This window comes from Cupriavidus sp. WKF15, from assembly GCF_029278605.1.
Classification (GTDB): domain Bacteria; phylum Pseudomonadota; class Gammaproteobacteria; order Burkholderiales; family Burkholderiaceae; genus Cupriavidus.
Genome location: NZ_CP119573.1, coordinates 622603 through 678176 on the forward strand (window position 1 = coordinate 622603; position 55574 = coordinate 678176).

Sequence of the window (55574 nt, forward strand, 5' to 3'; positions counted from 1 at the left end):
TAGTAAGCGGTGTTGATGTCCTGGACCGCATAGGCGCCTTCGACGCCCATGCCGGCCAGTGCCTCGCGCACCGGCGCGATCAGCTGGCGCTGCCGTGCCGCGTCGCGCAGCGATGTGGCCAGTGTCTGCAGGATGGCGGTATCCATGGTCATGTGCGCCTCACAGTGCAGGGGTCAGGTGGTCGGTGCTCGCGAACACGAGCTTCCAGGGCTTCATGACGATGCCCTGGAACAGCGACGCTTTCGCGAACGGGTCGCTGGCCGCGAGCCTTGCGGCCTCGCGTTCATTGGCGGCCTCGTACACGAACAGGGCGCCGCTGCCGTCGGCGAACGGGCCGGCAATGACCAGCCGGCCGCGTTGCAGCAGGTCCTGCAGATAGGCGCGATGGGCGGGCCGGTGTTGCGCGATGCGCTCGGGCTCGTTGGCGTACTCGACGAAGGCTGCGAATTTCATGGGCGATCAGTGATGGAGGAAACCGGTGGAAATCCAGGGCACGGCCGCGACCACGACGGTGCCGATGAACAGGAAAGTCATGTAGCGCCAGATATGGCGTACGCCCTCGCTCGGCCTGGTGCGGCTGATGGCGCAGGCGGCGTAATAGCCGACCCCGAAGGGCGGTGCGAACAGGCCGATGCCCATGGCCAGCACGACCACCATCGAGTAGTGCACGTCGTGGATGCCTAGCTGGCGCGCGATCGGGAACAGCAGCGGCCCGAACAGGACGATGGCGGGAATGCCCTCGAGCACGCTGCCCAGCAGCACGAAGGCGATGATGGAAACCGCCATGAACGCCGGTGCCCCGCCCGGCAGTTGCGCCATGGCCGCGGCCAGGTCGCCGGAGAAGCCGGACTGCGTCAGCGACCATGCCATGCCCGTGGCGGTGCCGATGATCAGCAGGATCGCACCGGACAGCGCAGCCGTGTCCACCAGCGCCGGCCAGAGCTGCCGCAGGTCCAGCTTGCGGTACACCAGCAGGCCGACGATGAGCGCGTAGACGATGCCGATGGTTGAGACCTCGGTGGCTGTCGCCACGCCTTCCACCACGGCGGCACGCACCACGAACGGCAGCGCCAGCGCGGGCAGCGCCACCACCAGGCTCTTGCCAATCATGGCCCGCGTGGCCCGTGCGCTGCACGCCGCGCCGGTCTTGCGCGCCTGCCACCAGACCACCAGGCCCAGCACCAGGGCCAGGACGATCCCCGGCATCAGGCCGGCCGTGAACAGGTCGGCAATCGAAATGCCGGTCACGGAGCCGATGGTGATCAGCACCAGGCTTGGCGGCACCGTCTCGGTCTGTGCGCCGGTGGCCGCGAGCAGCGCCACCATGTCGCCGTCGTCGGCGCCGCGCTGCTTCATCTCGGGGAACAGGGCCGGCGCCACGGCCGCCATGTCCGCCGCCTTGGAGCCCGAGATGCCCGATACGAGATACATCGCCCCGATCAGCACGTACGACAGGCCGCCGCGGATATGGCCGAGCAGGTTCGCCAGGAACTGCACCATGGCGCGCGCCATCGACGTCATCTCGATCAGCACGCCGAGGAACACGAACATCGGCACCGCCAGCAGGATCAGGTGCGACATGCCTTCGTCCATGCGCCCGATCACGACGATGGTCGGCGTGGACGTGGTCAGCGACAGGTAGCCGAAGGTGGCCAGGCCAAACGAGAACGCGATGGGCACGCCCGTAAACACCAGCAAGCCCACGATGCCGACAAAGAACACGAGCAGGTTGGCATTGCCGATTCCTTGCAGCACCGGCTGCAGCATGACCAGGCCCCCGACCACCGCGCCGCACGCGGCCAGCGCCAGCAAGGCGGTGCGCACAGTTGAAGTGGACAGCAGCCGCACCACGCTCATCAGCAGGATCAGGGCGATGCCGACGGGCAGCGCGGCGGCGCGCCAGGCATTGGAGATATCCAGCGCAGGCATGGTCACGGCGGCTTCCTCGCTCGCGAACTCCCAGGCCGGATGCGCAACCAGTGCGAGCCACGTCAGCGCGGCCACGGTTGCCACCAGTTCGAACGCGCCGCGCCACTTCGGCGCCGCCGCGTCGACGAGCGCCGTCATGCGCATGTGGCCGCCGCGCCGGAAGGCGACGGCGGCACCGAGCATGATGAGCCAGATGAACAGCAGCGAAGCCAGCTCGTCGACCCACACCAGCGGCGTGTGCAGGACATAGCGGCTCAGCACGCCGCTGAACAGCACGCCGATCTCGGCCACCACGAGCAGTGCCGCCGGCACTTCGGTCATCACCCCCAGCGCCTTGTCAGCAAGCCTCAGTACCCGCGCGGGTGTGCCGCCCGGCAGCGCCCCGGCATGCGGCTCCCTGCGCGGGGCCTTGATATCGACCATATGCGTGGACATGTCCCGCCTCCGTCATTGCTGCGGCAAGCCGAGTACGTTGGCCTGGATTTCGGGATCGACGAAGCGCTCCAGCCGTTGCGGGTAGACCGTGACCGTGATCTCGCACGACCCGGTGCCCACGGTCAGTCCGAGCAGGTGGCCGCCGGCACCCTGGAAAGTGCCGTCCGTCACCGTGCCGTGCGCGTGGATCGAAGGCTTGCCCTCCTTCCAGGCGATGGAGCCGGTCATATTGGCCATCTCGACATTGCGGTAGGTCTTCGGGTCGAACTGCTTGCGGCCGAAGTCATAGAAGCCGAAGGTCGCCTCCGACATGAAGCCGATGCCGACGAAGCTGGCGCTCGGGATCTTCTCTTCCCGCGCCAGTTGTTCGAGGTTCTGCAGCACGTTGTCGCCGTGCCGCAGCACCATCAGGTAGCCGGTCGGCGTCTTCATGTACTTGCCTTTGGCCTCCTGCGCCGCGGCACTGTGCGCGCCCATGCAGGAAAGGGTGAGGCCCAGCGTGATGAGCGATGCCACGCGCGCGATGAATGCCATGATGTCTCCAGATTTTTTAGAGTGTGAGCGCCGCCACGGCGGTGGCGGAAGGCCACCGGCCAGCGGATGCCGATTGAACAAAGGCGTTGCGGCTAGACCAGCTTGCCGGCGTATTTTTCGAGCAGCGCCCAGGTCTCGGCCGGGAATTTCTTCTGCCAGTCGCGGTAGAACCCGGCCTGGCTCAGGTAGTCGCGGAAGGCCTTCACGTCAGGCTGGTTGAATACCATGCCGCGGCCCTTCAGCTCGTCGCGCAGGCGGGTATTGAGCGCATCCACGGCCTGGCGCTGCCTTAGCGCATAGGTATCGAAGGTGGTGGCGGCGAGCTGGCGCAAGTCCTCGGGCAGCGCATTCCACGTGCGCAGGTTCGCGACCAGCCAGAAGCCGTCCCATACGTGCGACGTCAGGGAGCAGTATTTCTGCACCTCATAGAGCCGCTGCGTGCCCAGGATCGTCAGCGGGTTCTCCTGCCCGTCGACGATCTTCGTCTGCAGCGCGGTGTAGGTTTCCGCCATGTTGATGCCGGCCGGCGCCGCGCCGAATGCCTTGAACATCGATGTGAGCGCCGGGCTCAGCGGCACGCGGATCTTGAAGCCGCTCAGGTCCTGCGGCGTGTTGATCTGCCGGTTGCTGCTGGTGACCTGGCGGAAGCCATGGTCCCAGATCTTCGGCAGCGGCATCAGGTTGACCTTCGCGAACGCGCCGCGGATATGCGCGCCGAGTTCGCCGTCCATGGCCTTCCAGACCTGCTCGTAGCCCGGAAATGCAAAGCCGATCCCGCTCACGGAGGCCGCCGGCACCAGCGTGCCCCAGATCAGCCCGGCGGTGCTGACGAGGTCGATGGCGCCCGAGCGCACCTGCGACACCATGTCGGTATCGCTGCCGAGCTGGCTGCTCGGAAACACGCGGATGTTCAGGCGGCCGCTGGAGGCGCGCGCGATCTCGGCCGCGGCGGCGCTCAGGTTGACGGTGGTCGGGTGGGTCGCGTCCAGCGCGATGCCGAGCTTGTAGTTGTAGGTCTGCTCCGCCGCACGCGCGGGGCTGTGGATCATCAGGCCAGAGGCGGCAGAGGCCGCCGCCAGGGCAATACCCTGCTTGAGCGCCAGGCGGCGCCCGCTGTTGATACCGCTCATTGTTTGTCTCCTGCGGTCTGGTCTTGTAGTGTGCTGCGCTGTCGCGCGGCGGCGGCCGCCGGGGCCGCCCGTGGCAGGTGGTGCCTGCCTTGCCTATGCCGCCTTGAGCTGCCGGCCGCTAAGGTATTTCGAGAAGCTGCGCGCGCCGTCCCAGTCCTGGATCAGCGTCAGGCGGCGCTTCAGGAACAGCCCGTCGGCCACGCGCTCGGCAAAGGCCTCGAAGGTCTCGGTCGGGTCGTCGATCTCGAACACGAAGTAGACCTTCGCCTCTTCGTTGGACAGCCACGGACCTGCCAGCAGCTTCAGGTCGCCGGGCAGGTTATGCGGGCGCACGCCGTTGCGCAGGTTTCCGAGGAAGTCCACGACTCCCTGCATGGTCCTGGGCGACATATCGCGCAGCCACACCTCATTGAAAAACTTCGGCATGTTCGTTCTCCTGGTTTCGATGTCGGGGTCAGGCGCTTGCCACGCGGTCGGTATAGGCCTTCATCTGGTCCCAGCCGGACAGCAGCGTCAGCTTGCGCCGCGCGAACAGGCCGCTGACCACGCGCTCGGCGTAGGCATCGAACATGGTCGACGGGTCGTCGATCTCGAAGATGAACATCACCTTCGCCTCCTCGGCCGAGAGCCAGGGGCCGGCGATCATGCGCAGGTCGGGCGGAAGGTTGTCGGGCTTGGTGCCGACGCTCAGGTTGCCGAAGAAGGTCACGGCCTCTTCGATCAGGTCGGGCTTGATGTCGCCAAGCCAGACTTCATTAAGGAACAAAGGCATGGATGTCTCCTGGTCTGCGTTCTCGCTGCGTTTGAGAGGGGTGCAGCGCGATGACCGAAGCATATGAAAACGCGTCGCCGCGTCCTATGCATAAAGCGAGATATCAGCCTTTCCTGAGCGGGGAGGGTAGGTGGAAGCGTTGAGTGGGACTGCGCCCGGCGGTATGCGCCGGGCGCCACCAGGGCTACGCGAAGTCAGCGTAGCGGTCTGGATCATCGGGCATCGTCCACTTGGTGAACTCCGCCGGGGGCTGGGGTACATCGGTCGCATGTTGCGCGGCGGCCTGCTCGACCTGCGCGGCGAGCGCGGCACCGGGCACGTCGATGACTTCTTCGCCATCTTCCGACCAGCACCTGAGTTTGACCGACATGGTTCCTCCTGCAGGGATTCCAGTGCACCTCCGGGGGGCGGAACTGCGTCTGGAGTGCCAGGTTCCAGCGTAGGGCAGTTTTTGAAGACCTGCTGACAGGGATGGTGCTGACGGTACATCGCGGGAAAAAAAATGTTCTTCGATGGAGGTATGGAGGGGGTTGCCCTGCTTGGCGAGCCTGTCAGATTTTTAGTGTGCCGAGGTCATGAGACGATTACGGAAACGTCCAATGACCGACACGACAGTGAACAAGAAGAGCAAGAACCCGAAGGCACCGAAGCTGTTTCCCGATGAGCTGATCGATCAACTGCTGGCCCAGGTGCAGAGCAAGGATGCCGAGTCGATCCTGGGCGAATCGGGCTTGGCCGGCCAGCTCAAGAAGCAGTTGGCCGAGCGTATGCTCGCCGCCGAGTTGAGTCACCATCTGGATAACGAGGCCGAGCAAGGCAAGACCGGCAACCACCGCAACGGCACCAGCCCCAAGACGGTCCTGACGCCCAACGGTGAGCTGAATCTGGATATTCCGCGCGATCGGCAGGCGACGTTCGAGCCCCAATTGGTCGGCAAGTATCAACGCCGGCTGCCTGGCTTCGACGACCACGTCATCAGCATGTATGCGCGCGGCATGAGCGTGCGCGAGATTCAGGGCCATCTGCTGGAGCTGTACGGGCTGCAGGTATCGCCCGATCTGATTTCCACGGTCACCGACGAGGTGCTGGCTGACGTCGAGCAATGGCAGCAACGCCCGCTCGAGGCCATGTATCCGATCGTGTACTTTGACGCGCTACGACTGAAGATTCGCGACGAAGGCACGGTCAAGAACAAGGCGGTCTATCTGGCGCTGGGCATCCGCGCCGACGGCCGCAAGGAAGTGCTAGGTCTGTGGATCGAGCAAACCGAAGGCGCCAAGTTCTGGCTGAAGGTCTTCAACGAACTGAAGAACCGCGGCTTGCACGACGTCCTGATCGCGGTGGTCGACGGCTTGCGCGGCTTCCCCGAGGCGATCGAGGCGGTCTATCCGGCCGCGCAAATCCAGACCTGCATCGTGCATCTGATCCGCAATTCGCTGAATCTGGCGAGCTGGAAGGACCGTAAGCCGTTGGCTGCCGCGCTCAAGCCGATCTATCAGGCCGCCACGGCCGAGGCGGCGGCCGCAGCGCTCGACACCTTTGCGGGAAGTGAGTGGGGACGCAAATTCCCTACCGTCGCGGCCATGTGGCAGCGCCAATGGGAACAGGTGATTCCCTTCTTCGTCTATCCGCCTGAGGTGCGTCGAATCATCTATACGACAAACGCCATCGAGAGCATGCACATGCAGTTGCGCAAGATCGTCAAGAATCGCGGCCACTTCCCCAGCGACGAGGCCGCCAGCAAACTGCTGTATCTGGCCTTGCGCAACATCGAAAAGGATTGGAAGATGCCACCTATCACCTGGCGGCAAGCAGTCAATCAGTTCGCCATTCTGTTTGGCGAGCGATTCACCTCCGCCATGAGCTGAGATTTTTTAACCGACCTCAGCACACAAAATTCCTGACACCTCCTGCTTGGCAGGCGCCAAGCACGACAAACCCAACCCTTCCCCCTTCCCCCTTCCCCCTTCCCCCTTCCCCCTTCCCCCTTCCCGCAATCGCGAAGAACCAAAAAAACCTGACACACCGGGTTTTGTAGAGATCACTGCAGTATTGAAGACACACCGATGGCAGTCCTACCATCGGTCCATGAACGACCAAGACTTACGCCGATGCGCACCGGGCTCGCCAGCATCATCCTGCCGCCGGGTGCCGATCCGGTAGCCATCACGCTGCTGGCGGGCCGCGCCCTGCGCGGCATCTGCGATGGCTTTGTCGCCGTCCTGCTGCCGGCGTACCTGCTGGCGCTCGGCTTCGACCCACTCGCCGTCGGCCTGATCGGCAGCGCCACGCTGGCAGGGTCCGCGCTCGCGACGATCCTGGTCGGCATGCTCGGGCACCGCTATCCGTTGCGGCGCATGCTGACGCTGGCCGCGGCACTGATGGTGGCGACCGGCATCGGCTTTGCCGGGCTCTCGTCGCTGTGGCCCCTGGTCATCGTCGCCTTCGTCGGCACCATCAATCCCGGCTCCGGCGATGTCAGCCTGTTCCTGCCGCTCGAACATGCGCGCCTGGCGGATGCGGCGGGCCCGCAGGCGCGCACCGCACTGTTTGCGCGCTACAGCCTGAGCGGTTCGCTGGCATCGGCCTTCGGCGCGCTGGCGGCAGCGCTGCCGGGGTGGGCCACAGCGCGCGGCATGCTGGCGCCACTCGGCGCCATGCGCGCGATGTTCGTGCTATACGCGTTGGCGGGCGGCGCGTTGTGGTGGCTCTATGCCCGCCTGCCCGCACGCGACCCGCATGCGGATGCCACACGCGTGCCGCTGGGCGCATCGCGCGGCATCGTCATGCGCCTGGCGCTGTTGTTCAGCGTGGATGCCTTTGCCGGCGGGCTGGTGGTCAATGCCTTGCTGTCGCTCTGGCTGATGCAGCGCTTCGGCCTGTCGCCAGGCGACGCGGGCCGGTTCTTCTTCTGGGCCGGGCTGTTGTCGGCGGGCTCGCAACTCGTGGCCGTGCCGGTAGCGCGCCGCTTCGGCCTGCTGAACACCATGGTGTTCACGCATATCCCGTCGAGCCTGTGCCTGATTGCCGCGGCCATGGCCCCAGCACTTTTGCCTGCGCTGATCCTGTTGCTGGTGCGCAGCGCGCTGTCCCAGATGGATGTGCCGACCCGCACCGCCTACGTGATGGCCGTGGTGACGCCGCCCGAACGCCCGGCGGCCGCCAGCATCACGGCGGTGCCGAGAAGCCTGGCCGCGGCGCTCGGCCCCACCCTGGCCGGGGCGATGCTGGCAACGGGCTGGGCCGCAGCCCCGCTGGTGGCCTGCGGCGTGCTCAAGATCGGCTATGACCTGGCCCTGTTACGCGCGTTCCGGCGCGTCGAGCCCGAGCGATAGCGGGCAGGTGCTACAGCCCCGTCGCCCACCCGGCCACCGCGGCCACCGCCACCACCAGCCACGGCGGCAGCCGCCAGAACACCAGTGCCACCAGCGCGACCACGGCCAGCCCGAAATCTAGCGGCGCATGGACCGCGCTGGTCCAGACCGGCTGGTACAGCGCGGCCAGCAGCAGGCCGACCACGCCGGCATTCACGCCACCCAGCGCCGCCTGGGCGCGCAGGCTCCCGCGCAGGCTTTCCCAGAACGGCAGTACACCAACCACGAGCAACATGCCGGGCAGGAAGATCGCCACGAGGCACAGCAGCCCGCCGGCCCACCCGGACGGCTCGATGTGCATGGCAGCCCCAAGAAAGGCGGCGAACGTGAACAGCGGGCCAGGCATGGCCTGCACCACGCCGTAGCCGGCCAGGAAGGCATCGCGTCCGACCCATCCCGTGGGGATTACGGCCGCGTCGAGCAGGGGCAGCACCACGTGGCCGCCGCCGAACACCAGCGCACCGGCACGGAAGAACGCGTCGAACATCGGCAAGCCGCCCGCGCCGGCATGCCGCGCAAGCAGCGGCAGGCCGGCCATCAGCACGGCAAAGAGCACCAGGCCGGCAAGCCCCGCGCGGTGGCTCACGGGCATCGGCAACGGATCATGCGCGCGCTCCGCTTGCGGGCGAATCAGCACGAGGCCGGCGATCGCCGTCACGGCAATGACCGCGACCTGGATCCACGGCCCCGGCACCGCCACGGCCAGGCACGCTGCCACCGCCATGATGGTCACGCGCAGCGTGTCCGGGCACAGGCTGCGCGCCATGCCCCAGAACGCCTGCGCCACCACGGCCACGGCCACCAGCTTGAGACCATGCAGCAGCCCCGCCGGCACGCCGGTCCCCCAGGCCGACAATCCTTGCGCGAACAGGATCATGGCCACCGCGGATGGCAGCGTGAAGCCTGTCCATGCCGCGAGCGCGCCAGCATAGCCGGCGCGCGACAGCCCGAGCGCCAGCCCAACCTGGCTGCTGGCCGGGCCGGGCAGGAACTGGCACAGGCCAACGAGATCGGCGTAGGCGCGCTCGCTCATCCAGCGCCGGCGCGTGACGAACTCCTCGCGGAAGTACGCCAGGTGCGCCACCGGCCCGCCAAACGAGGTCAGCCCCAGTCGAAGGAACACCAGGAAGACCGACAGAGCACCGTGATGGTGCGTACCGCTATCGCCTTCCTTGCTGCCTCCTTCGCTGCTGTCGATCGCATCGGGTTGCGTCATCTGGTTGCGCGGCGTTGCTGCCATGCCTTCTCCTTGCCGGGGCTGTTTGCGCTCCGCACGCGGCGGACCGCCGCAGATTGTAGGCGAAGACCGTGTCCGACTTCGTGACGATGCACGCACTTATCCGACAAGCCGAATAGACCTTCCGGGTCCATGGAGGTTTTACCCCAATTAAGTTAGGCACGGGGTCGCCGATATGGCGGTGACGGGCGCCAAAAGTCCGACTACACCGAACATATGGAGGAAAGAAGGAAATGCTGCAAAACATGAGTCTGAGGAAGAAGCTCTTGCTGCCATTGGTGCTGAGCTGGGTGTGCCTGCTCGGCATCACGCTGTGGAATGCTTGGCAGATGCGCGCGCTGCGCATGGAGGAGCGCCGCCTGGACCTGGTCCACGTCACCGAGACTGCCATCTCGGTGGTCGCCGGCTACGAAGCCCTGGCAAAAGCCGGCAAGATGACTCTGGCCGAAGCCCAGCAGCAGGCGGTGGAACGCGTGCGCGCCATGCGCTTCGGCGCCGACGGCTACTTCACGCTGATGCGCACCGACACCGAAGTGCTGATGCATCCGTTCAAGCCCGAGATGAACGGCAAGAAGATGGAGGACACGAAGGACGCCAACGGCACCTATCTCTTCCGCGAGATGGCCGACATCGGCAAGGGTCCGGGCAAGGGCTTCGTCGAATACCTGTGGGCCAAGCCCGGCGCCGAGGAACCGCAGCCCAAGCTCAGCTACGTGGCCAACTTCCGGCCATGGGAATGGAACTTCGTCGCCGGTCTGTACCTGGACGACATCCGCGCCGAGTTCCGCCTCTCGCTGTACAAGGCGCTCGGCCTGTTGCTTGGCGTGGGAGCGCTGATGACGCTGGTCATGCTGCGGGTGGCCGGCAGCCTGCAGAAGCAGCTCGGCGGCGAGCCGGCGCTCACGTCGCAGATCGCCGCGCGCATCGCCGAGGGCAACCTGGCCACCGCGGTCGAGGTGCGTCCGGGTGACGAGCACAGCGTGCTGTACGCCATGCAGCAGATGCAGTCGCGCCTGACCGGCGCGATCGGCAGCATCCGCGGCTCGGCTGACTCGATCGCCGGCGCGGCCAAGCAGATTGCCGCCGGGAATTCCGACCTGTCGCGCCGCAGCGAGGAACAGGCGGCCTCGCTGCAGGAAACCGCGGCCAGCATGGAGCAGCTCACCAGCACCGTGCGCCAGAGCGCCGACAATGCCCGCCAGGCCAGCCGCCTGGCCGAAGGCGCGTCGGAGATCGCCGTGCGCGGCGGCGGCATCGTCAGCCAGGTAGTGACGACCATGGGCGACATCAAGGCAGCGTCCGGCAAGGTGGTCGACATCATTGCCGTGATCGAGGGCATTGCGTTCCAGACCAATATCCTGGCGCTGAACGCCGCGGTGGAAGCGGCGCGCGCCGGCGAACAGGGCCGCGGCTTCGCCGTGGTGGCCGGCGAGGTGCGCACGCTGGCGCAGCGCAGCGCCACCGCGGCCAAGGAGATCAAGGCGCTGATCGGCAACTCGGCGCAGCGCGTGGAAGACGGTGCGGTGCTGGTGGAAGGCGCCGGCAAGGCCATGGACGAGATCGTCGAGGCGGTCAAGCGCGTCACCGACCTGATGGGCGAAATGCGGGCCGCCACCGAGGAACAGACCGGAGGCATCGAGCAGGTCAACCAGGCGGTGTCGCAGATGGACCAGATGGCGCAGCAGAACGCCGCGCTGGTCGAAGAAGCCGCCGCCGCCGCGGCGTCGCTGGAAGACCAGGCCGCCGCGCTGCACCACGCCGTGGGGCAGTTCAGGCTGGCCGGCGGCTGAGCGCCCGGCCAGCCGGCGCGGCCATGCCACCTGCCGTGGCCGCGTGTATCATGGATCGCAGCGGACAGCGTCGGCGACCGACCACCCGCCTCGATCCCTTACACGCGCAGGAGCACATCATGATGGCATTCCTAGGCACCGTGTTCGTTGGCCTTATCGTGGGACTGATCGCGCGGGCCATCAAGCCCGGCGACGACAAGATGGGCTGGATCATGACGATCCTGCTGGGCATACTGGGCTCGGTGGCGGCGGGGTTCGTGGGCCGCGGGCTGGGCTGGTACCAGCCGGGCCAACCCGCCGGCTGGATCGCGTCGGTGCTCGGCGCGATCGTGCTGCTCGTGCTTTACGGCATGGTGCGCCGCAAAGGCTGATCCACCTTCATGACGTCCGCCGAGGCCGTGGCGCCCTCCGGCGGCGGCGCCTGGGCCTCGGTCCGCGGCAGGCGGATCTCCTGCGGCCAGTCACGGCAGCGCAGCAGCGCCTGGTCGCCGCCCGGCATGGCCATCGACGCCACCTGCGGCGCGAGGTAGCGCAGCACCCGCACCGCCAGCGCGCTGGTGAAGCTGTAGCGCCCGGCATAAGGCTCGGTCACATTGAGGGTCACCGTGCCAAAGAAACGCTCGCCGAGCGTGAATACGAACGTGGCCGAGCGGTTCACCGAACGCGACGAGATCAGCCGCCCGCCGGGGCCATAGGTCTGGAAGCGCTGGTCGCCGGTGCCGGTCTTGCCGGCGATCGGAATCGGCGCGCCGCCCTTGCCCGGCGCCACGAAGGCGCCGGCAATCGACTTGGCCGTGCCGCGCTCCACCACATCCAGCATCGAGCGCCGCACCAGGTCCGTTATCTCGGTCGGCAACAGCCGTTTGCCCGGCTCCGGCTGCAGCACGAAGCGGCTCGCATACGGCGTGTTCGCGGCGAAGTCCAGGCTGCGCACGGTCGCGGTCTGCGTTGCCATGCCGCCGCTCAGGATGATGCCCGCCAGTTCAGCGAGCGCGGCCGGGCGGTCGCCCGACGCACCGATCGCGGTGGCATAGGATGGCGTCAGCGAATCGAACGGGTAGCCAAGCCGCTGCCAGCGCTTGGCGATGCGCTGGAAGGCCTCCTGTTCCAGCAGCGTGCGGATGCGGTTGTCCTGCCCGTACTTGCTGTGCGAGCGGAACAGCCAGCGGTACACGTACTGGCGCTGATCCTTGCTGTCGTGCAGGATCTGCGCCAGCGTGGCGTCCGGGTTCGTGCCCATGTATTCGACCATCCATAGTTCGAGCGGATGGACGCGGGACAGGTAGCCGCGGTCATTGAGGTTGAACTTGTCGTGGCCGTACTTGCTGTACAGCGCCGGCAGGTCCTCGCCGGCGAGTTGTCTGGCCGTCATGTGCGAGCGCATGATGCGCTCGAAGCTTTCCTCGTCCAGGTCCGGGCGCACGCTGAGCAGCGTCACCGACATGCGCACCGCCGTATAGTGCGGCGTGCTCACGCGCACGCGGCTCAGCAGCGTCGCCAGGCGCTGGTCGGCGTCCTTGCCGCGGTAGCGCTGGTAGAAGCCGGTCATGTAGGCACTGCCCTCCTGGTCGGCAAAGCGCTCCAGGTAGACGCGCCGTTCGGGCGAATTGCGGTCTTCGAAGATGTCGCTCATGTCCACGTTGCCGTGGAACAGCTCATAGCGCACGATGTCGCGCATCATGCGGATGAACACCAGGTTGACCGAGTGCTGGAAGCCCACGCGCACGGTCATGATGCGCTCGCCCTCCCAGCGCTCGAAGTTGGTGAAGCTCTGCAGCCCGCCGCCGGTATAGAAGCCCTCGCCAGGGCTGCCCGAATACTTGCGTTCCATAGCGGCGTCGAGCATGGCCGCCAGCGTGCGGTCTTGCGGCGTGCGCGCCTTGGACAGGTAATCGATCGCCCAGCGGCTCAGGGCGTCCGGCTTGGCCACTTTGATGCCGGCCAGTTGTTCCTTGCTCATGCCGGCATAGCGCGCATGCAGTTCAGTGAGTATCTCCAGGTACGTGACCAGGGTGCGCAGCTTGGAGGTCGAGCCCAGATTCAGGCGGGCACCGCTGTTGATGTCGAACGGCTGGTTGATGTTGTCGGCCTGCACGCGCACCACGCTGGCATTGCCGACGCGCTCGAACAGTGTGAAGCTCGCCATCAGCTTGGACGGATCGTCCTGCTCGCGCAGCAGATTGTGGCCGTACAGCCCCATGGCGTGTGCGACGTTCTTGTCGCTCATGTTCAGGAGCGTATCCGTGACCACGCGCTGGGCCTCGCGGTTGATGGTGCTGTCCGCGGTCAGGTCCAGCCGATCCATGTCGTACCGGCTGTCCACGCCGGTCAGGCGGCCAATGTCGGCCCGCACACGGTTGACCGCCTTGCGCGTGACGAAGGGCTGCTGTTCCGGCTTCGCCGGCGGCGCGGCCTTGTCCAGGGGCTGCTGCAGCGCGGCATCACGCAGTTCCGGCGTGATGATGCCGTTGGCGGCCAGCAGGCGCAGGTAGCTGCCGGTGAGCGCGTCGAGGTTGGTGTCGTCGCGGCGCAGGTGATAGGACGGGCGGCGCTGCGAGATCACCAGCGACAGCGCGCGCTTGAAGGCTTGCGCCTCGCGCGCGGTCGGGGCGCGCGGGTCCATCTGCTTCATCAGGCGATTGACTTCGCCGAAGTCCTCGCCGTACCAGACCCACAGCGCGTCGCCGATGCCATTGACCTCGCCGAACCCGACCCGCGCGGACAGCGGCACCGTATTGAGGTAGTCGACCACGATACGTTCGCGCGCCCGCTGGGTATCAGGCCCGTCCAGGTAGGCGCGCAGCGATGCCGATGCCATCTGCCGGAATTTCTCGGGAACCGACTGGGTGCGCCCTTCCGGCGAGTGCCGGTACTTCTCGATCTGCGTGGCGAGCGTGCTGCCGCCCGGCGAATCATGCGAATGGTCGGCCAGCCGGATGGCGCGGTCGATCACCGCGCGCGACAGCCGCTTCCAGTCCAGCGCGGGGTTCATGCTCGGATACTCGGGATTGAGCAGTCCCTGGTTCTCGACGAACAGCAGCGCGCTGACCAGCACCGGCGGCACCGCGGCAAAGTCGTCGTACTGGCGCTGCGGATAACGCTCGAACGCCAGCGTCATGCCATTGCAGTCGCGCAGCACCAGGCCGGCCTGGTTCTTTTCACGATACGGCGGGAAGATGCCCTGATCCATCAGGCGCACCATTTCGGGCGACATGCGTGCCTGTTCCGCGGGCACGTAGCCGTGCTTGCCAAGCCGCTGCGCAAACAGCGGGAGGCGGCCATAGCCCATGCGGTCGTCGTACGGCCCGGAATGCGGGAAGCGGATGCTGTCGCTGGCGCCAGGCTGCACCTCGTAGGTCAGCTGGCTGGCAAAGCGCCCGAGATAACGCGCCTGCCATTGCGAATTGCGCACTTCATTGGAAATGAGGCTGACAACGACATAGCCGCCCCCACAGAGGGCGACCGCCAAGCCAGCGAAGATCCAGCCACGTCGTGCCACGTTTTGGCCATCCCGTTCTTCTAGCGGCACTCTCGGCGCGGTCTTCACGCCGGTCCCGAGTGCAAGGGCGGCGGGCCGCTTGCGCGAACCCGCCTTAACTGAATATTAGTAGGAACAGGCGCGCAGCGCTGTAGGAGCGTGGCGCGTTGCGCGACTGTTGCCACAAAGCATCGCCGGCGGCGGGCCACGCATCGTCCACTTGCGCGCTGGCGTCAGGCGGATGGCGCCTCGGCGACGCGTACCGGCCGGCCGCCGAACGGGTAATTCGGATCGTTGTAGCCATGTGTCGAAGCATGGCCCGGCGTGACGAGGCTGTCGACCAGGGTCTCTTCCTCCGGCGAGATGGTCACGTTCAGCGCGCCGAAATAATCCTCGAACTGCGCCAGCGTACGCGGCCCGGCGATCACCGACGAGATGATGGGATTGGCCAGCACCCAGGCCGTGGCGAACTGCCCCGCCGTAAGGCCGCGCGCCTCGGCATGCGTCTTGAGCTGTCGCGCGATGAGCAGCGACTCCTCGCGGAACTCGGTCTCCATCATGCGGCGGTCGGCGCGGCCCGCGCGCGTGCCGGTGGCGGGCGCCTGGCCCGGCTGGTACTTGCCGGTGAGCACGCCGCGCGCAACCGGGCTGTACGGCACCACACCGAGGCCGTAGTGTTCGCACGCCGGCAGGATTTCCACTTCCGGCATGCGATTGAGCAGGTTGTAGTACGGCTGGCAGGTCACGGGGCGCGGCACGCCGAGCTGGTCGCACAGCCGTGCTATCTCGGCAATACGCCAGCCGCGGAAGTTCGACACGGCCCAGTAGCGGATCTTGCCCGCGCACACGAGATAGCCCATCGCGCGCACCGCTTCTTCGAGGTTCTCGCCGGCGTAGTCCCGATGCAGGTACAGGATGTCGAGATAATCGGTCGCCAGCCGACGCAGGCTTTCCTCGACTTCGCGCAGGATCCACACGCGCGAATAGTGCGAATGGTTGGGGCCACGCTGCATGGGGTTGCCCAGTTTGGTGGCAAGGATCCAGTCGTGCCGGTCGGCCAGCAGCAGGCGTCCGACCATCTGCTCGGATGCGCCTTTGCTATAGACGTCCGCGGTATCGATGAAGTTGACGCCATGCTCGCGCGCACTGCCGACAATGCGCGCCGCTTCGGCTTCGTCGGTCTGGTCGGCAAACATCATCGTGCCCAGGCACAGCGCCGAGACCTTGAGGTTGCTGGCGCCAAGGCGGCGGTATGGCATGTCGGGCGTGGCAATTGCAGGCATGAAAGATTCCTGGTTGGCGGATCGATGTCCGGACTGATGGCATTCGCGGCGGTGTGCCAGCCTTGCATTTTGCCGCGATTGCGCGAAACGCGCAGACCGTCGATATGAAATACCCATCGCATCCGCGCAAGCGATGTTCATCATGAATCGTGCCGGCGATCTGCGCCGCGATAAGTGGTGTGACATGCAGTCCTTACACATTCTTACAGCATCCATGCGGCAACTTGCATAGCCTTGAAACGCTCCGGGCAACAACGTGGCAATGCAGCATGTCCGGGGATCAATGGCGTTCGCGCCTCGCTCTTCCTGCTCGCACGATTCACTCGCACGATTCACTGCGGTGATGACGCGGGCAACTCCAGGGCCGGCTTGCCCGGTCCGATACGCAGGTCAGTCCCGCGCCGATGCGCCGGGACGCGATGCATAAAAAATGTGTTGGGGGATGACTGCGCTTGCGCGCCAGCCTGTGGGCAACGCGCGGGGAGAGCGCTTGCCCATGCTGCCCGGTGCCTGCCGGGGCGGCGCGGACCACCTTTATTTGCCTGAGGAAGCCATGGACAAGAAGCCCGAGAAGCCCGACCCGAAGAAAACCATGCTGCCGTCGAAGATGCCGCAGTCGCGCCTGACGCGGCAGGAAGAAGCGCTGGTGCGCCGACGAAGCCGCGAGATCGGCCTGCGTCCGCTATGGCAGATCGCCCCGCGCCTGGCCAGCTACGGCATGGTCGCCTTCATCATCTGGGTCATCCTGTCGGTGATGTTTCCCCCGGTGTTCAACCGGTCCTCGGAACGCGCCGTCGTCAACAGCCCCGTGAATCTCGTGACCACGCCCGTCGAAGGCGTCATCACCCGCCAGGCGGTCGCCGTGGGCGGCTCCTTCGCGGCCGGAGAGCCGCTGATGACGCTGCAGAACTCCAACCTCGACCGCGCGCTGCTGATGGAACTGACCGGCAAGCAACTCGACAACCGGACACGCCTGGAGGCTGCCAAGGCCAAGCTGGCTTCGGACCAGGCCCGTCTGGCGTCAACTGGCCAGGAAATCCAGCGCTATCAGTCAGCGGCCCAGCGTGAACACGCTGCGCGCGTGAAGGGCATTGAAGCGAAGCTGGCCGTCGCACGCCAGCAGATCGACCAGCAGGAAGACGTGGTCAACCGCAACCAGGCCATGCAGTGGGCCGGCGCGGTCAGCCAGGCCTATACCGATGCGTCGCGCAACCAGCTGACCGTGCTGTCCGGCCAGCGCGATGCCATCCAGGCGGAGCTGGACAGCGCGCGCGGCAGCAGCGAGGCCGCGCGCAGCAAGGTCTACATGAGCAGCGCGGACGGCGCCGTCGGCGCGTTGGTGCAGCGCCAGGACGAACTGCGCGCCAGCATTGCCCAAACGCAGTCCGAGATCACCCAGCTCCAGGAGTACGGCGAGTCCGTCGACAAGATGGTCAGCACCGAACAGGATCGGCTGGAGCGCGTCTCCAACCTGGAAATCAAGGCATATACGGGCGGTGTGGTGGAAGATGTGCTGGCGCCCCCGGGCACGCGCGTCGCGGCCGGCGCCACGCTGATGCGCACGACCAACTGCAGCCAGCCCCGGGTGGTCGCGGTGTTCCCGCGCAGCCTGAGCAAGGACCTGCTGCCGGGCGCGCGCGTCACGGTGAAGGTCGATGGCGTACCCGCGCCGGTCCCGGGCTCGGTGGCCGAAGTCCTGCCGCGCGCGCCGGACGGCGACCAGGCACGCTACTTCGTACCGTTCCCGCCGATCGAGAAGAACGAGGTGTACCTGATCGCCCGCCTCGACAAGCCGCTGCCAGACCTGCCCGCAACCGGCACGCACCAGACCGACCGCTGCGCGCTGGGCCACTGGGCCAAGGTCAGCCTGGACCGCTCCTGGCTGCGCAGCCTGATCTGAGGCGATCAACCAGGGTAGTACGAGCGCCCGCAGGATGGAGTTCACCGTGCAGCGTTATCCGATTCCGTGCCTTCCTGCCCGCAGTCCGGCGCGCCACGGCCGGCTGCTGGCAGCCGCGTTGCTCGCCGGCTCCGCGTTGAGCCTGGCAACCATGGCAGCGCCCCCCCTGCCCCCGCCCCCTTCGGCCCCGGCGGCACGCGAGCAGTTGCTGCGCGACGGCTGCAAGACGCTGGCCGGGCGGGTAGCGGCCATCCCTGGCAAGGGGCCAGTCATGCTCGGCAGCTACGAACCAGCCCCCGGCGGCGAACCTCTGCCGCCCCCCTTGCAGCAATCGGCCTTCGTCTATGACAACGCGCTGGCCGGCGTGGCGCTGATCGCGTGCGGCCAGCCGGATGCGGCGCGCCGCATCGCCGACGGCGTGGTAGCGGGCGTCACGCGTGACCGGCACTACCACGACGGCCGCGTGCGCAACGCGTATCGCGCCGGCGCCGTGCCGGACGGTCCGGTGCCGATGCCCGGATGGTGGGATGCGCCGAGCAAGCGCTGGTTCGAGGATGCCTACCAGGTCGGCACCGCCACCGGCAATGTCGCGTGGGCGGCGCTGCTGCTGCTGGCCACCTATGAATCCACGCACGAGCGCCGCTACCTCGAGACCGCCGCAACGCTCATGACATGGGTCGACAAGCAGACCTTCGGCAGCGAAAGCCCGGCCGGCTATATCGGCGGCTTCTTCGGTCATGAACCGACGCCGCGCCGCCAGGGCTGGAAATCGACCGAACACAATGTCGATGCCTATGCCGCGTTCCGCTGGCTCGCCTTGCGCACCAACGACGCGCGCTGGGACGGGGCCGCGCAGCGCGCACGCCGCTTCGTCGACGCGATGTGGCAGCCTGGCGAAGGCCGCTTCGTCATCGGCACGCGTGACGACGGGCACTCGCTCAACAGCGAGCCGTCGGCACTCGATGCCTCGCTGTGGCCGCTGATCGCGGTACCCGAGTCCGCGGCGTCATGGCGGCGCGCGCTGGACTGGGCGCGCGCGCACCACGCGGTGGGCGGCGGCTACGGCTTCAAGGCGCGCCCCGATGGCGTATGGACCGAAGGCACGGGGCAGGCCGCGCTGGTGCTGCGTGCCAGCGGCCGCGACGACGAGACGCGTTCCCTGTGGCCGCTGCTGCTGGCGCAGCGTGCGCCATCCGGCATGCTGTTCGCCACGCCGCAAGCGCGCATCAGCACGGGCTTGTCGATCGGCCCCGATTCGACCACCGAAGATTTCTACTACTTCCACCTGCCACACCTGGGCGCGACCGCCTGGGCCGTGCTGGCGGCCGCCGGCTGGAACCCGTTCCAGCCCGGCGGCACGTGCCCGGCCTGCCGGACCGGCACCGCACAGGCGCAGGGCCCACCCGACGACATCCGCAGGGAGTGACGATGTTCGCCTACTTTCTTGAAAACCGCATGCTGGTGGAGATCAACGCCGGCGCCTTCCTGATCGCGGTGCTGTGCCTGCGCGGCGATCGCAACCGCACCGCCGACAGGTGGATGTTCGGCGCCGCCGCAGCGGTTCTGCTGATTGTCTACTACGTGTGGCGCTTCTCGCAGACCCTGCCCGAATGGCGCATGGATTTCGCCAGCCTGTGGGCGCATGTGTTCTTTGGGTTCGAGACGATGACGGTCGCCTACACGCTGATCTCGATCATCACGCTGACCCGCACGTCGAACCACAGTGCCGACGCCGATGCCAGCGAAGCCGCGCTGCGGCGCAACCGCCGGGCGCCGGCGGTGGATATCTTCATCGCCACCTACAACGAAGGACTGGAAGTCCTCGAGAAGACGATCGTTTCGGCGCTGGCGATCGACTATCCGAACTTCCGCGTCTGGGTGCTCGACGATACGCGGCGCGACTGGCTGAAGGATTACTGCAAGCGCGTCGGCGCCAACTACGTGACGCGGCCCGACAACACCCATGCCAAGGCCGGCAACCTCAACAACGGCCTGCAGCACAGCACGGCGCAGCCGGACAGGGGCGCGCCGTACATCATGGTGCTGGACGCGGACTTCGCACCCAACCGAAGTATCCTGCTGCGCACCATTGGCCTGTTCGACGATCCCAGGGTAGGCGTGGTGCAGACGCCGCAGTTCTACTACAACGCCGACCCGATCCAGTACAACCTGCGCTCGACCGAATGCTGGGTCGACGAGCAGCGCGCCTTCTTCGACATCATGCAGCCGGCCAAGGATGCATGGGGTACGGCATTCTGCATCGGCACCTCGTTCGTGGTACGGCGCGAAGCACTGGAGACCATCGGCGGCTTCCCGACCGGCACCGTCACCGAGGACATCCACCTGACCTACAAGCTCATGCCGCATGGCTATGTCACGCGCTGGCTGAACGAGCGGCTGAGCGTGGGCCTGTCCGCGGAAGGCCTGCCCGAGTACATCAGCCAGCGCAGCCGCTGGGGCCTGGGGACGATCCAGGTCGCGCTTACCGCCGACGGGCCGCTGCGCGGGCGCGGCTACACGGGCCTGCAGCGCCTGCATTATCTGCACGGGCTGCTGCACTGGGTCAGCCGGCCCTTCACGCTGATGCTGCTCGCCGGGCCGCTGCTGTACTGGTACATGAACGTGCCCACGCTGTACGGCGATCCGCTGCAGTTCCTTGCCTATGGCGTGCCTGCGTTGCTGCTGTACTGGGCCTACAGCATCTGGGTAACCGGATCGCGCGCCATGCCGGTCTTCACGGAGGTGACGCAGATCGTCGCGGCGCTTGCGGTCACGGCGACGCTGGCCAGCGCGGTGTTCAAGCCCTTCGGCCGGCCGTTCAAGGTGACCAACAAGGGACTCGACCGCTCCAGGCTCGTCGTGCACGGCAAGTTCGCCGTGCTGTATGGCGCGCTGTTCGTGCTGACGGGCATGGGGCTGGCACGCGCCATCGCCGCCGATGCCGACGCGCAGGGCGTGGCGTTCAACGTCGCGTGGACGATGGTGTCGATGGTGCTGTACCTGGCGTCGCTGCTGGTCTGTTTCGAGCTGCCGCGTCCACGCAAGGAAGAGCGTTTTCCCTACCGGGCACGCGCGCTGCTTCGGCTTCACGGCAAGGATGGCGCGGCGCGCGAGTTCGCCGGTGTCACGCGGGACCTCTCGTGCAACGGCGCGGCACTGCTGTGCGCGCACGCGCAATCCATACCGGACGACGCCGAAGGCGCGTTCTGGCTGGCGCCCCTGGGCTGGGTGCCGTGCCGCGTCGCCCGCACGCGCAAGGGACTCATCGGCGTGGCGCTGCGGCCCGACATGGCGACCCGTCACCGCCTGATCCGGCTGCTGTTCAGCGAGCCCGCCCACAACATCGCATACGAAGGCCGGCCGCGCGTCGCCATCGCGCAACTTCTGCGCCGCGCCTTTGCCGGTTGACCACGGATGAGCCATATGAAAGCAAAACAGACGCGAACCTTCCTTCCCCTGCGGCACATTGCAGCGGCGGCCATTCCGATTGCGCTGACGGCCTGCACGCTGGAGCCCGCCTATCAGCGCCCCGACCAGCCGGTACCCAATGCCTGGCCCACCGGGCCTGCCTACGCGCAGGGCACGGGCAATGCGGGGCAAGGGCGGGCGCCAGCCCAGGCGCAGACCCAGACGCCGGCGGCCGAACTCGGCTGGGAAGACTTCTTCACCGATCCGCGCCTGCGCCAGCTGATCGAACTGGCGCTGGCCAATAACCGCGACCTGCGCATGGCGACGCTGGCCATCGACCAGGCGCGTGCGCAGTACCGCATCCAGCGCGCGGCTCAGTTCCCGTCGATCAACGCCAACGCGGGCATGGTCGCCTCGCGCGTGCCCGGATCGTTGCGCGCGCCAGGGCAGCCATCGGTCCTTCACGCCTACACGGCGGGGGTTGGCTTCAATGCCTTTGAACTGGATGTATTCGGCCGCGTGCGCAGCCTCAAGCATGAGGCGCTGGAGCAGTACCTGGCGGTGCAGGAAGTACGGCGCAGCGCGCAGATCAGCCTGGTGGCGGAAGTCGCGAGTGCCTACCTGACGCTGCAGGCCGACAAGGAGCTGCTGAAGATTTCGCAGGAGACGTTGGACATACAGCAGGCTGCCGTGCAGATGGTCGAGCGCAGCAAGCGCGCCGGCGGCATGGCGCAGATCGATATGCACCGCGCGCAGACGCAGCTCGAAACGGCGCGCGTGGGCGTGGAGCAATACACACGCCAGGTCGCGCAGGACGAGAATGCACTGACGGTGCTGATTGGCACGCAGTTGCCCGCGGACCTGCCGCCGGCGCAGCCGTTCGAGAACACCTCGTTCGTCGCCGAGCTGCCGGCCGGCCTGCCGTCGGCGCTGCTCGAGCAAAGGCCCGACATCATGGCCGCCGAACACCAGCTGAAGGCCGCCAACGCCGACATCGGCGCGGCCCGTGCAGCCTTCTTCCCGAGCATCTCGCTGACGGCGGCGATCGGCGTGGCCAGCGCGGCCCTGTCGGGGCTGTTTACGAGCGGCATGGCTTGGGCGTTCGCACCGTCGATCACCATGCCGATCTTCAACGGCGGCGCCAACCAGGCCAGGCTTGATGCGTCCAGGGTGCAAAAGGACATCAACGTCGCCGCTTACGAGAAGACCATTCAGCAGGCATTTCGCGAAGTCGCGGACGGCCTCGCCGCGCGCGGGACCTATGATCGCGAAGCCGCGGCGCAGGAATCGCTCGCACGCGAGATCAGCGAGACGCGGCGCCTGTCGGAAATGCGCTTCCGCAATGGCGTGGACGACTACTTCCCGGTCTTCGACGCGCAGCGCCAGCTTTACTCGGCGCAGCAGACGCTGGTCACGATCCGGCTGGCACGGCTGACTAGCCGCGTCGATCTCTACAAGGCACTGGGCGGCGGCTGGTCACAGCGCACGGCAACGGCACAAGCATCGCCCGCGCAAGCGGCAACGCCGGCAGGGCAGACCGCTGGCAGGTCCGCCAGTGCCGGCACGGCTTCCCGCTAGATAGCGTCGGAAAACTCAGATAGCGCGGTCAGGCAATGCCGTGCAAACGGCGGGCACCGGCAAAGATCGCCGGTGTCCGCCATGACAGATCGACCGTCCCGTCGACTGATCCGTTAAGCCTGTGCCGTTATGTCACGCCATCTCAGTAACGCGGCGCCGTGGACGACGTGCCGCCTGAGGTGGCGCCACTGGATGTGCCAGCACCCGAGGACGTGGCTGGTGCCATACCGGAGCTGCGCGGACGGCTGGTATCCGTGACCGAGCCAGAGCCGGTCACCGTGCCGCCCCCCGCTCCCGAGCCGGACGCCGTGCCGGTCGCGCTGCAGCCCGCCAGCGAGCCAAGGGTGGTCGCCACCATCATGCAAATCAGTATCGTCTTGCTCATGCTGTCCTCCATCGAAGCCGTGGCGGCCGGCCGGCAGGCCAGCCTTCAGCCGGCCTGCCCTCCACGCCGGTCCTGCGTGGGCACAGGCAACTGCCATACCACCGCAAGTTCCTGCTCCAGAACCCGCATATGTGCTTTGCCTTGCCTCTTGCAGTACTTGTGACGCTTCCGCACGCAACGTAAGAACTGCCTTCGATGTAGAAAATTCATCATCTTCGCGGCAGCGGCTTTTCGAGAAGGCGCCGGGAGGAGCAGGCTTGCGGATGCAGGGGGCGAGGTACGTCCCTTGCGTCGCAAACGAAGACGGTTCCTCGGCACCACGGCAGTGATGGGACCCGGGCGCCCAATGCACTAGTATCCTCACCTGGACCGGGCAGCAAGAAACCAGCGAGGCAGCCATGAATTCCGCAGACGACGAACGCGCCATCCGTGAACTGGTGCAAAACTGGTTCTCCGCCAGCCAGCGCGGCGATACCGACACCGTATTGAGCCTGATGACCGACGATGTCGTCTTCATGGTTCCCGGCCAGGAGCCATTCGGCAAGCGCGCGTTCGCGCAGGCTTCGGCAGGCATGAAGTCCGTGCCGATGCAGGGCAGCTACGACATCCGGGAATTGCAGGTGATGGGCGACTGGGCCTACCTGCGCAACTTCATCGAACTGACCGTCACGCCGCCGGGCGGTGAGGCGGTACACCGCTCGGGCTATACGCTCACGCTGTTGCGCCGGGAGGCCGACGGTAAATGGCGGCTCTGCCGCGATGCCAACCTGCTCGCGGCCGATGCACCGGCCGCACGGAAGGGCGAAGCGTAAGTTCCCATCCTCATCCTGTACGCGCGACGCGCGCAATCCCTGCCACGAACTCCCCATCCAGCCAATCCGTCGCGCTGCGCACGCGCACCAGCGGCGGGTTGCTGCCCGCAATCGGATCCTGCGTATTCCCGCGCGTCGGCGCGCCGCGCGTGCGGTACGCCGGGTGATTGCCCAGCACCTCGCGATTGAGCGCATCGCTGAAGTAGAGCTGGCTGGTCAGCACCTCGGCATTCGCCAGCAGCACCTTGAAGTGGATGTGCACGGCACGCGGCCGGTACCAGCCCGGATAGATGGTAAGAAAGGTCGCCGCACCGTCGGCGCCGGTCTGCTGCACGCCGCGCAGGAAGCGGGTGGTGTCGTGCGGGCCGTCTTCACCGCTGTAGCTGCCCTCGGCATCGCAATGCCAGATGCTGACCAGCGCGCCTGGCACCGGTATGCAGCCGCGATCGGCGTCGACGACCGTCAGCCGCAGGCGCAATGGCTGGCCTGGACGGCCGTCGCGGATATCGCTGCGCAACCGGGCGTCGCCCAGATAGAAAGGGCCTTCCGTGGCAGCGGGGGTCAGCAGGCAGGCGGCCGCGGCGGTCGCACTGCCAGCCTGGGCCACGCTGGCGGGTGACAGGCTGGCCAGAGCGGCCACGCTGCCAAGCCGGCCGAGGAATTCGCGGCGCTTGGTCAGTTTGCCATCGTCGGCAGGCAAGGCGGTCATGTGAACTCCCGTGAGGGCGTGCTCACACCAGTCTATGCATCCGAACAATCAGAAAGAAGCCCTGTTGGAAGCGGGCGCAAATCCTTACGCTCGTGCCGAAGCGGGGAATTCCGGATCCCGGTTCCTCCCAGTTCCCGCACACGTGCGGACATCATTGCGCCCCTCATTTAATGTAGCTACAATAAATGACACTATATCTGACCTACGATCCCGGCAAGGACGTGGCCAACAAGGTGAAGCATGGTGTATCGCTGGCGCTGGCCCTTGCCATCGATTGGACCGAGGTCTGGTGTACGCCGGATGCTCGCCGGGACTACGGTGAGCTACGCGAGATCGGCTACGCGCCAATGGCTGGGCGCCTCTATTGCGTAGGTAATCAGCCTGCGCAAGGCAAACAACCGCGAGATCGAACGCTATGAGCAAGCTAATTCGAAATACCCCTGTGGAAGAGGCAGCGATTGCGCGTGGGATCGCAGCCGACACTGACACGTTCGTCCCCAGCGACGAGCAATTCGCCCAAATGAAGCCACGGCGCGGCCGCCCGAAGCAGGAGGTGCGCAAGGAGCTCGTCAGCGTGCGCTACGACGTCGAGGTCCTGGAAGCCTTCCGCGCCATGGGCGACGGGTGGCAGACACGCATGAACGACGCCCTGCGCGACTGGCTGCGCACGCATCGGCCATAGCCATCCCGCAGGGGATCGCCTGAGCAGGCCGGAGCCACGCTGAACTGACCGCTTGCCATTCACTGCTGCAGGGGGGATTCTGATTGTGGATGTCGCCTCGATGCGGGCGGCGGCAATCCGTCCCAGACTCGTCAAAAGGAGGTGCAGCGATGGCAACTCGACGAACGTTTCTCAAAGGTATATCCGGTGTCGCGACCATAGCGCTGGCGGGTGTGCAGATTCCAGTGAGGGCGCAAGCCGGCAAGCTTGACGAGGCCGATCCCCAGGCCGTCTCGCTAGGGTATAAGCACGACACCACCAAGGTCGACAAGGCCAAGTTCCCAAAGCATGACGCGAGCCAGAAGTGCAGCAACTGCCAGCTGTTTCAAGGAAAGGCCAATGACGCGTGGGGGCCATGCCCGATATTCGGCGGCAAGCAGGTGGCAGCGAACGGCTGGTGCAGTGCCTATGTGAAGAAGGCCTGAGGTAAGCCTGGCCTGCCTGCGCGGGACCTCCACGCCCCGCGCGGCGGCGCTCAGGTTGTGGGGCTCGAAGAGCCTGCCCAGCGTCCGCGCCTGCACCTCGAAGCACCAGCCTAACGGGGCGCCTTTTTCGATGCGCGCGTGCGCGCGGCCTTGCGGGCTGCTTCGGAGCGGCCCGCCGCCCCCTTGGTCTTGGCCGCCTTCTCGGCGGCCGCGGAGCGGTCTGCCGCGGTACGCGTGCCGGCCGCGCGCTTGGCCTGCGCCGACAGCGCCTGGTGCGAGGCCCCGGCCGTGCTCTCGCGCTTGAGCGCCTTGGTAGCGGCTTCGCGACGCTTGGCCGTGCTTTCCGAACTAGGCCGTCTCGCCACCGTGTCGCCGCCACTCTTGGCGGCAGGCTTGGCCGTCGCCGCCTTGGTACCCGCCTTGGGTTGCGGGACTTCAACGCCCGCGCGGCGCGCTTCCGACAAACCGATTGCGATGGCCTGCTTGGCCGAACGCACGCCATGCTTGCCACTGCGCACGGCTTCAATCTCGTCGCGAACAAAATGACTGGCCTGGGTGCTTGGCGACTTGCCCGCCCGCTTGTCCGCCTTGGCCTGCGCGATGCTGGATGCTCTTGGCATGATCGTCTCCATGATGCCCGCATGCATCCACCATGGGCTGGATGCATCTGCGGCGCTGTCAAAGTCCCGCTCCGTGGCGGGGACTCCAGACCTCTTGCGCAATTGCCGTGCCAGACTTTTCAGTCGTGCAGGCCACCACACATGGAGGATCCCTTGTGCAGCAGCTTGGGAAAGCTACGATCCGTGCGTCGAATCTACAAAACGTTTGCCCGTTTACAGGCCAAAAAAAACCGGCACCACAGGGTGCCGGTTTTCGTGTATCGCGCCGCGCCACTGCGCGGCGCGGTCACTGCGCGTCTGCTCAGTCTTCCAGCTTCGGCAGCGAAGCACTGACCGACGACGACAGCAGCCCCGTCTTCGCGTACGTCTGCAGCTTCTCGCGGGTATCCACGATATCCAGCGTGCGCATGGTCAGCTGGCCGATGCGGTCCAGCGGGGTGAACATCGACTCGCCCTTTTCCATCGTCAGCCGTTCCGGCTTGTAGGTCAGGTTCGGCGAGGTGGTGTTGACGATCGAGTAGTCATTGCCGCGGCGCAGTTCGATGGTGACTTCGCCAGTGACGGCGCCGGCCACCCAGCGCTGGGCGGTTTCGCGCAGCATGATGGCCTGCGGGTCGAACCAGCGGCCCTGGTACAGCAGGCGGCCCAGGCGGCGGCCGTTGTCGCGGTACTGCTCGATGGTGTCTTCGTTGTGGATGCCGGTGATCAGGCGCTCGTAGGCGATGAACAGCAGTGCCAGCCCCGGGGCTTCGTAGATGCCGCGGCTCTTGGCTTCGATGATGCGGTTCTCGATCTGGTCGCTCATGCCCAGGCCATGGCGGCCGCCGATGCGGTTGGCTTCCATGAACAGGTCGACGGCGTTGGCGAAGGTCTTGCCGTTCAGCGCGACCGGCTGGCCTTCTTCGAAGCGCACGGTGACTTCCTCGCGCTTGACTTCGACGTCATCGCGCCAGAACTGCACGCCCATGATCGGCTGCACGATGCGGATGCCCGAGTCCAGGTGCTCCAGGTCCTTGGCTTCGTGCGTGGCGCCCAGCATATTGGAATCGGTGGAGTACGCCTTTTCAGCCGACATCTTGTAGTCGAAGCCGTTCTGGCGCATGAATTCCGACATTTCCGCACGGCCGCCCAGTTCGTCGATGAACTGCTGGTCCAGCCACGGCTTGTAGATCTGCAGGCCCGGGTTGGTCAGCAGGCCGTAGCGGTAGAAGCGCTCGATATCATTACCCTTGAACGTGCTGCCATCACCCCAGATATTGACACCATCTTCCTTCATCGCGGCAACCAGCATGGTGCCGGTGACGGCGCGGCCGATCGGGGTCGTGTTGAAGTAGGTGATGCCGGCGGTCGAGATGTGGAAGGCACCGCACTGCAGCGCGGCAATGCCTTCGGCGACCAGCTGGGCGCGGCAGTCCACCAGGCGGGCTTCCTCGGCGCCGTAGGCCTTGGCGCGGCGCGGGATGTCATCGTAGTCGGGCTCGTCCGGCTGGCCCAGGTTGGCGGTGTAGGCGTAGGGGATGGCGCCCTTCTGGCGCATCCAGAGGAGCGCCGCGCTGGTGTCCAGGCCGCCAGAGAACGCAATGCCGACGCGCTGGCCGGTGGGAATGTGCTGAAGGATGGTAGTCATCGCCAGTCAATCTATGTGAATTTGTCGGCTCCTGGAGCAGCTTTCGGTCGGGGGCCGCAAGCTCGGGGACTCGGCTGGCCGGGTCACGGGCCGAATCAGGTGCCGGGGAGGTCTAAAAGCGAATTGTGACACGGCGGCGGGCTTGCGCCAAACCCGGCGTCCTGGCAAACCAATCCGGACCGTTCAATACTGGCGAACGCGCCTTAAAAACTCTCGACTGGTTCGTCCCCAGGGACGTTCCTCAACCGCGAGCGGTAAGTCCCCGCGCAGTCATGGCGCAGTCGCCGTGGCCGCGCCGCGGGGCGGTGTCGGGGCGGCGCTGCTTTGCGCATTGGCAATGACCTGGAACAGGCGCGGGTCGGTGAGTTCGTAACTGCAACCCCATTTGTCTGTCGGTGCCCGCCGTGCCAGATTGGAGATGGCCAGGCGGCGCGGCCATGCCATGGCATCGCATAGGCTGCGACAGGCGTCGCCGGGCCGTGGCAAAGCGATGTGGACGCCGTCCTGGTTCTTTGCTAAGGTATTGTGGACGGCGTACACAAACGCAGTGTCGCCGCTCGCCACCGGTGCCGCGGGCCCGGTTCCAGACTGATTCCCAAGGCCGTCCGCGGGATGGCCACACCAGGAGATGTCCATGCTAGTCCAGCCTTATCTGTTCTTCGAAGGCCGTTGCGAGGAAGCTCTCGAGTTCTACAAGAAGACGATCGGCGCCAAGCCCGGCATGCTGATGCGGTTCAAGGACAACCCCGAAAAGGACAAGGCAGCCGCCAGCGAAGGCTGCGCTCCCACGCCCGACATGGATGAGAAGGTGATGCACGCCGAGTTCACGGTCGGCGACAGCCTGATCATGGTGTCCGATGGCCGCTGCTCGGGCAAGCCACAGTTCCAGGGTGTCGCGCTGTCGATCTCCTATGACGATGTGTCAGCGCTGGAAAAAGCATTCAACGGCCTGACCGAAGGCGGCCAGGTGATGATGCCGCTCGCCCAGACCTTCTACGCCGAGAAATTCGGCATGGTGACGGACCGCTTCGGCGTGCTGTGGATGCTGATCAAGCCCGCGCCGCACCAGTAAGGCGTTAGCCGGCTGATGGTTCCGGCAGGACCCGAGCGCCGCGCCTCGCTTACAATGCGCGGGCTCGGCGCCCTTGCCGGAGATGAAGCCGGAGACACACGCCATGGAAGACCGCCTCATAGAACTGGAAATCAAGCTCGCCTTCCAGGAAGACCTGCTCGAAACGCTGAACCTCACCGTCGCACGCCAGCAGCAACAGCTCGACCTGCTCCAGGAGCAGTTCCGCGCGCTCTACCAGCAGGTGCACAGCGCCCCGTCGACCGCTGCCGAGTCCAACCCGCAGCACGAAATCCCCCCGCACTACTGAAGCCGGATGCTTTATAGGGTGGCTGCGTGTCCCCAGCCGCCGGAACGTTGCTGCGCCGATCCGTGTCTGACAGGCACCTACGCAGACAACGTTGCGCCAATGCGCACCCCCCGCCACATGCGCCTTCATCGACGCCTCATATTCGCCGCGGCGACCCTTGCCGTGGCCACCGCCGCCCACGCCGGCTACAACATCTGGACCGGCGAATACACCTTCACGAAGCAGGAACTGCAGCAGGCCGTGGACAAACGCTTCCCGGCCACGCTGCGCTACGCGCAGGTGGTCAGCGTGCAGCTCACCCACCCGCGCCTGGTGCTCGACGACGCCAACAACCGCATCACCACGCAGATGGACGCCCAGCTCACCAATGGGCTAGCGGCAGCGCCGCCGGTCAACGGCACGCTCTCGCTGAACAGCGGGCTGCGCTACGACAAGACGCAGCGCGCCGTGCTGCTGGACAACCCGACGGTGCAGGACGTGCAAGTGCAGGGCATGGCGCTGTACAGGGAGCAGCTCAACGCGATCGGCGCCGTAGTCGCCCAGCAACTGTTGAAGGATTACCCGATCTACACGTTCAAGCCCGACGAACTGCGCTTTGGCGGCAAGGACGTCGAGCCCGGCGCGATCACGGTGGCGCCCGATGGCATCCGCGTCGAAGTGAAGGACCGGTAGCGCTCAGCCATCCGGCGGCAACGCTTGTGGCGTGACGGGCCAGCCGGCATGTTCCTCCAGCAGTCCGACCAGCAACTGCGCGGCGCCTGACAGGTTGCGTCCGCCCGGATACACCCAGCGTCAGCGGCAAGGGCGCCGGTGCCTAGGCCAGGCGGCGGCCTGAGCGCGGGCTTCAGTGTTCCGGCCTGCGCCGGAACACGAGCGCCAGTCCTGCCAGGATGGCTCCCATGCCGGCGATCGCCATCGGCGCCAGCCGGTTGCCCAGCAGCAGGTAGTCGAACACGGCCGTGCCCGCCGGCACCAGGTAGAACAGGCTGGTCACGTTGACGAGATTGCCGGCCCGGATCAGCCGGTAGAACAGCAGCGTCGCAGCCACGGAAATCCCCAGCGCCAGCCACAGCAGCGGCACGAAGAACGCCAGCGTGGCGTCGAACACGAACGGCTGGAACGCCAGGCACAGCAGGCATGCCGCGGTGCTCACGCCGTACTGCAGCGGCAGCACCTGCGCGGGCGTGCTGGCGAGGCGCTTCTGCAGGATCGCGCCGACCGTCACGCTCGTCAGCGACGCCAGCGCGAACAGCACGCCGGCCGGCGACAGCCGCGCCATCAGCAAGCTGTCCGCCACCACCATGACCAGGCCTGCAAGCGCGAGTGCCAGTCCGGCCATCCGCGCCGCGCCAAAGCGCCGTTCGGTCAGCAGCAGCGTGAGCATCGGTTGCGCGCCAAGGATGGTGGCCAGCACGCCCGGCGTCAGGCCGCGCTCCAGCGCGAGAAAATAGCCGATGGAGTAGCCGGCAATCATCAGCAAGCCCGCAAGCGCGGCAAGCCAACGTTCGCCGCGCGGCGGCAACAGGGGCCCGCGTGCGAGCGCGATGGCGACCAGCACGGCCAGCGCCAGCGCAAAGCGCAGCGTCAGCAGCGCGAACGGCGTGGCATGGTCGAGCGCCCAGCGGGCGAAGATGGCGCCGCTGCTCCACAGCAGCACGAAAAGGGGCGTGGCGCCCAGCGAGGCCAGCGTGCGCTGGCCGGAAGCGGCACCGGTCTGTGCCGCCAGGTTATTGTCAATGCGCATGGTGTTGCACCTGTCGAATGCATGGCAGGCTCCGGCACGCGTGTGTGCCATCGGCGCTATGGCGCGCCGACGGTGGCAGATACCGGAGACGTCAGGAGGTGCTGCGGGAAGAACCCGTCAGCCAAGCAATGCCGGCAGCGCAGGCGCGCCGGCGGTCGCCGGGGGTGGCGATGCGACAGGAGGAGGGGATGCGACCGAGATCGACGCCGCCAGGCCGCGTGCGCGCGCGCCGGCCGCAAGGGCTGGCAAGGCGTGGCGATGGCGGGCTGCGTGCATGAGATCGGAAGCGTGGGAAACAGAAAAACCAATGCGACGATGCTAGCGGCCGCAGGCGCGCCGGTCAATCACCCGGCCGCCGCGAGTTGCGCCGTCAGTTCGGACAGCGCCTGCGCGCATGGCGCTTCGACCTTGAGCGCGAGCATCGGATCGGCACGCGTCACGCCAAGGTTGACCACGGCCACCGGCTTGCCCATCTGGCCGGCCCAGACGCAGAAGCGATAGCCCGAATACACCGTCAGCGACGAGCCGACCACAAGCACGGCGTCAGACTGCGACAATGCCGCGCGCGCGTCGTCCACGCGTTCGCGCGGCACGGACTCGCCGAAGAAGACCACGTCGGGCTTGAGCAGGCCGTCGCAGCGTTCGCACGACGGCACGCGAAACTGCGCGAACAGCGGCGATTCGAAGTGGGCATCGCCATCGGCGGCGGGCTCGGCCAGCACATCGCGCAACGCGCCGTTCTGCTCGGCCAGCCAGCGCTGCATGCCGGCGCGGTCATGACGCGTGCCGCACGACAGGCAGATCGCGCTGCCAATGCTGCCGTGCAGCTCGATCACGTCTTCGCTGCCGGCACGCTGGTGCAGCCCGTCCACGTTCTGCGTCACCAGCCGCGCCACATGCCCCTGCCGCGCCAGCGCCACCAGTGCATGATGACCGGCATTGGGCTGCGCGCCCGCGGCCACGGGCCAGCCGATCATGCTGCGCGCCCAGTAGCGCTGGCGCGCGGCATGCGAGCCCAGGAAGGCCTGCAGCGTGATCGGCTGCGAACGCTGCCACTGGCCGTTCGCATCGCGATAGCCCGGGATGCCGGAGTCGGTGCTGATGCCCGCGCCGGTCAGCACGAACAGGCGCGGATGCTGCCGCACGAAATCGGCGAGCGCGCTCAAGTGGGCGAATCCTCTGTGGACTGGCGGGCCGCCTGGCGCGCCTCCCAGGCCTTCAGCTCGTCGCGATAGCGCTCCAGTTCCTGGTAGTAGTAATCAAAGATGCAGGGATCGCAGCCGGAGCCGCAACATTCGTCGTCGCCAGGCCGCTCGGGCGGCACGGGACGGGGGTCGTCTTGATCAGGATGGGCGGGATGGTCGGACACGGAACAGCTCGAAGTCGCAAAGCCGGCTACGCCGGCATTGGCGACAGTATATGCCCGGCCCGGGCAGCCGGCCGGCGTGCCGTTGCCGGCACAACGCGGATCAGTGATTCAGCAGCGTGTTCCCGACCGGGATCACCAGCCTGTCGCCGCTCAGGCACGCGATATCGTCGCCCGCCAGCCAGCGCGACACGACGTCCGTCAGTTTGCCGCCGATGCGCGCGAGCTCGGCCGAGTCAGCGACATAGACTGCGTCGATCACATCCTGGTCGAACTGCAACGCAGCGCCGTGGCGCTGGCGGCCGCCGGACCCTGGCGGCTCCGCCTGCCAGTTCACCTCCACCTCGCTGCCGTTGCCGCGGCTGTATTGCGCCGACATGGGAAAGAGGCGACAGGTATGCTCGCGGGCCCACTCGACTAGTGCAGTCATGGCGGTTCCCTCCTTCGGGCGCCGGCGTCCCGGCGGGCCGCTCAGCGGCTCAACACATGGTAGAGCCAGTCATGCGCGCGCCTGGGCACGCCCAGGCCCCGGGCATCCAGTGGCTGCCCGCGCACCCGCAATTCGCCCTCGTGGAGGGCGTCCACCGCCGCCTGGGCATCCGGATAGCGTCCCACGACGCCGTTGCCCAACATCAGCATCCAGTCTTTTTCCCGAGGAATCAGGGTCAGTTGCCCCGCGGCGGTCTGGCAGAAGAAATAACCGTGCATTCGGTCCCCAGAACCTTGCCTGTCACGTAGATGGTAGCCGTTCCGTGCGCGCGGCGCCTGGCAAGTTGTGGTGCGGTGCGGCGATCTGAACGCTTCCGCGGGCCATGATGAATTGTTTCGACGGCGGGTGTCGGGCTGCAGGCTTTGCGCCAAGATATCCACAAGCGTGGCCGGCCCGTCACCGACACCCTTGCGCGGCCGGGCGCCCCGAGCCGTACCTCCCGGCGTCCACGGACCTGTCCCATGAACGTTGCGACCCGATCCCTATGGCTGGCTGCACTGCCTGCTGCCGCGCTCTGGCTGGTGCTGGGCAGCGCGCGCGCGGCCGGGGCCACGGATCAGCCGGCACCGGCGCCCGGCCCGCTGCCGGCCGTCACGCAGGCGCCGCCCCCCGCGGTGCCTGCGCCCGGCCTGGGCCGTCCGCGCATCTGCCTGGTGCTGTCCGGCGGCGGCGCGCGGGGCGCGGCGCATATCGGCGTGCTCAAGGTGCTGGAAGAGATGCGCGTGCCGGTGGACTGCATCGCAGGCACCAGCATGGGCTCGCTCGTCGGCGGCGCCTACGCCAGCGGCATGGCGCCGGCCGATATGGAAACGCTCGTAGCCGGGCTGTCGACCGCGAAGATCTTCAAGGAGCGCCCGCCGCGCCAGGACCTGACGGTGCGCCGCAAGCTCGACGACTACACCAACCTGTTCACGCCCGAGATCGGCATCAAGGACGGGGAGATCCAGCTGCCCAAGGGTGCGGTCTCGGGCGTGCAGCTGGAGACGGTGCTGCGGCAACTGGCCAAGGTGCCGGGCTACCGAGAGTTCGACCAGTTGCCGATTCCCTACCGGGCCGTGGCCACCGACCTGGTCGCGGGCACCCCGGTCGTCTTCAGCAAGGGGGAACTCGCGCAGGTAATGCGCGCCAGCATGTCGGTGCCTGGCGCCGTAGCGCCGGCCGAATACGAAGGACACCTGCTCGTCGACGGCGGCCTGACGGACAACCTCCCGGTCGACGTGGCGCGCAAGATGGGCGCCGATATCGTGATTGCCGTCAACCTGGGCACGCCGCTGATGCGGCGCGACGAGCTGAACTCGATCCTCGGCGTCACGGGGCAGATGCTCAACATTCTGACCGAGCAGAATGTGCGCAGCTCGCTGGCCTTGCTCAAGCCCACCGACGTGCTGATCCTGCCGGAGCTGGGAGACTTCTCCGCCAGCGATTTCGACCACCTGACCGACACCATCCCGATCGGCGAGGCCGCCGCGCGCAAGGTCGCCGACCGCCTTGCGCCGCTGGCGCTGCCGCCGGAGCAATACGCGGCGCTGCGCACGCGCCAGCAAACCCTGGCGCCACCGGACCTGCGCCCCGTCGACGAAATCCGCTTTGCGCCGCTGGAACGGGTCAATCCCGCCTATGCCGCATCGGTGATGGAGACCAAGCCTGGCCAGCCGATCGACCAGGCGCAGCTCGACCTCGACATGCGGCACCTGTTCGGCACCGGCGACTTCGAACATGTGAACTACGGCTTCCTGGAGGAGCCAGGCCGGCGCATCATGGCCGTCGATGCCGTGGAGAAGACCTACGGCCCGAACTACCTGCGCTTCGGGCTGGGACTGAATACGGACTTCCGCGGCGACGCGTACTTCAACCTGGTCGCCAGCCACCGGCGCACGTGGATCAACTCGCTTGGCGCCGAATGGCGCAATGACCTGCAGGTGGGCCAGACCTCCGCGCTGCACAGCGAGTTCTACCAGCCGCTGAATACTCGCCAGTACTTCTTCGTGGCGCCGCGCATCGACATCGAGCGCCGGCCCGTCAACATCTACCAGGGCAGCACGCGGATTGCCCAGTACGACGTGCGCAGCTATAGCGCATCGCTGGACTTCGGCAGCCAGTTCACCAAATACGGGGAAGCCCGCATCGGCGTGCAGGCCGGTACCGTGGACGCCTCGCTCAGCACAGGCCCCGCGCAGCTATCACCGGGGAACGGCCATATCCGAACGGGGGCCATTACCGGGCGCATCTTCCTGGACCAGCTCGACAGTACGTCCTTCCCGCGCAGCGGCTACGCGGGCTGGCTGAAGATCTACGCCTCGCAGCCAGGACTGGGGGCCAACGACGCCTATGTCAAGGGCACCATCGACGGCACCTATGCGTTCTCGTTCGGCAACAGCACCTTCAACCTGGGTTTCAAGGCCGGCAGCAAGATCGGCGACAACCCGCTGCCGCGCTATGACCTGTTCCAGTGGGGCGGTTTCCTGCAGCAGTCCGGCTACACCACGGGCCAGTTGCTGGGCGGCAACCTGCAGTTCGCGCGCATCGTCTACTACAACAAGCTGGTGCGGCAGAGCCTGCTGGAGGGTGTCTATGCCGGCATGTCGCTGGAAGCCGGCCGCGTCGGCGATCCGCTGGTGCCGGGGAGTCCCACCGGCCTGCTCAAGTCGGCCTCGGTCTTTCTTGCGCTCGATAGCCCGGTCGGTCCGCTTTACCTCGCGTATGGGCGCGCTGCGGCCGGCGTCTACAGTTTCTATCTGTTCCTTGGCAAGCCTTACTGAGTAAACGGCAATGCACATTTTCATTGCTGGTTGTCGCTCAGCAAGACCCTACCAAGGTTGTATGTAATGTCTTAATACATAAGCTATAATGTCCTTGTCGTTGAGACCCCCATCTTGATGACGACCCCCTTCCCTATCGCCGCCGCAAGCGGCGATTTTTTTGATTTGCGGGTGAATGGGTTAATGATGGGGTTGGCGTGCTTGGCAGGCGCCACCACAAAGCCCCCACCGGCCCCCCCGCTCAACTCACTCGCCGCGCCTGCTCCCAGGCCAAATCGGCCACGCGCGCAAAGCGCTCGCCCATGGCATGCGCCTCGGCACTGGAGGCGGTCCCGCGTGCGGCACGGCCCTTGACGCCATGCAGGATCGCCGCGAAGCGGAACATATTGAAGGCAATGTAGAAGTCCAGATTGCCAATACCGTCGCGACCGGTTCGACGGCAATAGGCCTCCACGTACCCCGCCTCGTCAGGCAAGCCGGCCGCCGCCAGATCGCGCCCCGCGATGCCGCCCAGGATATCGGGCGGCATGCGGAACATCATGGCGTGGTACGCGAAGTCGGCAAGCGGATCGCCCAGGGTCGACAGTTCCCAGTCCAGCACGGCCAGCACGCGCGGCTCGGCGGGATGGAAAATCAGGTTATCGGCCCGGAAGTCGCCGTGCGTGATGGCAACGTCGTCGGTGGCGGGCAGGTGCCGTGGCAGCCAGTCAACCAGCCGGTCCATTGCCGGATGCCGCCCGGCCAGCTCGTCGCTCAGGTACTGTTGCGACCAGCGCGCCACCTGGCGGGCGACATAGCCGCCGGCCTTGCCGTAGTCACCAAGCCCGACGGCGTCGGGATCGATCGCATGCAGCCCGGCCAGCGTCGCGTTCATCGCATCCATGTAGGCAGCGCGCTCGCCGGACGGCACGTCGGCGAAGCCGGCATCCCAGAAGATCCGGCCTTCGACCAGGTCCATCACGAAGAACCAGCTGCCGATCACCGCATCGTCGGTACAGAGTCCGTGGATGCGCGGTACCGGAAAGCCCGCCTGCCCCAGCGCCGCCATCACGCGTGCTTCGCGCTCCACCGCATGGGCACCCTTGAGCAGCTGGCCGGGCGGCTTTCGCCGCAGCACATAGCTGCGCCCCGGCGTGCGCAGGCGGTAAGTGGGGTTCGATTGCCCGCCCTTGAACTGGTCGATCGTCAGCGGCCCGGCATAGCCGTCGACGTGCTGCGCCATCCAGCGCTCCAGGGCCGCCTGGTCGAAGCGGTGCTGCGCGCGCACCGGCACCGTGCCGGCGAAATCATGGACTTCAGACATGGCTTGCCTCAAAGCGAATTGATGGAATGGCCGCCGTCTACCGGCAGCACCGTGCCGGTCATGAAATCGGACGCGTCGGAGGCCAGCAACAGCAGCGCGCCGTCGAGCTGGCGCGGCTGTCCGAGCCGGCGCTGCGGGATACGCCGGATCAGCGCCTGTCCGCTTTCGGTCTCGAAGAAGCTGCGGTTGATATCGGTCTCGAAATAGCCCGGCGCAAGCGCATTGACACGGATGCCATGGCGCGCCCACTCCAGCGCCAGCGAGCGCGTGAGATGGATCAGCCCCGCCTTGGCCGCGGTGTACGCCGGCACCTGCTGCGCCACGCGCAGGCCAAGGATCGAGGCAATATTGATGATGCTGCCGCCCGTCCCGGCATCGCGCATCATGCGCGCGGCGCGCTGCGCGACGCGCCAGGCGCCGTTCAGGTTGGTGTCGATCACGCTTTGCCACTGCGCCTCGTCCACCTCCATGGCCGCGCCCGTGGTGGCGATGCCGGCGCTGTTGACGACGATCTGTACCGGCCCGAGTTCGCGCCGCGCACCCTCGAATGCCGCATCGACCCAGGTGGGGTCCCTGACATCGAGCGCGACCACGCACCCCTGTCCGCCCTGCTTGCGCAGTTCGGCCAGCAAGGCCTCGCCCTCGCCCACGCGCCGCCCGGCCAATGCCACCTTGCAGCCGGCGCGCGACAGCGTCTTCGCGAAATGCAGGCCAAGCCCGCTGAAGGCGCCGGTGACCAGCGCCACCTTGCCCTCCAGATCGGCAAACGGGCCCAGGCCGCGTCCATCGTGCTGCGTCATTGCCATGTCTCCTGTGTTCTCTGTTGTCTGCGTGAAAGCCTGCTTACGCAGCCTTGACCATGTCCTCGACCACCTTCTTGGCATCGCCGAACACCATCATGGTCTTGTCCATGTAGAACAGTTCGTTGTCCAGCCCGGCATAGCCGGACGCCATCGAGCGCTTGTTGACGATGACGGTCTTGGCCTTGAAGGCCTCCAGGATCGGCATGCCGGCGATCGGCGACTTCGGGTCGGTCTTCGCCGCAGGGTTCACGACGTCGTTGGCGCCGAGCACCAGCACCACGTCGGCCTGGCCGAATTCGCTGTTGATGTCTTCCATTTCGAAGACCTGGTCGTACGGCACCTCGGCCTCGGCCAGCAGCACGTTCATGTGGCCCGGCATGCGGCCGGCCACCGGGTGGATCGCGTACTTCACCGTCACGCCCTTTTCGGTCAGCTTCTCCGTGAGTTCCTTCAGGGCATGCTGCGCGCGCGCCACGGCCAGGCCGTAGCCCGGCACGATGATCACGGTCTCGGCATTGCCCATCAGGAATGATGCATCATCGGCCGAGCCCGACTTCACATTGCGCTGCACCTGCGAGCCGCCGGCACCGGCTGCTGCGGCATCGCTGCCGAAGCCGCCCAGGATCACGTTGAAGAACGAGCGGTTCATCGCCTTGCACATGATGTACGAGAGGATGGCACCGGACGAACCCACCAGCGAGCCGGCGATGATCAGCATCGGGTTGTTCAGCGAGAAGCCGATGCCGGCGGCCGCCCACCCCGAGTACGAGTTCAGCATCGACACCACCACCGGCATGTCGGCTCCGCCGATCGGGATGATGATCAGCACGCCAAGCACGAAGGCAATGGCGAGCATCGCCAGGAACGGCAGCCACTCCTGCGTCATGAAGAACGCGATGCCGAAGCCGACCATCGCGACCGCCAGCGCCAGGTTCAGCATGTGCTGGCCGGCGAACACCACCGGCGCACCCTGGAACAGGCGGAACTTGTAGCGCCCGGCCAGCTTGCCGAACGCGATCACCGAACCGGAGAACGTGATGGCGCCGACAAAGCAGCCGATGAACAGCTCGACGCGGTTGCCCGTCGGGATCTCGTGCGAGCCCGCCGGCGCGATGCCGAAGGCCGCAGGCTCCGCCACCGCCGCCACGGCAATGCACACCGCGGCCAGGCCGATCAGCGAGTGCATGGCGGCGACCAGTTCGGGCATCTTGGTCATCTCGACCTTCTTGGCCACGTAGGCGCCGATACCACCGCCCACCACCAGCCCGGCAAGAATCAGCGACAGGCCGAAGCCCGTCTCCGTGCCCGCCGCGCCAGACGCCAGGAACTCGCTCTTGAGCTTGGCGATCAGCGCCACCGTGGTGAGCGCCGCCACCGCCATGCCGATCATGCCGAAGGCATTGCCCTTGCGGGCAGAAGCCGGATGCGAAAGGCCCTTCAGTGCCTGGATGAAGCAGACCGACGCCCCCAGGTAGAACAGCGTCACCGTATTCATGGACAGGGCATTCATCGCTGCATCTCCACCAGTTCGCCGCCGGCATGGGCCGGCGCCTTTGCTTCGGCCTTCCCTTCGGCCTTCACCTTGGGCGCCTTCTTGCGGAACATTTCCAGCATGCGCTGCGTGACGAGGAAACCGCCGAACACATTGACGGCGGCCAGCGCCACGGCCAGCGTGCCCATCGCGCGGCCCACGCCGCCTTCAGTCAGGCCGGCGGCCAGCATGGCGCCGACGATGATGATGGCCGAGATTGCATTGGTCACCGCCATCAGCGGCGTATGCAAGGCGGGCGTGACTGTCCAGACCACGTGGTAGCCCACGTAGATCGCCAGCACGAAGATGATCAGGTTGATCACCGTGTGGTTCACCATTTCCATCGGTCTCTCCTTAGCAGGCCAGGGCCGCTTCTTCGCGCCGCGTCATCAGGCAGGCGGCGACGATGTCGTCTTCGAGGTTGAGCGTGAACTGGCCTTCCTTGTCGATGACCAGCTTGAGGAAGTCCAGCACGTTGCGGGCATAGAGCGCCGAGGCGTCGGCCGCGACCATGCTGGCCAGGTTGGTGTGCCCGACGAAGGTGACGCCATGGCGCTCGACCACTTCGTCGGCCACGGTCAGCGGGCAGTTGCCGCCTTGAGCCGCGGCCAGGTCGACCACGACCGAACCGGGCTTCATCTGCTTGACCGTGTCTTCCTGCAGCAGTACCGGAGCTTTGCGGCCGGGGATCAGCGCCGTGGTGATGATGATGTCGGCCTGCTTCGCGCGCTCGTGGACCAGCTCGGCCTGGCGGCGCATCCAGTCCGGCGGCATCGGCCGCGCATAGCCGCCCACTCCTTGCGCGATCTCGCGCTCTTCGTCGGTGATGAACGGCACGTCCAGGAACTTGCCGCCGAGCGATTCGATCTGCTCCTTCACGGCCGGGCGCACGTCCGAGGCCTCGATCACCGCGCCCAGGCGCTTGGCCGTGGCGATGGCCTGCAGGCCGGCCACGCCGGCGCCGAGAATCAGCACGCGCGCGGCCTTGACGGTGCCGGCAGCGGTCATCAGCATCGGCATGAAACGCTGGTAGTGATGGGCGGCGACCAGCACGGCCTTGTAGCCGGCGATATTGGCCTGCGAGGAGAGCACGTCCATGCTCTGCGCGCGCGTGGTGCGCGGCGCGGCTTCGAGCGCGAAGGCCGTGATGCCGGCGGCGGACATGCGCGCCTTGTTCTCGGCATCGAACGGATTGAGCATGCCCACCAGCACCGCGCCCGGCTTCATGTGCGCCAGCTCGGTGATCTCGGGCGCGCGCACCTTCAGCACCAGTTGCGCGCCAAGGGCGTCGGCCGCGCTGCCGATGCGTGCGCCCGCGGCCTCATAGGCCGCATCCGGCTGGCTGGCCCGTACGCCGGCACCCGCCTGCACCACGACCTTGTGGCCTTGGGCGACGTACTTCTTGACCGTCTCGGGCGTGGCGGCGACGCGCGCCTCCCCCTCCCGGGTCTCAGTCGGGATCCCTATCTGCATTTCTCACTCTCCTGTGGACCGCGCCGTCCCGCGCGGGACGCAGTGCGCCGGGCAACGCCACTGGCCAATGGCGGCCAGGGCGGTGCCGGTATGGGTGCCGCTCAGCGGGGCACGTCGCCTTCGAGCGTCACTCGGTTGAGCACGCGCTCGGCATTGCCGTAGTCATGCACGGCGTAGTGCATGGTATTGCGGTTGTCCCACATGACCACGTCGCCCTCCTGCCACATGTGGCGATAGACGTTGTCCGGGGTGACCGAGTGCTCGTACAGGAAGTCGAGCAGCGGACGGCTTTCCGCCTCGGTCATGCCTTCGATGCACTGCGCCGTGTCCGGATGGCCGACATAGAGTGCCTTGCGCCCGGTCTCCGGGTGCGTGCGCACGATCGGATGCACGGCCGAAGGCACCTTGTCCGAGCCCGTCATTTTTGCCAGGCGGGCGCCCGTGAAGCGCGCGCGCAGCCCTTCGATCAGGCGTTGCATCGTGGGCGACAGCCGCTCGTACGAGGCGTACTGGTTGCACCACATGGTGTCGCCGCCGACCGGGATCGTCACCGCCGACAGGATGGAGATCTTCGGCGGCACCTCGGTGTAGATCGAGTCGGAGTGCCAGGCCTCGGTGGAGGCCGTCTCCTTCGGTATCTTGGTGACCTGGAACAGTTCCGGGAATTCCGCCAGGCCCTTCAGCAGCGGGTTGCCCTGGACCGGCGTGCCCCACAGGCGAGCGAACGCCACCTGTGCCGCCGGCTGCAGGAACTGGCCGCGAAAGACCAGCATGCCGTACTCCAGGAAGGCCTGGTGCAGAACCTGGAAAGTGGCGTCATTGATCGGGTCGTTCAGGTTGACGCCGGTGACGGCGGCGCCCACGGAGCCGGTCAACGGCTTGATTTCGATGGTCATGATGTCTCCTCTTGTGTCGATGGCTTCAGTCGACCAGCAGCACGATCTTGCCGACGTGCTGGTCCTGCTTCATGTATTCGTGGGCCGCGCCGATGTCGGTCATGGCAAAGGTGCGGTCGATCGGCAGCCGCACGCGGCCGGCGCGCAGGAACGGCAGCATGTCGCGCGCGCAGGCCTGGATGCACTCGAGCCGCTCTTGCTCGGTACGCGTGCGGAAGGTCACGCCGATCAGCTGCAGGCGCTTGAGCCACAGCATCGACAGGTCGATCTGGGCCGTGGCCGAACCGAGCCGTGCGATGTTCACCAGGCGACCCTTGACAGCAAGGCTCTTCATGTTGGCCTCGAACACCGGACCACCGACGGTGTCGATGATGATGTCGACACCCTTGTTGCCGGTCGCCGCCATGACCGCCTCGACCTGGTCGTCTTTCGACGCATCGATGCCGACATCCACGCCATACTGGCTGAGCTTGTCCAGCTTGGCAGCCGAACGCGACGCGGCGATGACGGGCTTCGCGCCCATCAGCGAAGCAATCTGGATCGCGGCCATCGCCACGCCGCCCGAAGCGCCATTGATCAGCACCGACTCGCCGGCCTTGAGCTGCCCGTTGACCACCAGCGCGTCGTGCGCGGTGATGAAGACATTGGGGAAAGCCGCCGCGTCGATCCACGACATGCCGTCCGGCACGGCGATCAGCGCCAACGGGTCGGCCACCACATACTCGGCCTGGCAGCCGCGGCCATGACCCATGACGCGGTCGCCCTTGCGCCAGCCGTGCACGCCCTCGCCGACCTCGGCCACCTCCCCGGCGAACTCGACGCCGGTGGTGATGGTGTTGCCGCTGCGCAGCTCCTTCGCCTGGTTGATTTCCCCCCGGTTCAGGCCCGATGCGCGGACCCTCACCAGCACCTGGCCCGCCGCCGCGACAGGCACGGGAATATCCTGCACTTCAACCTTGCCGCCCTCCGGGCCTGGTACTACGCGGACTGCCTTCACTGTTGGCTCCTTGTCTGACTCTGTACTTGTCTCTTGATCTGTTTGCGGTTCACGCGCCGCCGGCTCACGTGGCGCCAAGCGCCGTCGCCCGGATCAGCGAAAGCAGCGTCAGCGCGCGTTCGGCCGCGGCTTCGCCGCCGGCGTGATTGCCGCGCACGTACGGCGCGCGGCTGTCCTCGATCGCGGCAAGCGCCGCAAGCGGCTTTTCCGCCGCCACCGCGAGCCGCCGGATTTCATTGACCGTCAGCAGGTAGCTGTGGAACACGTCCTGCTGCGGCGGCGTGGTGCCGAGCTTGTGCAGCAGCACATTCAGCCAGTGCGTGCCGGCCAGCATCGCGGCCTCGATCGTCATCTCGTGATCGGTTGGCCCGCACTTATGCATTGATGCCTCGATGCGGCGTGCAATCGCCATGTGTCCTTCAATGTCCACGCGCGCCTCCTTCCATGCGCTGTGCCAGCACGCGCAGGCACCGTTGCAGCGCGGCTTCGCAGTTCTGCGCGATCGCCTGCGTCGGCACCAGGCCTTCGCGCAGGCACGGGTCGCGGTAGTGCTCGATGCGCTCCATGTCTTCCATCATCGCGGCAATGTCCGCGGGCACCGGCGCCTCCACCTTCGGACGGCCGACGTGCAGCACGTCGCCAAGCGGCCGGAACGCCGCCTTCAGGCTGCCGTCCGGCTGCGGCACCAGATAGACCCCGGGCTGCGTCGGAAACATATCGTCGTCGAGCGTGATCCCGGCCTGGTGCAGTGCTGCATTGACCGCATGGGTTCCCGCCGTCATGCCCGCCCAGAACCACAGCTCGAAATCCTGGAGCGGATCCAGGCGCCCGCGCAACGCCTGTAGCTTCGCAATTTTTTCCAGGTGTGATGCCACCTTCATGCCTGTCCTCGGTTGTTGGAATCCGGTGCCGCACCCCGGCGGCCCCGTTGCTATGACGATAGACACGCGCACTGTCGATGTCAACAACTTCTATATAGGACTTCTACGTAAGAATAGTGGTTTTCTCGGGGGTAAGCGTGTTAATCCTTGACTAAGCCCGCAGCGATTCTCTACATTGCATCTCAACACCTATACAGGAGTTTATCAATGCCTCGAGCCATCGTACTCAACCCGGCCGACAACGTGGCCACCCTGCTGGACGCCGGCCATGCCGGTGACGCCTGCGCCCTGGAAGGCGAGCGGTCGGGAAAGCTGGTCCTGCTGCAGGACGTCCCGTTCGGCCACAAGGTATGCGTGGCCGACACCTCGGCGGGCCAGGAAATCCTCAAGTACGGCCAGGTCATCGGCCGCGCCAGCCACGCGATCCGTGCCGGCGAACACATGCATGTTCACAACATCGAGTCGGCGCGCGCGCGCGGCGACCTGCACAAGGGCTAAGACAGATGACAACCACCTTTCTCGGATACCCGCGCGAGAACGGCGCGGTCGGCGTACGCAACTGGGTCGCCGTGGTCTCGGTCATGGATAACTGCAACCCGGTCACGCGCGCCATCGCGCGCACCGTGGGCGGCTGCATTCCCGTGACCACGCTGTTCGTGCGCGGACAGTTCGGCGCCGACCTGGATTTCGCCTTCGAATCGCTGGCAGGCCTGGGCCGCAACCCCAATATCGCGTCGGTGCTGCTGGTCGGGCTGGAGCCGTCGTCCACCGAAGAAGTCGCGCGCCGCATCCAGGCCGCCGGCAAACCCGTCGAGCGCGTGCACCTGCAGCCCAACGGCACGGTCGATTGCATTGCCGAAGGCACGCGCAAGGCCGCGCAGCTTTCGCTCCGGGCGTCGCGCGCGCGCCGCGTGCCCTGCCCCGTGTCGTCGCTGGTGATCGGCGTGGAATGCGGCGGATCGGATACCACCTCGGGCCTGAGCTGCAACCCGGTGATCGGGCGCATGGCTGACCTCGTGATCGCCGAGGGCGGCACGGTGATCATCTCCGAGACCTCCGAATTCATCGGCGCCGATCACCTGTTTGCGGAGCGGGCCGCCAACGCACGCGTGCGCGAGGATTTCGTCACCGCCGTGCGCAACATGGAAAACCTGGCCATTTCACGCGGCGTCGACATGCGCGAGGACCAGCCCTCGCCTGACAACAAGCGCGGCGGCCTGACCACGGTCGAGGAGAAGGCGCTCGGCGCCATGGCCAAGGCCGGCAACAGCCCGCTCGTCGGCGTGCTGCGCTACGGCGAGGCGCCGCAGAAGAAGGGTCTGCACTTCATGGACGCCCCGGCCGCGGCAGTGGAAAATCTGACTGCGCTTGCTGCCGGCGGGTGCCAGCTCACCTTCTTCGGCACCGGAGTGGGCAATCCGATCGGCAGCATGGTGGCACCGACCGTCAAGGTGTGCGGCAACGTCAATACGCTGCACACCATGGCCGACAACATTGACTTCGACGTCAGCGGGATCCTGCAGCACGGCGAGAAGATTTCGGACCTCGGCGATCAGCTCTATGCCTATGCGATGGACGTCGCATCGGGCACGCGGCTGACCAGCGAGGTGCTCGATATCCGGGAGACCGCGATCAGTCGATTCGCACTGAGCCTCTGAGCAACCATGACCAAACTCAACAGCGTCTCCGACGCGATCATCCGCTCCATCGAATCCGGCGCCCTGCGCGAAGGCGACCGCCTGCCGTCCGAAGGCGAGCTCGCCGCGATCCATGGCGTGAGCGTCGGGACCATTCAGAAGGCGCTGATCCGTTTGACGCACTCGGGACTGATCACGCGCGAGCAGGGGCGCGGCACCTTCGTGTCCGGCACGCGCGTGGCGCCCGCCGATGTCCGCTACCTGCGCTTTCGGGATGAAGACGGCAACGAACTGCCGTCCTACGTCCACGCGCGTTCGGTCAAGCGCATCAAGCGCAAGGGCCCGTGGTCGGAGTTCCTCGAAGGCGACGGCTACGTGCGCATCGAGCGCGTGATCAATGTCGGCGGCCGCTTCGACCTGTACAGCGAATTCTGGCTGCGCGAGGAGGACTTCGCGCAACTGGGCGGCCTGGACCGCGAGGCGCTGGAGAAGAACCTGCGCGAGCTGATCGGCCAGCGGCTGTCGCTGCCGACGCTGCGCGTGGACCAGTGGATCCGCTTCGGTCCGGCACCGGCAATCGCCGCGCGCGAGCTGGGGCTCGACGCCGAGGCGCCTGCCTTCATCATGGAAATGCGCGGCTACACGCTGCGCGACCAGCCGCTCTATTACCAGTCGGTCTACGCCGCGCCGTTCACCGAGCGCCTGATGATCGTACGGGAGAAATCTTCATGACCACGCGATGGAGCGCCCAAAGCCTGGAGCGCTGGACTTCTGCTGTATTCGAATCGTGCGGCGTGGCGCCTGCGCATGCCGTCGAGGCCGCCACCGCGCTGGTGCGCAGCGAACTGCGCGGCTACAAGACGCATGGCATGACGCGCGTGCCGTCCTATGTCGAGCGCCTGCGCGCCGGTGACTTCAACCCGCGCGCCGCCATGTCGCACCGGACTTTCCCCGGCGGCATCGTGCTGGATGCCGATGGGGCCATGGGCCAGGTCGCCGGGCCGCATGCCGTGCGGCTGGGCCTCGCAGCGCTGGAATCGAGTGCCAGCGTACTGGTTGCCGTGCAGTCGTGCGGCCACCTGGGCGCACTGGGCATCCACGCACTGCTCGCGGCCGAAGCTGGCGCGTTCTGCATCGTCGGACAGCGCACGCCGCCCGTGCTAGGCATGGAGGGCTTTGCCCGCCCCGCCATCGGGCACAACCCGATCGCCTTCGGCTGCCCGTTGCCGGGCCAGGCCCCGATCGTGTTCGACGTGGCCTGCAGCGTCGCCGCGCGCGGCCATATCCTGCTCGCCGCGCGTGAAGGCAAACCCATTCCCCAAGGCTGGGCCCTGGACGCCGACGGCCAGCCGACCACCGATGCGCAGCGCGCGCTGGCCGGCTCGCTGCTGCCGACCGGCGGCCACAAGGGCATCGGCATCGCCATGATGGTCGAATGCCTGGCCGGTGCGCTGGCCGCTACCGCAGGTTCGCTTGACCCCGCGCGCAACAGCGTCGGCAACGGCGGCGCGGTCGGTCGCCAGGGCGGCTTTGTCTGGCTGGTCCGTCCCGAGGCGTTTGCCGGCCAGGCGCTGTTCGCCGACTACATGGCGCAATGGACCGGCAACTACCTCGCTGCCGGCGGCAGCGAGGCAAGACTTCCCGGCCACCGGGGCGACCAGCTCGAACGTGAAGGCCGCGCGCACGGCATCGCCCTGCCCGAAGCCATCACACGCGAACTGGCCGGCCTTGGCCGGACCTTGAGCATCCCGTTCCCGGCCTAGCCGGATCCGCGACGACATCAACGATATCCGGGTCACCGGCAGACGCTGGCCGCCCCTACCCCACCCACACACAGGCGAAATCCGTCCCATGAACGCTCCAATCCTCCCCGACGCCGCCCGGAAAGCCATGGAGGCCGTGTCGATCGACGACAAGTACGCACTGGAATCCGGCCGCGCCTACATGAGCGGCGTGCAGGCCCTGGTGCGCCTGCCGCTGATGCAGCGCCGGCGCGACGCGCTGGCCGGCCACAACACCGCGGCGTTCATCTCCGGCTACCGCGGATCGCCGCTCGGCAACTATGACCAGGCCATGTGGCAAGCCAAGAAGATCCTGGCCGACAACCATGTCGTGTTCAAGCCCGGCGTCAACGAGGAACTCGGCGTTACCGCCGTATGGGGCTCGCAGCAACTCGACTTCGACGCGGCCAGCAAGAAGTACGACGGCGTGTTCGGGATCTGGTATGGCAAGGGTCCCGGCGTCGACCGCAGCGGCGATGCGCTCAAGCATGCCAACCTGGCCGGCACTTCGCGCCTGGGCGGCGTGATCGCGCTGGCCGGCGACGACCACGTATCCAAGAGCAGCACGCTGGCGCACCAGAGCGACCACACCCTCATCGCGTGCGGCCTGCCGGTGTTCTTCCCGTCGAATGTGCAGGACATCCTGGACCTGGGCGTGCACGCGTTCGCGATGAGCCGCTTCAGCGGCCTCTGGGCCGGCATGAAGACCGTGCAGGAGGTGGTGGAGTCGGGCGCCTCGGTGATTGCGGACCCGGACCGCGTGCGCATTCTCCTGCCGGAAGACTTCGCCATGCCCGAGGGCGGCCTGCACATCCGCTGGCCCGACGATCCGCTCGCGGCCGAGGCGCGCATGATGGAGTTCAAGTGGCCGGCGGCGCTCGCCTATGTGCGAGCCAACCGCCTGAACCGCAACGTGGTCGAAGGCCCCGATGACCGCCTCGGCATCATCGCCAGCGGCAAGGCCTACAGCGACACGCGCCAGGCCCTGCTCGACCTCGGCCTCGATGATGCAACCTGCCGCGCGCTCGGCATCCGCGTCCACAAGGTCAGCGTGGTGTGGCCGCTCGAGCCCGACAGCGTGCGCGCTTTCGCGCACGGGCTGCGCGAAGTGCTGGTGGTCGAGGAGAAGCGCCCGCTCATCGAACAGCAACTGAAGGACGAGCTTTACCACTATCGCGCCGATGCGCGCCCGGCCGTGTTCGGCAAATACCACCACACCGACGGTGCGGGCGGCGAATGGAGCCACCGCAAGCCGGCCGGGGACTGGCTGCTGCGCGCCAAGGCCGACCTGTCGCCGGCACTGGTCGCCAAGGCCATTGCGCAGCGACTCAAGGCACTGGGCGTGCCCGCCGACGTGGCCGCACGCATGGATGTTCGCCTGCAGGAAATCGAGGCCAAGGAACGCGCCACCGCGCAGGGCGATTCGCGCGCCGCCGACCGCCTGCCGTGGTTCTGCCCGGGCTGCCCGCACAACACCAGTACCAAGGTGCCGGAAGGCTCGGTCGCCACGGCCGGCATCGGCTGCCACGGCATGGTGGTGTGGATGGACCGCTCGACCACCTCGTGGTCGCAGATGGGTGGCGAAGGCGTGCACTGGATGGGCCAGGCGCCATTCAGCAAGCGCAACCACATGTTCGCCAACCTCGGCGACGGCACCTACAACCACTCGGGCCTGCTGGCGGTGCGCCAGTCCATCCATGCCGGCGTGAACATGACCTACAAGGTGCTGTTCAATAGCGCGGTCGCCATGACCGGCGGACAGCCGGTGGATGGACAGCTTGATGTACCAGCCATGTCGCGCGAACTGGCCGCCGAGGGCGCGCGGCAGATCGTGGTGGTCACGGACGAGCCGGAAAAGTACAAGGGTGTCAGCAACCTGGCGGCCGGCGTCACGGTGCGCCATCGCGACGAGCTGGACGCGGTGCAGCGCGAGCTGCGCGAAGTGGCGGGCGTGACCGTGATCATCTACGACCAGACCTGCGCGACCAAGAAGCGCCGCGAGCGCAAGCGCGGCACCATGGCGGACCCCGCCAAACGCGTCGTGATCAACGAGCTGGTGTGCGAGGGCTGCGGCGACTGCTCCGTGGAAAGCAACTGCCTGGCCGTGCAGCCGGTGGAGACCGAGTTCGGCCGCAAGCGCAAGATCAACCAGGACACCTGCAACAAGGACTTCTCCTGCACCAAGGGCTTCTGCCCGAGCTTCGTCACCGTCGAAGGCGGCCAGCTCAGGAAGCCGTCGGCAGGCGGCAAGAACCAGCCCGTCCCGACCGATATCCCCATGCCCACGCTGCCCGATGCCGCCACGCCCCGGCGCATCGTCGTGGCCGGCATCGGCGGCACCGGCATCGTGACGATCGGCGGCGTGCTGGGCATGGCCGCGCACCTCGAAGGCAAGGGCGTGATCACGCAGGACGCCACCGGCATGGCGCAGATGGGCGGCTCGACCTGGAGCCACATCCAGATCGCCGCGAGCCCCGACGCCCTGCACGCCAGCCGCGTCGATATCGCGATGGCCGACCTGGTGATCGCCTGCGACACGGTGGTGGCCGCCAGCAAGGCATCGCTCGCGACCATGTCGCCGCAGCGGACCTACGTGGTGCTCAACAGCCATGTCACGCCGACCGCCGCGTTCGTGCGCAATCCGGACTGGGATCCGCAGACCGAGGATGCCGTCGGCCGCATTGCACAGGCCGTCGGCAGCGGCCAGGTCGGCAGCTTCGATGCCGAACAGGTCTCGAAGCAGGTCATGGGCCAGTCCATCTACGCCAACCTGATGATGCTGGGCTACGCCTGGCAGAAGGGCCGCGTGCCGCTGTCGCATGCCGCGCTGATGCGCGCCATCGAACTCAACGGCGTGCAGGTGGACAGCAACAAGGCCGCGTTCGAATGGGGCCGGATGTGCGCGCACGACATATCGCGCGTCCCGGTGCGCGCCGCCAACGCGCAAGTGATCCAGTTCGTGCGCAAGCCGACGCTGGACGACCTGCTGGCCCGGCACGTCGAGTTCCTCACCGCCTACCAGCACCGCGCCTATGCCGCGCAGTACGAGGCCCTGGTCGACCGCGTCAGGATCGCCGAGTCCGTCACGGGTGGCACCCGCCTCTCCGAGGCCGTGGCGCGCTCGCTGTTCAAGCTGATGGCCTACAAGGACGAGTACGAAGTGGCGCGCCTGCACACCGACGCCGCGTTCCGCAAGCAGGTCGAGTCGATGTTCGAAGGCGACTTCCGCCTGGTGCACCACCTGGCGCCGCCGCTGTTCGCCAGGAAGAACCAGGATGGCGAGCCGCTCAAGGCTGCCTATGGTCCCTGGGTGCGCAAGGCGTTCGCGGTGCTGGCCCGCTTCAAGGGCCTGCGCGGCACCGCGCTTGACCCGTTCGGCTACACCGCCGAGCGCCGCGAAGAGCGCGCGCTGATCGCGGCATACCGCGACTGCGTCGAGGCGCTGCTGCCGAAGCTCTGCGCGCAGAACCTGGAGCTGGCGCTGGAAATCGCACGACTGCCGATGGACATCCGTGGCTATGGCCATGTCAAGGCGCGCAACCTCGCTGCCACCCGCGTGCGCTGGGAACGACTGATGACGCAGTGGGAAAGCGGCGACGTCCGCAACGAAAACACCCGACCGACCGTGGCGGCCTGAACCGGACTGGTGTAAGCAAGGCCCCCGCTGCAAGGCGGCGCGGGGACCGCACAACGACAACGAGGAGACAAGTCATGACATCCGTACTGCACCGCGTCGGCCGTTCCCTGGGCGCCATTGCGCTCGCCGCCTGTGCCGCCAGCGCCCTGGCCCAGGGCGGCTACCCGAACCGGCCGGTCCGCATCATCGTGCCGTGGCCGGCCGGTGGTGGCGTCGACACCGTCACCCGCACGGTGGCCGAGAAGCTGAGCGCGAGCCTGGGCCAGCAGTTCGTGATCGACAACCGTCCCGGCGCGACCGGCAATATCGGCGCCGGCGCGGCAGCCAAGGCCCCGCCCGACGGCTACACGCTGCTGGTCGCCAGCGCGCCGATGGCCATCAACGCGAGCCTGCAGAAGAACCTGCCGTTCGACCTGGGCAAGGACTTCGCGCCGCTCGGGCTGATGGCGAGCTCGCCCTACATGCTGGTGGTCAGTCCCGCAATCGCGGGCTCGGTCAAGGAACTCGTCGCCCGTGCGAAGGCGGAGCCCGGCAAGCTCAGCTACGCGTCGGTGGGCCCCGGCACGCAGCAGAACGTGGTCGGAGAAGTCTTCAAGGAGATGGCCCAGGTCAATATCGTGCATGCGCCCTACAAGGGCGGCCCGCAGGCGCTCACCGACATGGTCGGCGGCCATATCCAGATGATGTTCCACGGTGTGCCGGCGGTGATGCCGTTCGTGAAGGGCGGCCAGCTCAAGGGCATTGCGGTAGCAAGCAAGCAGCGCCTGCCGCTGTTCCCCGAGATTCCGACCATGGCGGAGGCCGGCTTCCCCGGCATCGAGGCGAGCGAATGGTACGGGCTGGTGGCCCCGGCCGGCACGCCGAAGGACATCGTCGCGCTGCTGGGCAAGGAGATCGAGAAGGCGCTCAACGCGCCTGGCGTGCGCCAGCAACTGGCCAGCAAGGGCTACGAGCCGGCCAGCAGCAGTTCGCCCGGCGAGTTCGCGACCTTCATGGCGGCCGAGCAGAAGAAATGGGCGCTGGCCATCAAGCAGACGGGATTCCGGCTGGAATAAGCAGCGGCGCTCCGCCATGGCGGCGGAGCACGGACAAGAAGCAAGGAGACTGTCATGAAATTCCAGACGCGATGCAGGCGGCAAGCGCTTGGCGCGATCGGGCTCACGGCCATGATGGTGACGGGGGCATGGGCGCAGGGCACCTATCCGAACCACCCCGTCCGCGTCATCGTGCCATGGCCCGCCGGCGGCAGCGTCGACATGGCCACGCGTGTGGTGGCCGAGCGGCTTTCCGGCGGCCTCGGCCAGCCGGTGGTGGTGGAGAACCGGCCCGGCGCGACCGGCAACATCGGCGCGGCCGCTGCCGCCAAGTCCGCTCCGGACGGCTACACCCTGCTGGTCGCGACCACGCCGATGATCATCAACCGTAGCCTGTCCGGCAACGCCACGGTGGACCTGTCGCGCGAGTTCGCGCCGATCGGCCAGCTGGTCAGCCTGAACTACGTCATGGTGGTCAATCCCGCGATGGCCGGCTCGGTACAGGAGCTGGTGGCGAAAGCCAAGTCACGCCCGGGGCATTACAGCTATGCCTCCTCGGGGCCCGGCACGCAGCTTCACCTGATCGGCGAATCCTTCAAGCGCGCGGCCGGCGTAGATCTCGTGCACGCGCCGTACAAGGGCGCGCCACCGGCGCTGGCCGACCTGGTCGGCGGGCATGTCCAGCTGATGTTCCCGGGTCTCCCCGTGGTGGAGCCCCTGCTGCGCGCCGGACAGCTCAAGGCGCTCGCGGTCGTGAGCACGCACCGGCTGCCGCAGCTGCCCGAGGTGCCGACGCTCGCGGAGGCCGGCGTCGCCGGCATCGACAGCAGCGAATGGTATGGCCTGGTGGCGCCCGCCGGCACGCCGCCGCAGGTGGTGGCCAGGTTGAGCGAGGAGCTGGGCAAGGCCATGCGCAACCCGGCCGTGCGGCAGCGCCTGACCAGCCAGGGTTTCGAACCGGCAGGCAGCACCCCGCAGGCATTCGCCGCCCTGATTGAAGCGGAACAGAAGAAATGGCCACTCGTTGTCCGGCGCGCCGGACTCCAGTCCGAATAGCGGGACTGGAACGAGATCAAGCGCAAGGGACCGCCCGAGGCCCCTCATCGGACTAGGATTCAGACAACGCGGCAGCCTGACACGTCAGGCTGGCCGCGGCAGGAGACTTGCAATGCCCCTCGATCCCACCACCATGGCCGCACCGGCGCATCCGCCGGTTTCAAGCCAGGACGCGGACCAGAAGACACCCATGTCGAAGGCGTCGGCCATTACGGCCATCACCATCGGCGGCGCGCTGGAGCTGTATGACTCCGGCGTCTACAACTTCTTCGCCACGCTGATCATTCCGCTCTACTTCCCCGTGGGCAACCCGTTCGGCCAGCTGCTGCTGTCGTTCGGCACGTTCGGCGCGGGCTACCTGATGCGCCCGCTCGGCGGCCTGGTGATCGGTGCCTATGCCGACCGCTTCGGCCGCAAGCCGGCGGTGCTGCTGTCGATGTGGCTGATGGCGTTCAGCGCGCTGATCCTGGTGGTGACGCCACCGTACGCGGCCTTCGGCATCATGGCGCCGATCCTGATGATCGTGGCGCGGCTGGTGCAGGGCTTCGCGATCGGCGGCGAGATGGGCTCGGCCACCGCCATGCTGATGGAGTACGCGGACGAGCGTTCGCGCGGCTTCTACACGAGCTGGCAGACGGCCAGCCAGGGCATTGCCGCGGTCTTCGCCGCGCTGGTGGCACTCGGGCTCAGCCATACACTGAGCGCCAGCGCCCTCGAGCACTGGGGCTGGCGCGTCGCGTTCCTGATCGGCATCCTGGTGATTCCCGTCGGCCAGGTGATCCGGCGCCGGCTGGAAGAAACGCTGGAGCCGCCTGCCCGCAAGAAGGCCGCCGCCGGCGGCTGGCAACTGATGCGCCTGCACTGGCGCGAGCTGGTGGCGAGCGTGCTGCTGATGACCGGCCTGGCCGCCGCGGTGCACCTGATCGCCTACTACCTGCCTAACTACGCCAGCTTCCAGCTGAACATCCCGCGCGGCGAAGCGGTCTGGGCCGGCTTTGTCGCCGCGGGCATGATGGTCATCTTCGGCCCGATCGCCGGATGGCTGAGCGACCGGGTCGGACGCCGCACCATGGTGTGGTGGTCGCGCGTGGCCTTGCTGGTGATGGCCTATCCGGCCTTCGTCCTGATCAATGCCTTCCCCTCGCTGACCTGCCTGCTGCTGGTGGTCGGGTGCCTGGCGATCCCGATGGCGATGACCTCGCCTGCCACGCTGGTGCTGGTCAGCGAGGTGCTGCCCCAGCGCTTGCGCGCCACCGGCATGGCGGTGACCTACTACGTCGCCATCGCGGTATTCGGCGGCTTCGCCCAGTTGTTCTCGACCGTGCTGATCCACATGACCGGCAGTCCCAATGCGCCGGCGTTCTACCTGATCGGCTGCGGCCTGGTCTCGCTGCTCGGGCTGGCGATGGTGCCGGAAACGCTGGGGCGGAAGCTTTCATGAAGCGCGCGCTGCGCGCGGATTACCCGCGCATCAGGCTGCCCTGATGCGCGGCTGCTCGTCGACCCTGTTCAAAGGTCCCCCTCCAGCAATACCCCTGCATCGCGGATCACTTGCAGGTAAGCGACCGTATCGCCGACGGCGGCGGCAGCCTGCTGCGCAAGTGTCCACACGCGCGTAGATCTTTCGGAGCTCGCCATCATCGATTCGAGCGCATCCGCATCAGCGAATCCGTGAGCCGCCGCCACGCCGAGAACGGCATCCAGGACGCGTCGGGCGGCGGCTCGGGCATCGACCGGCGCCAGCGGGGCCCGGTATGCGAGAAACCCTGCCATCAGCAGAAATTCGGCCGGACTGAGATGCCGGCCATTGCCCACGGGCACACCGGCTGTTCCGTCGTGATTCATGGCCACACATCACCTCCCGACTTGGAGCACCGAACGTTCTGAACGCGCGAAATCGTGTTGCCACCGCCGCTGGCCGCCGGGAGCGCTGTCGTGCGCCGCGCTGAGCGAGGAAAACATCGCAACGGATCCACCAAAATATAGTATCTTGAGCCGCATCCCGCTCCCTTGAATGCCGCTGCGTGCGTGCAGGCGGGTCGCTGATCGCAGTCATGCCGACTACTTTCTTCGAGGACATTTATGAAAACGCTGTTTCTGCAGGCACCTTCATATGACGGCTTCGATGGGGGAGCGGGCTCGCGCTTCCAGACGAAGCGCGAGATCCGGTCGTTCTGGTATCCGACATGGCTCGCCCAGCCCGCTGCGCTGGTCGAGGGCAGCCGCCTCGTGGATGCTCCGGCGGACGGCCTGTCGCTCGAAACGACGCTTGGCATTGCCGAGCAATACGAGCTGGTCATCATTCATACGAGTTCTCCGTCGTTCCCAAGCGACATTCAGTTCGCGGAACACCTGAAGCGGCGCAAGCCTGCGGTCCTCATCGGAATGGTCGGCGCTAAAGTGGCTGTCGATCCTCACGGCTCGCTTACCGCCAGTGATGCACTCGACTTCGTGTGCCGCGAAGAATTCGACTTCACCTGCCGCGACATCGCGCAGGGCCTCCCGTTCGCGTCCATTCTCGGGCTCAGCTATCGTCTGCCCGACGGCGCCATCATGCACAACGAAGGCCGGCCCATTCTCGAAGACATGGACCAGCTTCCGTTCGTCGCGCCCGTCTATAAGCGCGACCTGACGACCAGGAATTACTTCAGTGGCTATCT

The 55574-nt window shown here is 66.9% G+C and carries 55 protein-coding genes (2 of these 55 only partly in view); 25 read left to right on the plus strand and 30 right to left on the minus strand.

From position 1 onward, the window contains the following. From mhpD to CupriaWKF_RS20240, 8 genes are all read right to left on the minus strand, one after another. A protein-coding gene (gene mhpD / locus CupriaWKF_RS20205) for a 2-keto-4-pentenoate hydratase (RefSeq protein ID WP_276102544.1) crosses the window boundary here: on the minus strand, positions 1-152 show its start. Its footprint begins 643 nt before the window's first position; only the first 152 of its 795 coding nucleotides appear in the window; it begins with the start codon at positions 150-152; the stop codon falls past the left edge of the window. A gap of 7 nt (positions 153-159) precedes the next feature. Continuing rightward, positions 160-453, minus strand: a complete 294-nt coding sequence (locus CupriaWKF_RS20210) for a YciI family protein (protein WP_276102545.1) — start codon at positions 451-453, stop codon at positions 160-162. Between the two features lie 6 nt (positions 454-459). Next, entirely contained in the window at positions 460-2364 is a 1905-nt protein-coding gene (locus tag CupriaWKF_RS20215; RefSeq protein ID WP_276102546.1) for a TRAP transporter large permease subunit, read from the minus strand. Positions 2365-2376: 12 nt separating this feature from the next. After that, on the minus strand, positions 2377-2898 hold the full coding sequence (locus CupriaWKF_RS20220) for a PPC domain-containing DNA-binding protein (protein ID WP_276102547.1): 522 nt from the start codon (positions 2896-2898) through the stop codon (positions 2377-2379). A gap of 92 nt (positions 2899-2990) precedes the next feature. Beyond that, the gene (locus CupriaWKF_RS20225) at positions 2991-4028 is read right to left on the minus strand and encodes a TRAP transporter substrate-binding protein (protein ID WP_276102548.1); all 1038 of its coding nucleotides are present in this window, start codon (positions 4026-4028) and stop codon (positions 2991-2993) included. Positions 4029-4121: 93 nt separating this feature from the next. After that, a complete protein-coding gene (locus CupriaWKF_RS20230) occupies positions 4122-4454 on the minus strand; it encodes a hypothetical protein (protein WP_276102549.1) in 333 nt (110 codons plus the stop codon). Between the two features lie 28 nt (positions 4455-4482). Continuing rightward, entirely contained in the window at positions 4483-4800 is a 318-nt protein-coding gene (locus CupriaWKF_RS20235) for a hypothetical protein (RefSeq protein WP_276102550.1), read from the minus strand. Between the two features lie 184 nt (positions 4801-4984). Beyond that, positions 4985-5170 (minus strand): hypothetical protein, encoded by a 186-nt coding sequence (locus tag CupriaWKF_RS20240; RefSeq protein ID WP_276102551.1) that lies wholly within the window; start codon positions 5168-5170, stop codon positions 4985-4987. 229 nt (positions 5171-5399) lie between these two features. On the opposite strand from CupriaWKF_RS20240, the gene CupriaWKF_RS20245 reads away from it, so the two are divergent. Both CupriaWKF_RS20245 and CupriaWKF_RS20250 read left to right on the plus strand, forming a co-directional pair. Continuing rightward, positions 5400-6668, plus strand: a complete 1269-nt coding sequence (locus CupriaWKF_RS20245; RefSeq protein ID WP_276098122.1) for an IS256 family transposase — start codon at positions 5400-5402, stop codon at positions 6666-6668. A 243-nt stretch (positions 6669-6911) separates the two neighbouring features. Next, the gene (locus CupriaWKF_RS20250; protein ID WP_276103334.1) at positions 6912-8135 is read left to right on the plus strand and encodes an MFS transporter; all 1224 of its coding nucleotides are present in this window, start codon (positions 6912-6914) and stop codon (positions 8133-8135) included. Between the two features lie 10 nt (positions 8136-8145). Here the strand turns inward: CupriaWKF_RS20250 and chrA are convergent, their stop codons facing one another. Beyond that, positions 8146-9414 (minus strand): chromate efflux transporter, encoded by a 1269-nt coding sequence (chrA, locus tag CupriaWKF_RS20255; RefSeq protein ID WP_276102552.1) that lies wholly within the window; start codon positions 9412-9414, stop codon positions 8146-8148. Between the two features lie 230 nt (positions 9415-9644). Here chrA and CupriaWKF_RS20260 point away from each other — a divergent pair, with 230 nt between their 5' ends. Together CupriaWKF_RS20260 and CupriaWKF_RS20265 are read left to right on the plus strand one after the other, a co-directional pair. Then, the gene (locus tag CupriaWKF_RS20260) at positions 9645-11201 is read left to right on the plus strand and encodes a methyl-accepting chemotaxis protein (RefSeq protein WP_276102553.1); all 1557 of its coding nucleotides are present in this window, start codon (positions 9645-9647) and stop codon (positions 11199-11201) included. Positions 11202-11320: 119 nt separating this feature from the next. Next, entirely contained in the window at positions 11321-11572 is a 252-nt protein-coding gene (locus CupriaWKF_RS20265; RefSeq protein WP_276102554.1) for a GlsB/YeaQ/YmgE family stress response membrane protein, read from the plus strand. Here CupriaWKF_RS20265 and CupriaWKF_RS20270 read toward each other — a convergent pair. Continuing rightward, the gene (locus CupriaWKF_RS20270) at positions 11545-14700 is read right to left on the minus strand and encodes a transglycosylase domain-containing protein (RefSeq protein WP_276102555.1); all 3156 of its coding nucleotides are present in this window, start codon (positions 14698-14700) and stop codon (positions 11545-11547) included. The genes CupriaWKF_RS20265 and CupriaWKF_RS20270 overlap by 28 nt on opposite strands. Positions 14701-14912: 212 nt before the next feature. Further along, complete coding sequence (locus CupriaWKF_RS20275) at positions 14913-15962, minus strand: aldo/keto reductase (protein WP_276102556.1); 1050 nt, start codon at positions 15960-15962, stop codon at positions 14913-14915. 592 nt (positions 15963-16554) lie between these two features. On the opposite strand from CupriaWKF_RS20275, the gene CupriaWKF_RS20280 reads away from it, so the two are divergent. The 4 genes from CupriaWKF_RS20280 to CupriaWKF_RS20295 all read left to right on the plus strand — a co-directional run bounded on the left by CupriaWKF_RS20280 (position 16555) and on the right by CupriaWKF_RS20295 (position 22848). Next, positions 16555-17862 carry an HlyD family efflux transporter periplasmic adaptor subunit gene (locus CupriaWKF_RS20280; RefSeq protein WP_276103335.1) on the plus strand — a complete coding sequence of 436 codons (1308 nt, stop codon included), beginning with the start codon at positions 16555-16557 and terminating at the stop codon, positions 17860-17862. Between the two features lie 151 nt (positions 17863-18013). Then, positions 18014-19288 carry a hypothetical protein gene (locus CupriaWKF_RS20285; protein WP_276103336.1) on the plus strand — a complete coding sequence of 425 codons (1275 nt, stop codon included), beginning with the start codon at positions 18014-18016 and terminating at the stop codon, positions 19286-19288. A gap of 2 nt (positions 19289-19290) precedes the next feature. Further along, positions 19291-21270: a glycosyltransferase gene (locus CupriaWKF_RS20290; RefSeq protein WP_276102557.1), complete on the plus strand. Its 1980-nt coding sequence runs from the start codon at positions 19291-19293 to the stop codon at positions 21268-21270. A gap of 15 nt (positions 21271-21285) precedes the next feature. Next, a complete protein-coding gene (locus tag CupriaWKF_RS20295) occupies positions 21286-22848 on the plus strand; it encodes an efflux transporter outer membrane subunit (protein ID WP_276102558.1) in 1563 nt (520 codons plus the stop codon). 142 nt (positions 22849-22990) lie between these two features. Here the strand turns inward: CupriaWKF_RS20295 and CupriaWKF_RS20300 are convergent, their stop codons facing one another. Next, on the minus strand, positions 22991-23233 hold the full coding sequence (locus CupriaWKF_RS20300) for a hypothetical protein (RefSeq protein WP_276102559.1): 243 nt from the start codon (positions 23231-23233) through the stop codon (positions 22991-22993). Between the two features lie 398 nt (positions 23234-23631). Between CupriaWKF_RS20300 and CupriaWKF_RS20305 the strand changes: the two genes are divergently transcribed. Next, the gene (locus CupriaWKF_RS20305) at positions 23632-24045 is read left to right on the plus strand and encodes an SgcJ/EcaC family oxidoreductase (protein WP_276102560.1); all 414 of its coding nucleotides are present in this window, start codon (positions 23632-23634) and stop codon (positions 24043-24045) included. 10 nt (positions 24046-24055) lie between these two features. Here the strand turns inward: CupriaWKF_RS20305 and CupriaWKF_RS20310 are convergent, their stop codons facing one another. Further along, on the minus strand, positions 24056-24754 hold the full coding sequence (locus CupriaWKF_RS20310) for an intradiol ring-cleavage dioxygenase (protein ID WP_276102561.1): 699 nt from the start codon (positions 24752-24754) through the stop codon (positions 24056-24058). A 185-nt stretch (positions 24755-24939) separates the two neighbouring features. Between CupriaWKF_RS20310 and CupriaWKF_RS20315 the strand changes: the two genes are divergently transcribed. The 3 genes from CupriaWKF_RS20315 (at position 24940) to CupriaWKF_RS20325 (ending at position 25900) form a co-directional block, all read left to right on the plus strand. Further along, entirely contained in the window at positions 24940-25173 is a 234-nt protein-coding gene (locus tag CupriaWKF_RS20315) for a BrnT family toxin (RefSeq protein WP_346348624.1), read from the plus strand. Beyond that, on the plus strand, positions 25170-25436 hold the full coding sequence (locus CupriaWKF_RS20320; RefSeq protein WP_276102562.1) for a BrnA antitoxin family protein: 267 nt from the start codon (positions 25170-25172) through the stop codon (positions 25434-25436). Before CupriaWKF_RS20315 ends, CupriaWKF_RS20320 begins: the two co-directional genes overlap by 4 nt. A 149-nt stretch (positions 25437-25585) precedes the next feature. Next, positions 25586-25900: a high-potential iron-sulfur protein gene (locus tag CupriaWKF_RS20325; RefSeq protein ID WP_276102563.1), complete on the plus strand. Its 315-nt coding sequence runs from the start codon at positions 25586-25588 to the stop codon at positions 25898-25900. Between the two features lie 110 nt (positions 25901-26010). On the opposite strand, the gene CupriaWKF_RS20330 is transcribed toward CupriaWKF_RS20325, so the two are convergent. Then, positions 26011-26520 (minus strand): DUF6496 domain-containing protein, encoded by a 510-nt coding sequence (locus CupriaWKF_RS20330; protein WP_276102564.1) that lies wholly within the window; start codon positions 26518-26520, stop codon positions 26011-26013. 301 nt (positions 26521-26821) lie between these two features. Further along, positions 26822-28147 (minus strand): argininosuccinate synthase, encoded by a 1326-nt coding sequence (gene argG / locus CupriaWKF_RS20335; protein ID WP_276102565.1) that lies wholly within the window; start codon positions 28145-28147, stop codon positions 26822-26824. 634 nt (positions 28148-28781) lie between these two features. Between argG and CupriaWKF_RS20340 the strand changes: the two genes are divergently transcribed. From CupriaWKF_RS20340 to CupriaWKF_RS20350, 3 genes are all read left to right on the plus strand, one after another. Further along, positions 28782-29219 carry a VOC family protein gene (locus tag CupriaWKF_RS20340; protein ID WP_276102566.1) on the plus strand — a complete coding sequence of 146 codons (438 nt, stop codon included), beginning with the start codon at positions 28782-28784 and terminating at the stop codon, positions 29217-29219. Between the two features lie 103 nt (positions 29220-29322). Continuing rightward, the gene (locus tag CupriaWKF_RS20345) at positions 29323-29526 is read left to right on the plus strand and encodes a SlyX family protein (RefSeq protein ID WP_276102567.1); all 204 of its coding nucleotides are present in this window, start codon (positions 29323-29325) and stop codon (positions 29524-29526) included. A gap of 117 nt (positions 29527-29643) precedes the next feature. Continuing rightward, positions 29644-30198: a DUF1439 domain-containing protein gene (locus CupriaWKF_RS20350; RefSeq protein ID WP_276103337.1), complete on the plus strand. Its 555-nt coding sequence runs from the start codon at positions 29644-29646 to the stop codon at positions 30196-30198. Between the two features lie 172 nt (positions 30199-30370). On the opposite strand, the gene CupriaWKF_RS20355 is transcribed toward CupriaWKF_RS20350, so the two are convergent. The 5 genes from CupriaWKF_RS20355 to CupriaWKF_RS20375 form a co-directional block, all read right to left on the minus strand. Next, positions 30371-31270 carry a DMT family transporter gene (locus CupriaWKF_RS20355; protein ID WP_276102568.1) on the minus strand — a complete coding sequence of 300 codons (900 nt, stop codon included), beginning with the start codon at positions 31268-31270 and terminating at the stop codon, positions 30371-30373. A gap of 344 nt (positions 31271-31614) precedes the next feature. Further along, positions 31615-32436, minus strand: coding sequence for an NAD-dependent protein deacetylase (locus tag CupriaWKF_RS20360; protein WP_276102569.1), 822 nt, complete (start codon positions 32434-32436; stop codon positions 31615-31617). Further along, the gene (locus CupriaWKF_RS20365; protein WP_276102570.1) at positions 32433-32639 is read right to left on the minus strand and encodes an oxidoreductase-like domain-containing protein; all 207 of its coding nucleotides are present in this window, start codon (positions 32637-32639) and stop codon (positions 32433-32435) included. Before CupriaWKF_RS20365 ends, CupriaWKF_RS20360 begins: the two co-directional genes overlap by 4 nt. Positions 32640-32739: 100 nt before the next feature. Then, positions 32740-33066, minus strand: a complete 327-nt coding sequence (locus CupriaWKF_RS20370) for a hypothetical protein (protein ID WP_276102571.1) — start codon at positions 33064-33066, stop codon at positions 32740-32742. 41 nt (positions 33067-33107) lie between these two features. Next, positions 33108-33344, minus strand: coding sequence for a hypothetical protein (locus CupriaWKF_RS20375; protein WP_276102572.1), 237 nt, complete (start codon positions 33342-33344; stop codon positions 33108-33110). Between the two features lie 243 nt (positions 33345-33587). Between CupriaWKF_RS20375 and CupriaWKF_RS20380 the strand changes: the two genes are divergently transcribed. Continuing rightward, a complete protein-coding gene (locus CupriaWKF_RS20380) occupies positions 33588-35885 on the plus strand; it encodes a patatin-like phospholipase family protein (protein WP_276102573.1) in 2298 nt (765 codons plus the stop codon). A 241-nt stretch (positions 35886-36126) separates the two neighbouring features. Here CupriaWKF_RS20380 and CupriaWKF_RS20385 read toward each other — a convergent pair whose 3' ends face one another. From CupriaWKF_RS20385 to CupriaWKF_RS20425, 9 genes are all read right to left on the minus strand, one after another. Then, a complete protein-coding gene (locus CupriaWKF_RS20385; RefSeq protein ID WP_276102574.1) occupies positions 36127-37188 on the minus strand; it encodes a phosphotransferase in 1062 nt (353 codons plus the stop codon). 8 nt (positions 37189-37196) lie between these two features. After that, complete coding sequence (locus CupriaWKF_RS20390) at positions 37197-37988, minus strand: SDR family oxidoreductase (protein WP_276102575.1); 792 nt, start codon at positions 37986-37988, stop codon at positions 37197-37199. Positions 37989-38031: 43 nt separating this feature from the next. Further along, a complete protein-coding gene (locus tag CupriaWKF_RS20395; protein WP_276102576.1) occupies positions 38032-39501 on the minus strand; it encodes an NAD(P)(+) transhydrogenase (Re/Si-specific) subunit beta in 1470 nt (489 codons plus the stop codon). Then, positions 39498-39866, minus strand: a complete 369-nt coding sequence (locus CupriaWKF_RS20400) for an NAD(P) transhydrogenase subunit alpha (RefSeq protein WP_276102577.1) — start codon at positions 39864-39866, stop codon at positions 39498-39500. Before CupriaWKF_RS20400 ends, CupriaWKF_RS20395 begins: the two co-directional genes overlap by 4 nt. A 10-nt stretch (positions 39867-39876) precedes the next feature. Next, positions 39877-40995 carry a Re/Si-specific NAD(P)(+) transhydrogenase subunit alpha gene (locus CupriaWKF_RS20405; RefSeq protein ID WP_276102578.1) on the minus strand — a complete coding sequence of 373 codons (1119 nt, stop codon included), beginning with the start codon at positions 40993-40995 and terminating at the stop codon, positions 39877-39879. A 101-nt stretch (positions 40996-41096) separates the two neighbouring features. After that, positions 41097-41891, minus strand: a complete 795-nt coding sequence (locus tag CupriaWKF_RS20410; protein WP_276102579.1) for a TauD/TfdA family dioxygenase — start codon at positions 41889-41891, stop codon at positions 41097-41099. Positions 41892-41916: 25 nt separating this feature from the next. Continuing rightward, positions 41917-42888: a zinc-binding dehydrogenase gene (locus CupriaWKF_RS20415; protein WP_276102580.1), complete on the minus strand. Its 972-nt coding sequence runs from the start codon at positions 42886-42888 to the stop codon at positions 41917-41919. A gap of 64 nt (positions 42889-42952) precedes the next feature. Continuing rightward, the gene (locus CupriaWKF_RS20420; RefSeq protein ID WP_276102581.1) at positions 42953-43318 is read right to left on the minus strand and encodes a hypothetical protein; all 366 of its coding nucleotides are present in this window, start codon (positions 43316-43318) and stop codon (positions 42953-42955) included. Then, entirely contained in the window at positions 43308-43769 is a 462-nt protein-coding gene (locus CupriaWKF_RS20425; RefSeq protein ID WP_276102582.1) for a hypothetical protein, read from the minus strand. The genes CupriaWKF_RS20420 and CupriaWKF_RS20425 overlap by 11 nt, the downstream gene beginning before the upstream one ends. A 207-nt stretch (positions 43770-43976) precedes the next feature. On the opposite strand from CupriaWKF_RS20425, the gene CupriaWKF_RS20430 reads away from it, so the two are divergent. The 8 genes from CupriaWKF_RS20430 (at position 43977) to CupriaWKF_RS20465 (ending at position 54355) form a co-directional block, all read left to right on the plus strand. Then, complete coding sequence (locus tag CupriaWKF_RS20430; protein WP_276102583.1) at positions 43977-44267, plus strand: UxaA family hydrolase; 291 nt, start codon at positions 43977-43979, stop codon at positions 44265-44267. Between the two features lie 5 nt (positions 44268-44272). Continuing rightward, entirely contained in the window at positions 44273-45427 is a 1155-nt protein-coding gene (locus CupriaWKF_RS20435) for a UxaA family hydrolase (protein ID WP_276102584.1), read from the plus strand. A gap of 6 nt (positions 45428-45433) precedes the next feature. Continuing rightward, entirely contained in the window at positions 45434-46138 is a 705-nt protein-coding gene (locus CupriaWKF_RS20440; protein ID WP_276102585.1) for a GntR family transcriptional regulator, read from the plus strand. Continuing rightward, complete coding sequence (locus CupriaWKF_RS20445; RefSeq protein WP_276102586.1) at positions 46135-47169, plus strand: Ldh family oxidoreductase; 1035 nt, start codon at positions 46135-46137, stop codon at positions 47167-47169. The genes CupriaWKF_RS20440 and CupriaWKF_RS20445 overlap by 4 nt, the downstream gene beginning before the upstream one ends. Positions 47170-47257: 88 nt before the next feature. Further along, positions 47258-50824 carry an indolepyruvate ferredoxin oxidoreductase family protein gene (locus CupriaWKF_RS20450; RefSeq protein WP_276102587.1) on the plus strand — a complete coding sequence of 1189 codons (3567 nt, stop codon included), beginning with the start codon at positions 47258-47260 and terminating at the stop codon, positions 50822-50824. Between the two features lie 74 nt (positions 50825-50898). After that, positions 50899-51879, plus strand: a complete 981-nt coding sequence (locus CupriaWKF_RS20455; protein WP_276102588.1) for a tripartite tricarboxylate transporter substrate binding protein — start codon at positions 50899-50901, stop codon at positions 51877-51879. Positions 51880-51933: 54 nt separating this feature from the next. Further along, positions 51934-52914: a tripartite tricarboxylate transporter substrate binding protein gene (locus CupriaWKF_RS20460; protein ID WP_276102589.1), complete on the plus strand. Its 981-nt coding sequence runs from the start codon at positions 51934-51936 to the stop codon at positions 52912-52914. A 112-nt stretch (positions 52915-53026) separates the two neighbouring features. After that, positions 53027-54355: an MFS transporter gene (locus CupriaWKF_RS20465; RefSeq protein WP_276102590.1), complete on the plus strand. Its 1329-nt coding sequence runs from the start codon at positions 53027-53029 to the stop codon at positions 54353-54355. Positions 54356-54423: 68 nt separating this feature from the next. Here the strand turns inward: CupriaWKF_RS20465 and CupriaWKF_RS20470 are convergent, their stop codons facing one another. Then, positions 54424-54759, minus strand: a complete 336-nt coding sequence (locus tag CupriaWKF_RS20470; RefSeq protein ID WP_276102591.1) for a hypothetical protein — start codon at positions 54757-54759, stop codon at positions 54424-54426. A gap of 237 nt (positions 54760-54996) precedes the next feature. Here CupriaWKF_RS20470 and hpnJ point away from each other — a divergent pair, with 237 nt between their 5' ends. After that, positions 54997-55574, plus strand: the 5' portion of a protein-coding gene (hpnJ, locus tag CupriaWKF_RS20475; RefSeq protein ID WP_276102592.1) for a hopanoid biosynthesis associated radical SAM protein HpnJ. The gene runs 844 nt beyond the window's last position; only the first 578 of its 1422 coding nucleotides appear in the window; its start codon is at positions 54997-54999; its stop codon lies beyond the right edge, outside the window.

Excerpts from the sequence above, each read along its gene's own strand:
- CupriaWKF_RS20210 (WP_276102545.1), bottom strand. The coding sequence starts at position 453 with ATGAAATTCGCAGCCTTCGTCGAGTACGCCAACGAGCCCGAGCGCATC.
- CupriaWKF_RS20215 (WP_276102546.1), bottom strand. The coding sequence starts at position 2,364 with ATGTCCACGCATATGGTCGATATCAAGGCCCCGCGCAGGGAGCCGCAT.
- CupriaWKF_RS20220 (WP_276102547.1), bottom strand. The coding sequence starts at position 2,898 with ATGGCATTCATCGCGCGCGTGGCATCGCTCATCACGCTGGGCCTCACC.
- CupriaWKF_RS20225 (WP_276102548.1), bottom strand. The coding sequence starts at position 4,028 with ATGAGCGGTATCAACAGCGGGCGCCGCCTGGCGCTCAAGCAGGGTATT.
- CupriaWKF_RS20230 (WP_276102549.1), bottom strand. The coding sequence starts at position 4,454 with ATGCCGAAGTTTTTCAATGAGGTGTGGCTGCGCGATATGTCGCCCAGG.
- CupriaWKF_RS20235 (WP_276102550.1), bottom strand. The coding sequence starts at position 4,800 with ATGCCTTTGTTCCTTAATGAAGTCTGGCTTGGCGACATCAAGCCCGAC.
- CupriaWKF_RS20240 (WP_276102551.1), bottom strand. The coding sequence starts at position 5,170 with ATGTCGGTCAAACTCAGGTGCTGGTCGGAAGATGGCGAAGAAGTCATC.
- CupriaWKF_RS20245 (WP_276098122.1), top strand. The coding sequence starts at position 5,400 with ATGACCGACACGACAGTGAACAAGAAGAGCAAGAACCCGAAGGCACCG.
- CupriaWKF_RS20250 (WP_276103334.1), top strand. The coding sequence starts at position 6,912 with ATGCGCACCGGGCTCGCCAGCATCATCCTGCCGCCGGGTGCCGATCCG.
- chrA (WP_276102552.1), bottom strand. The coding sequence starts at position 9,414 with ATGGCAGCAACGCCGCGCAACCAGATGACGCAACCCGATGCGATCGAC.
- CupriaWKF_RS20260 (WP_276102553.1), top strand. The coding sequence starts at position 9,645 with ATGCTGCAAAACATGAGTCTGAGGAAGAAGCTCTTGCTGCCATTGGTG.
- CupriaWKF_RS20265 (WP_276102554.1), top strand. The coding sequence starts at position 11,321 with ATGATGGCATTCCTAGGCACCGTGTTCGTTGGCCTTATCGTGGGACTG.
- CupriaWKF_RS20275 (WP_276102556.1), bottom strand. The coding sequence starts at position 15,962 with ATGCCTGCAATTGCCACGCCCGACATGCCATACCGCCGCCTTGGCGCC.
- CupriaWKF_RS20280 (WP_276103335.1), top strand. The coding sequence starts at position 16,555 with ATGCTGCCGTCGAAGATGCCGCAGTCGCGCCTGACGCGGCAGGAAGAA.
- CupriaWKF_RS20285 (WP_276103336.1), top strand. The coding sequence starts at position 18,014 with ATGGCAGCGCCCCCCCTGCCCCCGCCCCCTTCGGCCCCGGCGGCACGC.
- CupriaWKF_RS20290 (WP_276102557.1), top strand. The coding sequence starts at position 19,291 with ATGTTCGCCTACTTTCTTGAAAACCGCATGCTGGTGGAGATCAACGCC.
- CupriaWKF_RS20295 (WP_276102558.1), top strand. The coding sequence starts at position 21,286 with ATGAAAGCAAAACAGACGCGAACCTTCCTTCCCCTGCGGCACATTGCA.
- CupriaWKF_RS20300 (WP_276102559.1), bottom strand. The coding sequence starts at position 23,233 with ATGAGCAAGACGATACTGATTTGCATGATGGTGGCGACCACCCTTGGC.
- CupriaWKF_RS20305 (WP_276102560.1), top strand. The coding sequence starts at position 23,632 with ATGAATTCCGCAGACGACGAACGCGCCATCCGTGAACTGGTGCAAAAC.
- CupriaWKF_RS20310 (WP_276102561.1), bottom strand. The coding sequence starts at position 24,754 with ATGACCGCCTTGCCTGCCGACGATGGCAAACTGACCAAGCGCCGCGAA.
- CupriaWKF_RS20315 (WP_346348624.1), top strand. The coding sequence starts at position 24,940 with ATGACACTATATCTGACCTACGATCCCGGCAAGGACGTGGCCAACAAG.
- CupriaWKF_RS20320 (WP_276102562.1), top strand. The coding sequence starts at position 25,170 with ATGAGCAAGCTAATTCGAAATACCCCTGTGGAAGAGGCAGCGATTGCG.
- CupriaWKF_RS20325 (WP_276102563.1), top strand. The coding sequence starts at position 25,586 with ATGGCAACTCGACGAACGTTTCTCAAAGGTATATCCGGTGTCGCGACC.
- CupriaWKF_RS20330 (WP_276102564.1), bottom strand. The coding sequence starts at position 26,520 with ATGCCAAGAGCATCCAGCATCGCGCAGGCCAAGGCGGACAAGCGGGCG.
- argG (WP_276102565.1), bottom strand. The coding sequence starts at position 28,147 with ATGACTACCATCCTTCAGCACATTCCCACCGGCCAGCGCGTCGGCATT.
- CupriaWKF_RS20340 (WP_276102566.1), top strand. The coding sequence starts at position 28,782 with ATGCTAGTCCAGCCTTATCTGTTCTTCGAAGGCCGTTGCGAGGAAGCT.
- CupriaWKF_RS20345 (WP_276102567.1), top strand. The coding sequence starts at position 29,323 with ATGGAAGACCGCCTCATAGAACTGGAAATCAAGCTCGCCTTCCAGGAA.
- CupriaWKF_RS20350 (WP_276103337.1), top strand. The coding sequence starts at position 29,644 with ATGCGCCTTCATCGACGCCTCATATTCGCCGCGGCGACCCTTGCCGTG.
- CupriaWKF_RS20355 (WP_276102568.1), bottom strand. The coding sequence starts at position 31,270 with ATGCGCATTGACAATAACCTGGCGGCACAGACCGGTGCCGCTTCCGGC.
- CupriaWKF_RS20370 (WP_276102571.1), bottom strand. The coding sequence starts at position 33,066 with ATGACTGCACTAGTCGAGTGGGCCCGCGAGCATACCTGTCGCCTCTTT.
- CupriaWKF_RS20375 (WP_276102572.1), bottom strand. The coding sequence starts at position 33,344 with ATGCACGGTTATTTCTTCTGCCAGACCGCCGCGGGGCAACTGACCCTG.
- CupriaWKF_RS20380 (WP_276102573.1), top strand. The coding sequence starts at position 33,588 with ATGAACGTTGCGACCCGATCCCTATGGCTGGCTGCACTGCCTGCTGCC.
- CupriaWKF_RS20385 (WP_276102574.1), bottom strand. The coding sequence starts at position 37,188 with ATGTCTGAAGTCCATGATTTCGCCGGCACGGTGCCGGTGCGCGCGCAG.
- CupriaWKF_RS20390 (WP_276102575.1), bottom strand. The coding sequence starts at position 37,988 with ATGACGCAGCACGATGGACGCGGCCTGGGCCCGTTTGCCGATCTGGAG.
- CupriaWKF_RS20395 (WP_276102576.1), bottom strand. The coding sequence starts at position 39,501 with ATGAATGCCCTGTCCATGAATACGGTGACGCTGTTCTACCTGGGGGCG.
- CupriaWKF_RS20400 (WP_276102577.1), bottom strand. The coding sequence starts at position 39,866 with ATGGAAATGGTGAACCACACGGTGATCAACCTGATCATCTTCGTGCTG.
- CupriaWKF_RS20405 (WP_276102578.1), bottom strand. The coding sequence starts at position 40,995 with ATGCAGATAGGGATCCCGACTGAGACCCGGGAGGGGGAGGCGCGCGTC.
- CupriaWKF_RS20410 (WP_276102579.1), bottom strand. The coding sequence starts at position 41,891 with ATGACCATCGAAATCAAGCCGTTGACCGGCTCCGTGGGCGCCGCCGTC.
- CupriaWKF_RS20425 (WP_276102582.1), bottom strand. The coding sequence starts at position 43,769 with ATGAAGGTGGCATCACACCTGGAAAAAATTGCGAAGCTACAGGCGTTG.
- CupriaWKF_RS20430 (WP_276102583.1), top strand. The coding sequence starts at position 43,977 with ATGCCTCGAGCCATCGTACTCAACCCGGCCGACAACGTGGCCACCCTG.
- CupriaWKF_RS20435 (WP_276102584.1), top strand. The coding sequence starts at position 44,273 with ATGACAACCACCTTTCTCGGATACCCGCGCGAGAACGGCGCGGTCGGC.
- CupriaWKF_RS20440 (WP_276102585.1), top strand. The coding sequence starts at position 45,434 with ATGACCAAACTCAACAGCGTCTCCGACGCGATCATCCGCTCCATCGAA.
- CupriaWKF_RS20445 (WP_276102586.1), top strand. The coding sequence starts at position 46,135 with ATGACCACGCGATGGAGCGCCCAAAGCCTGGAGCGCTGGACTTCTGCT.
- CupriaWKF_RS20450 (WP_276102587.1), top strand. The coding sequence starts at position 47,258 with ATGAACGCTCCAATCCTCCCCGACGCCGCCCGGAAAGCCATGGAGGCC.
- CupriaWKF_RS20455 (WP_276102588.1), top strand. The coding sequence starts at position 50,899 with ATGACATCCGTACTGCACCGCGTCGGCCGTTCCCTGGGCGCCATTGCG.
- CupriaWKF_RS20460 (WP_276102589.1), top strand. The coding sequence starts at position 51,934 with ATGAAATTCCAGACGCGATGCAGGCGGCAAGCGCTTGGCGCGATCGGG.
- CupriaWKF_RS20465 (WP_276102590.1), top strand. The coding sequence starts at position 53,027 with ATGCCCCTCGATCCCACCACCATGGCCGCACCGGCGCATCCGCCGGTT.
- CupriaWKF_RS20470 (WP_276102591.1), bottom strand. The coding sequence starts at position 54,759 with ATGAATCACGACGGAACAGCCGGTGTGCCCGTGGGCAATGGCCGGCAT.